This window comes from Pseudomonas sp. LFS044 (genome assembly GCF_047978245.1).
GTDB lineage: Bacteria > Pseudomonadota > Gammaproteobacteria > Pseudomonadales > Pseudomonadaceae > Aquipseudomonas.
Genome location: NZ_JBFPFX010000030.1, coordinates 1 through 53500, shown reverse-complemented (window position 1 = coordinate 53500; position 53500 = coordinate 1). Strand labels below are relative to the sequence as shown.

Sequence of the window (53500 nt, the reverse complement as noted above, 5' to 3'; positions counted from 1 at the left end):
CGACCCGTTGGCATGGCGCAGCACCACCTTGTCACCGTACTCGACATCGTTGATGGGGGTGTTTTCGTACAGGGAGACGTTGCTCGGCAAGCTGTGGGCCAGGCCTTTCACCAGTGCCGAGGGCTGCAGCAGCGCCGTGCCGGGGGTAAACAGGCCCTTGCGGTAGAAGTGCGTGCCGATGTGGTCCGGCAGGTCGTGGCCTTCGATCACCTCGTAGGCCTGGCCGAGCTTGTCCAGGCCACGGCGGTAGGCATCCAGCACGGCAATGCCGCGGTCCTCGATGGCCGCCTGGTATTTGCCACAGTGGCGGAACTGGCACTCGATGCCATGGCGCTCGATCAGCTCCTTGAGGTAGGACTGCCCACCCAGATTGAGCTTGAGCACGGTCCTGGCGATACCAATGTCACCGATGTAGTCCTCGGCGCCGATGTCATGGGGCAGGTCGATGGCGAAACCGGCGTTGCGCCCCGAGGTGCCGAAACCGACCTCCTGGGCCTCGACCAGCACGATCTCATCGTCGGGGAAGTTCGTTGCCAACTGGCGCGCCGCAGCCAGGCCGGTGAAGCCAGCGCCCACCACCACCCAGCGCGCGTGACTATGGCCAATATGGGCCGGCCTTGGCCTGCGCGGTTGGCTCAGGTGGTACCAGCCACAGGTGGCATCATCGGCAGGTAACGAACTTATTCTTGTCATGTCACTAACCTGGGTCGTGTTGTTGACTAGCGGTCAGCGCCCGTGGCGCAACCTCTGGAACTCATATCTCAATAGGCACATCCAGCCCTTGTGGCGCGGCGTATTCGGCCATGCGCCGGCGCGACAGCTCGAAGTGTTCACGCACCAGTTGCCCGGCGGCCTGCGGGTCGCGGCGTTCGATGGCCTGGATCATCTGGTCGTGCTGCTCGCAGGCGACTTCGAGGTCACGCTGCATGTCATCGGTGGTCGGGTGGCGATAGAAAATCTTGCCCAGCCGGGTATGGTCGATCAGCAGGCGCCGCAGGCTTGGCATCAGGTAGTCGTTGTGCGCCATCTTGCCGATTTCCAGGTGGAAGGCGTCGTTGTAGAGCACGCGGTTTTCCACATCACGCTCTTCGATGGCCTGGCGGAACAGCGCCTGGATGGCTTTGAGTGCTTCGATCTCGGCTTCGCTGGCATAGGTGGCGGCCAGCTGGGTAGTGGCGATATAGATAAGCGGCGCGGCCACGTAGAAGCTATGCAGCGATGCGTGGTTCATCGCGGCGACGCGAGGGGCGCGATTGGCTTCCAGTTCGATGTAGCCTTCGGCGGCGATCTGGCGCAGCAGCTCTCGTACCGGAGGGCGCGACAGGCCGAACTCGTCGCACAGGGCCAGTTCGTCCACCACTGCGCCTGGGGCCAGTTCCATGCTGAGGATTCGGCGGCGCAGCGCTTCGGCGAGAACGGCCTTGCGGTCCTGCGGCACCTCTGCACTGACGGGTTGGACGGTGGCTTTCATGGTGGCCTTTGTTGTTGTCATGGCGCTGTGTCTACTATTTGTATAACGACTATATGGCACTGTTAGACAATGTGTCTACAGCATTTTCGATGAGCGGTGGAATCTGCAGAAGCCCCATATTCAAAGGGCTTGAGCGCAGTTCAGGGGTGAGATTAAACACCCTTGAGGCTGCATTGCCAAACCGGACAGGTAGTTGTCCAGACAAGACAAACCCGCCGCCCGGCAATGCCGACTGAACGGTGGGCGCCGCCCATGGGTCAGCTGCTTACACTTCACAAGGAGGGCTTGCCATGCTCGATATTCATTCCACTTCGGCATCACAGGAACACAATGTTCAGGGCCTGGAACGGGTCGGATCGCTGGCCGGCGGGGCGTTGATGTTCACCAAAGGCTTGCGCCATGGCGGCCTGATCGGGCTGCTGCAGATGGTGGTGGGCGGTATTGCGGTGGCACGAGGCGTCAGCGGGCATTGCTCTACCAAGGCCTGGTTTCAGCAACACCGCCAGGAATATCACCGTCTGCGTTCAGACATCGAGCGCAGTGCCGGGGAGCTGGAGGCGCTCAAGCGCAGTGCCGAGGCGGCTACGCGTGGGGTGACGGTGACGGGCAAAGATCCGTTGACCGGTAGTTGATGGGTTATTTGTACCGGCCCCGTCGCGGGCCGGTACAGCCACCAGAGAACTAGCGCAATGCCTTGCTCTGCAACACCTCGGACCGCCGCCCCAGCACACTCTCGCTGATCTGCACGAACTCATCGGTAGTCACTTTCGGCAAGCGCATCAACGCCTGCGTCACATCATCCAGCGATCGCTTGGCCTGGGTGTGGATGCGGATTTCCTTGTCCAGCGCCTGCAGCAGCAGCACCCCACGCGCCACCTGTGCCGGCCCCACCTGCTCGCCGCGCAGCCGAGTGACCTTGGCGCCCTGCTTCTGCAACCGCGCCTGCCACACCTGGTATCGATCGTCGCTCACGCCCCCGGCGCGGCGCAGCAGTTCGTTGGCGTAATATTCGGTGAGGCTCTGGCCTAGCCAGCCACTGTCGGCACTCACGCGGATCTGCGCAAACAGCTGGACCAGCTCGCGCAGCAGCGGGCTGCTGCCGCTCTCGCTGATCATGGGCCGGCCGCTGTGCAGGTAAAGCGAGCCCCGCGCCGACATCGCCCCACGCCACATGCCGTCGCGGGCACCGACCAGCAGCAGCTTGGGCGGATTGCGCGGGAACACGGCCTGCAGGTGCGGCCATACGAAGGTCAGCAAGGTCAGGTTGTCCATGCGGCGCATGCCCTGCCCTACCGGAGCCGCTACGGTCACCTCGGTTTCGCCCAGGCGTGCACGGCGGCTGCCGAGGTCGCCTGCAAGCATCCAGCCGGTCGGGCGGTCGAACAGGCGCGAAACGTTGTCGATGCGGAACTTGTCCTTGCCGATACGCGGCCAGGAGGTTTCGATGCTTTTCCAGCCCTCGGGCAAGTCGACCGACAGGCGCGCCACCAGTTCGGTGCCGTCTTGCTGATCGAGGCGCGCCGGCGGCACCAGCTGGTCGCCCATGAACAGGGCCCAATGGGGCGTGATACGCGAGGAATAGGCGCCGCTGCGCAGCGTCTGGTCCAGCTTCACCCGGTAACTGAGGCTGGTCTTGCCCGCTGCCGGGCGCCACACGCCCCGCTCGCCCTGCGCCTGCCATTGGCCATCCGCCTGGAAACCGCTGTAGGCGCCAGCCTTGCCCAGGTCGAAGTCGAGGCTGCGTACGGCGCTGCCATCAGCCAGGGTCAGGCGCACTTCGGCCTGGCCGTTGGCGGGCAACAGGCGCACCTGATAGTCGAGGTCGACCTTTTTCGCCCAGGCCGACGAGCAGGCGACAAGGCCCAAAAGCAGCAACAGCTGGCAACGCATACAGAAACTCCTTGTTTCCCAGAGGCGACGGACTGTGCCGCTCAGCTGGCGCGAAAGATCAGGTGGTCTTCCCAGTCGTCTTCATCCACGTCCTGCTCCCTGAGCATACGCCCCGACTGGGAAATGCGCTGCTCATGCACTTGCTGGCGGTCACCGCAGACCAGGTGGTGCCAGGCCGGCAGGTCCTTGCCCTCGCTGACCAGGCGGTAGCCACAGGTGCTCGGCAGCCATTTGAACTGGTCGGCCTTGCCTGGGGTGAGCTGGATGCAATCGGGCACTTCGGCGAACCGGTTGGGGTAGTCGCTGCACTGGCAGGTGTTCATGTCCAGCAGCTTGCAGGCGATGCGCGTGTAATAGACGCTGTTGTCGTCCTCGTCCTCGAGCTTCTGCAGGCAGCACAGGCCACAGCCGTCACACAGCGACTCCCACTCTTGCGGGTCGAGTTGTTCGAGGGTCTTGCGCCGCCAGAACGGCGCGCTTTCAGCGATCATCACACGGGTTTCCTGCAGTCATCTTGAGGCCGCGGCGCGCGGCGGCGCCAGTCTAGAGCCTGGCCTTCGGCAACGCCAGACCGCTTGTCAGTCCTGACCGGACGCAGTAGCGTGCGGTCTTTCCCCTCCACTGGCAGGAGCAGCCATGAGCGCCACCCCCCGCATCGCCGATTACGCCATCAACGAACAGTTCATCAACCGCTGGTCACCCCGCGCTTTCACGGCCGAGCCGATCAGCGAAGAAACCCTGTTGAGCTTCCTCGAAGCGGCCCGCTGGGCGCCGTCGGCCTACAACTCGCAACCCTGGCGCTTCCTTTATGCCCGGCGCGATACGCCGAACTGGGAGCGTTACCTGAGCCTGCTGGTGCCGTTCAACCGCAGCTGGGCGCAGCAGGCATCAGCGCTGGTGCTGGTGATTTCCAAGACCACCTTCGCAGCCCCAGGTGCCAGCGAAGAAAAGCCTGCCCTGTGGCACACCTTCGACACCGGTTCCGCCTGGGGCCATCTGGCGCTGCAGGCAAGCATCAGCGGTTGGCACACCCACGGCATGGCCGGGTTCGACAAGGCCCTGGCGCGCAGCGAGCTGAAGGTGCCGGAAGGCTATGAGCTGCATGCCATGGTGGCGATCGGCAAGCTGGGCGACAAGGCAAGCCTGGACGAAGGCTTGCAGGCCCGCGAAGTGCCAAGCCCGCGCCGGCCGCTGAGCGAGCTGGCGGCTGAGGGTGATTTCAGCCTGTAAGCCTTGTTGTGGCTTTGCTGGCCCCATCGCCGGCAAGCCGGCTCCCACAAGTACCCCGCCGATGTTGAGGCCTGCGCAGTACCTGTGGGAGCCGGCTTGCCGGCGATGGGGCCGGCAAAGGCACTACCCATCAATAGCCCCTGGTGAAATCCACTTCACCCCGCATCCCCTGCCCTCCCTGGTATGCCCGCTCATTCTCGACAAACAACCGCACCATTGCCGCCGGTGAGGTGGGCGCCGAGCTGTGCCCGGTGAGCAGCAAGCCCCACGCCGTCCAGAACGGGTGGCGCTGCGGCAGGGGTTCCTGCCGGCACACATCGATTACCGCGCCCGCCAGGTGCCCCTCTTTCAAAGCCTCGACCAGATCGGCATCGACCACCGCCACCCCGCGCCCGGCATTGATGAACAGCGCGCTTGGCTGGAAGCACTTGAACAGTGCGGCGTCGTACAGGTCATGGGTGGCCGGCGTATCCGGCAGCAGGTTCAGCACGTAATCGACCTGCCCGACCATCCGCGGCAAGTCAGCCAAACCGGCCACTTCAACAAACGGCGCCTGCTCGCGGGCGGTGCTGGCGATGCCATACAGGGTCACACCAAACGGTGCGAGAAACTCGGCCACGCGCTGGCCGATATCACCGGTGCCGACGATCAGCACTTTGCGCCCCTCAAGCGAGTGCCCGGGGCGCTCGTCCCAACGGCGTTCGACCTGGCTGACCAGGCGCGACAGTACTTCCCGCTCATGCCCCAGCATGTAAGTGAGCATGTACTCGGCCATCACCTGGCCGAAGATACCGACCGCGCGGGTCAGGCGGTATTCACGGGGCAATCCCTCGGCCAGCAACGGTGTGATACCGGCCCAAGTCGATTGCACCCACGCCGGCGTGTAACCCTGGCGCAGCAGGCTCGCCAGCAAGTCCGGCTGGCCCAGCCAGATCGGGCACTGCGGCGCCTGCAGGGCCAACTCGGCGGAATCGCCACTGGTCAGGATTTCCAGGTCCGGGGCCGCTTCGGCCAGCAGGCGGGCGTAGGTGGCATGATCCTGCTCAGCGATCAGAACGCGCATCAAAGTAACAACCTTGGCAGACAACGAAGGCGGCCCGCCATGCGGGCCACCTGGGCATGTGAGGGGACCGGGGCTGGGTCAGACCGGGTCGTTGCGGCGCAGCAGCTCTTCCGGCAGGTGCTCGATGTACTCGTCTTCGGCCGGTGGCATCTGCAGGTGGTAGCCCTGGTTTTCCAGGTTATCCAGCACCTTGGCGATGTCTTCGCGGGCCAGCGTGCGCTCGGGGGTCAACACCAGGTCGAAGGCGTGCACGGGCTTGCCGAAGAACGGCAGCAACGCCTCGGGCACCCGCTCCAGGCCTTCGGCCTTGAGCACGTAGAGGTACATTTCGTTCTTGCGGGGGCTCTTGTAGATCGAGCAGATACGTTTCATCGGGTTTCTCCGGCGCCTGCCAGGTCATCCAGCAGGGCCTGGCCCATCCGCTCACGGCGCCAGCCGCGCAGCGAATCGGGCAATTGATAGGGGCCATTGGGGTAGCCGCTTTTCAGCAGCGCTTCCAGGGCTTTCTTGCGCAGCATCAGCTCTGGGGCGATGCCAAGGCGCTCGCCTTCGGCCTGGCCGATGGCGCGCAGGCGCTTGAGGATACCGGCGGCTTCGATCGGCAACGGCTCGGGCAGCGTGGCCGGCCATTGCTCAGCCGGCTGGCTGGCAGCGCGCTTGATCAGCTCGATCAGCACGGCGCCGTCCTGACGAATGGTGCGCGGGTGCATTTCTTCGATCTTGGCCAGCGCCGCCAGGTTGTCCGGCTGGCTCTTGGCCATTGGCCACAGCGAGTGTTCCTTGAGGATGCGGTTGCGCGGTACGTCGCGGCTGCGTGCTTCACGCTCGCGCCAGGCGCACAGCTCGCGCAGCACCGCCAGCTGCTGGCGGCCCAGCTTCCAGGCCAGCTTGACGTCGCGGTACAGGGTTTGCGGGTCGACTTCACGGCGCAGCGCCGCGACCAGTTCGGCGCCGTCTTCCAGCACCCAGGCGTACTTGTCGTCGGGCAGGCGTGGGCGCAGGGCCGAGAACAGCTCGGCCAGGTGCACGGCGTCTTCGGCGGCGTAGCTGACCTGGGTGTCCGACAGCGGGCGCTGCAGCCAGTCGGAGCGGGTCTCGCCCTTGGGCAGCTCCAGGCCAAGCACTTCCTGCACCAGGCGCGAATAGCCCATGGAGAAGCCCAGGTTCAGGTAGCCGGCGGCAAGCTGCGTATCGAACAGCGGCTGCGGCAGCTTGCCGGTGAGGCGCAACAGCACCTCGAGGTCTTCGCTGCAGGCGTGCAGCACCTTGACCACGCCGGCGTCTTCGAGCAGTTGGCCCAAAGGCTGCCAGTTGCCGATCAGCAGCGGGTCGATCAGGAAAGCCCGCTCGCCGTCGCCGATCTGGATCAGGCCGGCTTTCGGGTAGAAGGTGTCGACCCGCATGAACTCGGTATCCAGCGCCACAAAGGGCAATTGGCGCCACTTCTGGCAGAGTTCGGCCAGGGTCTGGTCGTCACGGATCCAGTGTATTTCGATGGCCACGAGGCTCTCCCACAAACATTGGCGCGCAGTATATACGGCGCGGGCACTGCGGGTGAAACCTGGCGACCGCCGCGCCTGCAAGGATATTGAAAAGCGTAATCGATCAGCGCTTGGCCGCCAGCCATGGGCGGCAACTGGCGAACATGTCCAGCGACTGCTGGTAGACCTGGGTGTGCACCTGCAGCAGGCCCAGCATGGAGTGGAACAGGTTGTCCTGCGACAGCGGCGCATCGCTGAGCCTGGCCAGGCAGTCGGTGTCCAGGCCGAAGTCTTCCTTGTAGCTGTCGGAGAACCAGGTCAGCAGCGGCACGTGTTTCTGCTGCTCCGGGGCAATGGGGTACGGGGTACCGTGCAGGAACAGGTTGTACTCGCCCAACGACTCACCGTGGTCGGAGAGGTAGATCATCGCCGTATCGACTTTGTCCTGCTTGCTGCGCAGGGTGTCGATCAACGCCGCCAGCACCTTGTCGGTATAGGCCAGCGTGTTGTCGTAGCCGTTGATGATGTCCTGTTCGCTGCACTGGTTCAGCGCGTTGCTCTGGCACACCGGGGTGAAGCGCTCACTGCCATGGGGGTAGCGCTTGAAATACTCGGGGCCGTGGCTGCCCATCTGATGCAGCACCAGCACGGTGTCTTTGTCGAGGTTGTCGATCAGCTCGCCCAGGTCCTGCAAGAGGATCTCGTCGTGGCACTCGCCATTGGCGCACAGCGCCGGGTCCTTGAGGTTGCTGACATCGATGAACTGCACCCGGTCGCAGGTGCCCTTGCAGCCCGACTGGTTGTCGCGCCACTGTACCGCCAGGCCGGCACGCTGAAGAATGTCCAGCAGCCCCTCGCGGTTCTTCGCCACACGGGCGTCGTAGTCCTTGCGCGGCATGCCCGAGAACATGCAGGGCACCGAGACTGCAGTTTCAGTACCGCAGGAATGCACATCGGAGAACGCCAGCAAGCCTTGCTCCCTGGCCAGATTGGGTGTGGTATCACGGCCATAGCCCAGCACACCGAAATGGTCTGCCCGTGCACTTTCACCGACCACCAGCACGGTCAGCGACTTGCGTTCGTGGTGCTGCCAGGCGGGGTCACGCTTGGCATCGGTGCCGTAACTCTGGAAGGGCCGGGCCGCCGTACCGACACGCTCGCTGACATAACCAATGGAGGCGCCGACGATGTTGCTGGGGGTGAGCATCAGGCGCAGTTCGTGGTGGTTGCGAAACAGTGACGACAGCCCCTGGTAGTTCACCAGTGCTACCGAGCCCAATGCCACCACGCAGGCGCCGCTGACCACCAGTTTGCCAAGCACCTCTCGGTGCCAGGCACGGTAGGCAATGGGGGCTTTCCACAGCAATACAGACGGTAATACACCAAGCAGCAATATATAGGCGGCAAACTTCAGCGAAAGCAGATCACGCACTTCCGCCACATTGGTTTCAGCCATATTGCGAAACATACCGGCGTCAATAAGTACGCCGTATTGATTCATGAAATAGGCCACGCCTGCGCCGCTCATGAATAACAGGATCAACAGCGGTTTCAACACATAGCGAAAGGCACACAGCGTCAGCACCAGGTTGAACGCGAACAACATCAATGCCGCAAACGCCAGGCTCAGCCACAACCCAGGCAAACCGCTGGGTACCACCTGCTGCAGGTGCTCCCAGAGAAACACGTTGAAGCCAATCAGCAGGTACACGCTGGCCAGCAGCGTGACCCATTCGGTCCGCAGCGATTTGAAGTTGATCATGGGTGTTCTTGATCCAGAGTGGTTATTACCCCCGGCATGCACGGCACCGTGGGAAAGTTGCCGCAACTCTAGAAAGCACACCATCAATTTTTTGTGAAAAAGACGCCAACGAATTAGTGAACAGGCGTCTTCATACCGATGGATTCAATTTCGTTCAGCGGCCATTCAGCCGGGAAGACGAAGCTTGGCGTAAGGCTCGCGGTCAATATCCTGCACCTCGACACACAACTGAAGGTCCAGCCCCTGTTGCTCTGCAAGGGTTTCGCGCAGCACCGCAAGCAAGCTGGCCGACAACTGCTGCTTCACCTCGGGCGAACGCCCGCTGAGGATGGCCAGGCGCACATGGGCAAACGCCCGCTCACCCAGCCCGGTGCCGACCCGGTAATGGCTGAACACCTGGGCACGGCTTTTGATGTCCGCCTCGTCAGCGAACTGGCCGCTGCCGAACAGGGCATGGTTCAGGCGCAGCAGCAGCACGTCGACGTTGAGTGCGCGCAGGTTGTCGCTGTATTCCAGGTTCAGGTGAGGCATGGCACAGGTTCCAGGCGTTGGGGAGATCGACAGCCTACCCCAGTCCCCTACCCGCGCAAAGGCGGCTATCCTCAAAGGTCAGGACCTTAACGACAACCCTGACAGAGGTGAAGAAATGCCAGTTCCGCATGATCTGCTCGCTGACTTGCACGTTACCGCTGATGCATTCCAGGCACTGATAGACAAGGACCACACGCTGCATGCGTTGCACAAGGAATACAACGCCAAAGACAAGGAGGTGGTCGCCGCCGAGGGCAACGGCACCAATGATGACGCCGTCAACCGCCTGCGCAAGGAGCGCCTGCTGATCAAGGACAAGATCGAGCGAATTATTCATCCGCCGAAATCCTGATGGGTTTCTGCTGACACAACCGGCCTCTTCGCGGGGCAAGTCGGATCGCCGCACCGCCGCTCCCACAGGCATGTCACACGTCTCGAAGACTGTGCTGATCTTGTGGGAGCGGCGGTGCGGCGATCCGACTTGCCCCGCGAAGAGGCCTGCAGCATTTACACCGCAGCCGAAGCCTTCAGCGCTGCATCCAGATCCTCGATCAGATCGCGGTAATCCTCGATCCCGATCGACAGCCGCAACAAGCTTTCACTGATCCCCATCACACCCTTCTGCTCAGGGCTCAGGGAGTTGTGCGACATGCTCCAGGAGTGGTTGATCATGCTCTCCACGCCCCCAAGCGAATCGGCCAGCACGAAGATCCGCAAGGCTTCGACCAGGCGGTTGAGCGCTGCACGGTCGCCACCCTTGATTTTCATCGCCACCACTGCCCCGCCCGCCCTCATCTGACGCTTGCACAGGGCATGCTGCGGGTGGCTTTCCAGCCCTGGGTAATACACCTGCTCGACCTGCGGGTGGCGTTCGAGAAAACGCGCCACCTGCAGGGCATTGGCACACTGGCGCTCCATGCGCACGTCGAGGGTCTTGAGGCCGCGCAGGGCCAGGTAGCAGTCGAACGGCCCCTGGATGGCGCCAATGGCCATGCTGATTTTGCGCAGGCGTGCCAGCAACGCGTCGTTGGCGGCCACCACCACGCCGCCAGTCAGGTCCGAATGGCCGCCGATGTACTTGCTGGCCGAGTGCATCACCAGGTCCACCCCGAGGGTGATCGGCCGTTGGTTCCAGGGCGAACAGAAGGTGTTGTCGATGCAGGTGAGGATACCGCGCGCCCGCGCCAGGTCGCAGACCGCTTTGATGTCGACCAGGTGCAGCAACGGGTTGGTCGGCGACTCGATCCAGATCAGCTGGGTTTCAGGTTTGATCGCTGCAGCCACGGCCTCGACATCATTGAGGTCGACATAGGTCGTGGTCAGGCCCGAAGTGTGCGCGCGATAGTCTTCGAGGATACGGAAAGTACCGCCGTAGACCCCGTTCATCACCACTACGTGGGCGTCCTTGGGCAGCAACTCCAGCACCGTGGCGGTGGCGTTGACACCTGAGGCACAGGCTACCGCGCCGACACCTTCTTCCAGCGCCGCGACGCAGCTTTCATACGCATGCCGGGTGGGGTTGCCGACGCGGCTGTAGGCGTACTCCGGGTTGTCGTCAAGGCTGCGCTTGGTGTACGAGCTGGCCGTGTAGATCGGCGGAAAGATCGCGTTGTCGGCGACGCTGAACTGCTCGCCGGCGTGGATGGTACGGGTGGCGAAATTGCGCGGCTTGTCGGACATGGTCGGGCCCATTGGCAGATGTAAGTGCGCAACTATCGCACAATCCCGAGGGACGACAACGCCTGTGCTTGCAGGAATTTTTTCTATTGTTGGAGTAATCTGGGGAATATTTTTCTGACCGGCCTGTAACCGATATGGACAGCTTCGACCAGCACATCCTCACCCTGCTCCAGCGCGACGCGTCGATCTCGCTGAAAGACCTGGCCGAGGCCGTCAACCTGTCTACCACACCCTGCTGGAAGCGGGTCAAGCGCCTGGAAGAAGACGGCTACATCCTCGGCCGCGTCGCCCTGCTCGACCCCGAGCGCCTGGGCTTGGGGCTGACGGTGTTCGTCCAGCTCAAGACCCAGTGCCACGACAGTGCCTGGCTGGAACGGTTTGCCACGACGGTGAAGGGCTTCGAGGAGGTGATGGAGTTCTATCGTATGTCGGGGGATTGGGACTACATGCTGCGGGTGGTGGTCGGTGACATTGCGGCCTACGACCGGTTCTACAAGAAGCTGATTACCAGCACCGACGGGCTCTCCAATATCACCTCCAGTTTTGCCATGGAGCAGATGAAGTACACCACGGCTTATCCGGTGCACAGAAGCTGATTTGGGCTGCCTGTGCTGGCCTCATCGCCGGCAAGCCGGCTCCCACAGGTACGGCACAGGTCTTGAGGGTTGCATCAATCCTGCAGGAGCGGGCTTGCCCGCGAGGAGCCAGCACAGGCAACCGATCAATCCGCCGCCAGCACCGCCTCGATCCGGTTACCGGCCCTGGCCTTCTCCAACCGAATCGCCACGAACTTCGACGTCGGCGTGTAAGTCCCCTCGCCATAGCTCTCCAGCGGCACCAGCGGGTTGGTCTCCGGGTAGTAAGCCGCTGCCTGCCCATCCGGTATGTCATACGGCACCAGACGGAACCCCGACACCCGCCGCTCCACACCGTCCTCCCACAGCGACACCAGGTCTACATGCTCGCCCGGCTCGAAGCCCAGCCGACGGATATCCGCCTCGCTGACAAACACCACCTCTCGCAACCCGAATACCCCGCGGTAACGGTCATCAAGCCCGTACAGGGTGGTGTTGTACTGGTCGTGCGAGCGCATGGTCTGCAGGATCAGGTCCGGCTTGTCGCCCCGTGCCAGCACCTTGGCGTTGACCAGTTGCTCGGGCAACTGGCTGGCACTGAAACGTGCCTTGCCGGTGGCAGTGCGCCAGTTGCGCTCGGCAGCGCTGTTGCCCAGGTGGAAGCCGCCCGGGTGCTGCAGGCGCTCATTGAAGTTGGCGAAGCCCGGAATGACATCGGCGATCATGCTGCGAATACGGCTGTAGTCGGCCACGGCGTATTCCCAGTCGATGGGCTGGTTACCCAGGGTGGCCTTGGCCATGCCGGCGACGATCCACGGCTCCGAACGCATGTGCGGCGAGCGCGGGCGCAGCTGGCCGTGGGAGATATGCACCATGCTGAAAGTATCTTCCACGGTCACGCCTTGCGGCCCTTCGGCCTGCAGGTCGATTTCGGTACGGCCCAGGCACGGCAGGATCAGCGCATCGCGCCCAGTGACCAGGTGCGAGCGGTTGAGCTTGGTGGAAATCTGCACGGTCAGCGCGCAGTTGCGCAGCGCCGCGTGGGTACGGGGGGTGTCCGGGGTGGCCTGGGCGAAGTTGCCGCCCAGGGCGATGAACACTTTGGCACGCTGCTCTTCCATGGCCTGGATCGCCAGCACCGCGTTGTGCCCATGAGCACGCGGCACGCGGAAGTGGAAGCGTTTTTCCAGCGCGTCGAGCAGCGCCGCCTTGGGCTTTTCGTCGATGCCCATGGTGCGGTCGCCTTGCACGTTGCTGTGGCCGCGGACCGGCGACAGGCCGGCGCCGGGCTTGCCGACGTTGCCGCGCAGCAGCTGCAGGTTGACGATTTCCTGCACGGTCGGCACCGAGTGACGGTGCTGGGTGACGCCCATGGCCCAGCACATGATCACCCGCTCGGCCTTGCGGTACATGCGCGCCGCCAGCTCGATCTCGGCCAGGGTCAGCCCGGACTGCTCGACGATGTGCTCCCACGAAGTGGCATCCACCGCCGCCAGGTAATCATCGACGCCGCTGGTCTGCTCGGCGATGAATGCGTGGTCGAACACCGCAGGCTCACCCTTGGCCTGGGCTTCGCGTTCCCACTGCAGCAGGTACTTGGCGATGCCGCGCATGGCCGCCATGTCGCCGCCCAAGGCCGGGCGGAAATAGGCGCTGGTAGTCGGCTCGGAGCCGTTGCTGAGCATCTCGAACGGGTGCTGAGGGTGCTGGAAGCGCTCCAGGCCACGCTCCTTGAGCGGGTTGAAGCACACCACCTGGGCGCCGCGCTTGACCGCTTCGCGCAGCGGTTCGAGCATGCGCGGGTGGTTGGTGCCGGGGTTCTGGCCGATGACGAAGATCGCGTCGGCCAACTCCAGGTCATGGAACACCACCGTGCCCTTGCCCACCCCGAGGGTTTCCGACATGCCCACGCCGCTGGCCTCGTGGCACATGTTCGAGCAGTCGGGGAAGTTGTTGGTGCCATAGGCGCGAACGAACAGCTGGTAGAGGAACGCCGCTTCGTTGCTGGCCCGGCCCGAGGTGTAGAATTCGGCCTGATCGGGCGATTCGAGCGCCCGCAGGTGCTTGGCGACCAGGGCGAAGGCCTCTTCCCAGGACGTTTCGACGTAGTGGTCGGTGGCCGCGTCATAGCGCATCGGGTGAGTCAGGCGGCCCTGGAACTCGAGCCAGTAATCGGTCTGCTCGGCCAGGGCGCTGACGCTGTATTTTGCGAAGAACGCCGGGTCGACGGAGCGGCCGGTCGCTTCCCAGTTGACCGCCTTGGCGCCGTTTTCGCAGAACTTCACCATGTCGCTTTCCGGCGACTCGCCCCAGGCGCAGCCCGGGCAGTCAAACCCGCCGTTCTGGTTGGTCTTGAGCATGGCCCGCAGGTTCTTGAAGGCATTGTCGCTGCCCAGCCAGCTCTTGGTCACGCTCTTCAGCGCGCCCCAGCCGGCGGCCGGCCCCTTGTAGTCCCTGATGTGTTCGTCCTGGCTCATGCGGTCAATCCTCACGCGGGCATCGAAAAGGTGCAGCGGATCGTGTCGTCCGGTGCTTGTTTCCAGCCTATGGATGCCGGCATAGGGCCGTCCAATCGAAATGTCTTACGGGGTGATAGGCCGTTTCGATGATGGATCGGACAGGCGCTGCAGCCCCTTTGAATACGCGGCCTGCAGCTGTGATAGAGGAGATCGATCAAGCAGTCGGGGAAAGCAATTTGACGGGGCGCACCGCAGGTTATAGCTTGGTCCTGAAACCCCTCCCCTGCCGAGCGCGAACGTGGAACAGAACAGCCGGGCCCTGATCGACGGCTTCAATCGGAAAATCGACTACCTGCGGATGTCGGTCACGGACCGCTGCGACTTCCGTTGCGTCTATTGCATGGCCGAAGACATGCAGTTCCTGCCGCGCCAGCAAATTCTCAGCCTCGAAGAGCTGTTCCAGGTAGCCGAGCGTTTCGTTGCCCTGGGCACCCGCAAGATCCGCCTGACCGGTGGCGAGCCCTTGGTGCGCCAGGGCATCGTCGACTTGTGCGGGCGCATCGCTGCCCTGCCCGGCCTGCGCGAACTGTGCATGACCAGCAACGGCTCGCAACTCGGTCGCCTGGCCCAGCCCCTGTTCGACGCCGGGCTGTCACGCCTGAACATCAGCCTGGACAGCCTGGATACCGAGCGTTTCAAGCAACTGACCCGCACCGGCGACCTCACGCAGGTGATCGCCGGCATCGACGCGGCGCGTCGCGCGGGCTTTCAGCGTATCAAGCTCAACTGCGTGGTGCTCAAGGGGCGTAACGATCACGAACTGGTCGACTTGGTGCGCTTCGCCATCGACCGCGAGCTGGACATCACCTTCATCGAAGAAATGCCGCTGGGCGTGATCAGCGAGCATGAGCGCGGCGAGTCGTTCTGCTCCAGCGACGAGGTCCGCGCGCGCCTGGCCGAGCAGTTCACCCTGGTCGAATCGACCGAATCGTCCCAGGGCCCGGCCCGTTACTGGCGCCTGGCCGAAGCGGCCAGTACCCGCGTCGGCTTCATCTCGCCGCACAGCCACAACTTCTGCGCCACCTGCAACCGCGTGCGCCTGACCGTCGAAGGCCGGCTGCTGCTGTGCCTGGGCAACGAACACTCGATGGACCTCAAGCAGGTGCTGCGCGGCCATCCAGGCGATGCCGAGCGGCTGGAAAAAGCCATCCGCGACTCGCTGCACCTCAAGCCCTACCGCCACCACTTCGAAGTGGGTGGCGATGTGCAGATCCTGCGTTTCATGAACATGACCGGCGGCTGATCGGCTGCCTCAGGATTTCCATGATCGTCCACTCCCGCCCTGATGTGCTGCGCGTGCTGTTCACCCTCAAGGGTTCAATCGTCAAGCGCATTGCCTTGCGCTGCCTGATGGTCACCTTGCTGGCCGCGCTGATTGTGCTGGTCGAGCACCACTACCCGGCGTTTTTCTACCCGGTCAGCGCCACACCCTTCACCTTGCTCGGCCTGTCGCTGTCGATCTTCATGAGCTTTCGCAACAACGCCTGCTACGACCGCTGGTGGGAGGGGCGCAAGGCCTGGGGCAAGTTGATCATCGAGACCCGCTCGTTCGTGCGTGAGAGCGTGGTGATTGCCGATGAAACCGTGCGTGCCGAGCTGCTGCGCAGCCTGTGCGGGTTTGCCCATGCGCTGAATGCACGGCTGCGCAACGAGGATGATGTGGCAGCCGCCCGACCGTGGCTGGTCAACGCCGCTACGGTCAGCCCGCACAATGTCTGTGACGGTATCCTGCAGGCCATCGGCGCGCGCTGCTCACGCCTGGCCGAGCAGCAACAGATCAGCGACTGGCGCTACAGCCTGCTGGAGCAACGCCTGGTCGGGCTGTCGGAGGTCCAGGCCACCTGCGAGCGCATCAAAGGCACACCTTTGCCGTTCCCCTATACCTTGCTGCTGCACCGCACCATCTACATCTTCTGCCTGCTGTTGCCCTTTGCGCTGGCCGAGCCGCTGGGCTGGCTGGCGCCGCTGTTCACCACCATCGTCGGGTACACGTTCTTCGGGCTGGATGCGATCGGCAACGAGCTGGAAGACCCGTTCGGGCGGGACGAAAACGATTTGCCGACCGATGCCATGGTACGCACGGTCGAGCGCGATGTGCTGGGGGCGCTGGGGGTGCAGCCATTGCCACCGGCGTTGCAGCCGGTGGAGCATGTGCTGAGCTGAACATTGATGTTGGCAATGCCGGCCTCTTCGCGGGGCAAGCCCGCTCCCACAGAAAACCTCGGATCCACCACCTGCCTCAGTGGAAGCGGGCTTGCCCCGCGAAGAGGCCGGTACAGATCACCCGCGGCTTTCGCAGGCTTCGATGGGTTTGAGGTGTTTGACGAAATTGCACGGCTGGTGCCGCGCATCCAGCTGCTCCGCCAGGATGCCTTCCCATGCCGTGCGACAGGCGCCGGTCGAGCCCGGCAGGCAGCACACCAGGGTGCCATTGGCCATACCGGCCAGCGCCCGGCTTTGCACGGTCGAGGTGCCGATATCGAGAATCGACAGCGCGCGGAACAGCTCGCCGAAACCGTCGATACGCCGGTCGAACAAGCATTCCACCGCTTCCGGCGTGCTGTCGCGCCCGGTAAAGCCGGTGCCGCCCGTGATCAGTACCACCTGCACCTGCTCATCGGCAATCCAGGTGGCAACCTGGGCGCGGATCTTGTACAGGTCGTCCTTGAGCAGCGCGCGTGCGACCAGGCGGTGGCCAATCTGCACCGAGCGGCTGGCCAGCAGTTCGCCGGAGGTATCGTTGTCGTAGGTGCGGGTGTCGCTGACCGTCAGTACGGCGATGTTGAGCGGTACGAAGACCGCGTCGGGTTTGACGCGCACGGTGTGGCTCCTTGAGTGGCAGTAGCGCCACGCTAAAGGGCCTGGCCCCGCAGCGTCCAATCGATATGGCGTACCGCCCGATCAATGACATCTATCGCTGACTTGGTTAAGGTCAGCATAACCAGACGCCAGGCTTTCCCATGGACATCAAGCAGCTCAAGTTCCTCATCGCCCTCGACCAGACCCGCCACTTCGGCCAGGCCGCAGCGCTGTGCCACATCACCCAACCGACGCTGTCCATGCGCCTGCGCAACCTGGAGGACGAACTGGACCTGGTGCTGGTCAAGCGCGGCCAGCGCTTCGAAGGCTTTACCGAGGCTGGCGAACGTATCCTGGCCTGGGCCCGCACACTGCTCGCTGCCCACGATGGCCTGCAGGCCGAGGCCGCCAGCTGCCGTGGCCAGGTGGTCGGCAGCCTGCGCCTGGGTACCGTGCCGCTGGCCAGTTTCAACCCTATGCAACTGCTGCTGCCGCTGCGCGAAAAATACCCAGAGTTGCAGTTTCAGCTCAGCTCGCACAGCACCGAGCAGATCATGGATGGGCTGAGCCGCAACCAGCTCGACCTGGGCATCTGCTACCTGGACCAGGTCAATGCCAACTTCTTCGAAGTAATCGAACTGGGCAAAACCACCATGGGCCTGCTGCACGATACCCGGCACTTTCAATTCGCGGCGGGCACCCTGGCCTGGGAGGACCTCGCCAGGATCCCCCTGGGGCTGCTGAGCAAAGGCATGCACTACCGCCAGTCGCTGGACTTGAGCTTTCGCAGCCGCAGCCTGGAACCCAACGCCGTGCTGGAAAGCGACTCCAGCTTCCAGCTGGTCCAGGCCATCAACACCGGCGTGTGCTGCGCAATCATGCCGCTCGATTGCGGCCTGGAAGACTTGAGCGACCACATGCGCATCATCCCCATCGCCGACGCCAGCATCCACAGCCCGGTCGGCCTGCTGCTGCGCCGCAGCGAGCCACGTTCGGCGATTGCCGAGCAGTGTTTTGACGAGGCACGTGTTTTGTTCGCTACAACGTGATTCCGGAACAACCACAGAAACTTCCTACAGCACACTAGGAAGTTTCTGCAGCGACACGCCTCTCTTACGGCTTTTATCATAGGCCGCTCTGCCGCGTGACTTTCACGGGCTCGGGGTCATGCATGGGCCTGCACATTATTAATGTCCAAGGATCTGACATGACAACACCTGTCGCTACACCCCTGGTATGGAGTGCCGAAACCCTGGCCCCACTCGGTGGCTTCGGCTTATTGGCTCTGTTTTTCTGGCTGCTCTGGTTCATCTATAGCCGGGCCGGTTCGCTCTACTTCCTACGCGATCTGATTTGGCGCAGCTTCGGTGGCAAGACGGAATTCGACGACCAATCACCATTGAATGCCATGAGAAAAGAGCTGCGTGATATCGAATTCTTCCGCTACGAGTTCAACATTCCTGCAACAAACTTACAGGAAGCGGCCCTCGCCCATCGCTGGATCATCGAAAATGGTTTTAGCCCGAGCGACATTGGCCGCAATCGCCGTTACATGGACTGGGCCGACTTCAATGCCCCGAATTTCGCGACACACCGTTTCGCTCGCAAGAAATTCGGCTGGTTGTTCGGGTTCCTGATCGTATTGGTTTGCGCGATAGCGCCTGTTCCCCTTGCTTCGGAGTCCAAATACCTGATGGTCTCGTTGAAGGACTCACCTGATACGCCGTCATTCTACCTGTCGGAAAATGACATCAAATTCGAAATGTGGTGGCCCGAGCGTTTTCTCACGGCCGAAAAATGCCGCACGCCCGAGGGCAGGCAGCCGTTCAACGCTTACTTGGCGGATGACAAACTGGATATCGTCTGCTCGTTCTTCATGGACCCTGCTTACACCTCGCACGTGGAAAAAGGCCTGAAAGAGCAACGTTCAATCCTGGCCGGTTTCGCCCTGATCTGCATGGTCGGGTTGATCCTGGCAGTGCTGAAATTGGCGCGAATGGAGAGGGCCAGCGCGCTTTACCAGCAGTGGCAGCGTCGCCTGGCAGCAACAAGCGCCAACCCTGCTGGCGCGCCGTCGCCTGGCGCTACTGCCGGGGCGTGAACCTCGCGCGGGCGCACTCGCCACCGGTACTGCATTCAAGGATGCTGCGGATCATGCCCCAATGACTGCAGAAACAGCGAAAACAGCTCCGGCTGTGACGAAATGTCGAGCTTGGTGTACAGATGCCGCCGGTGCACCTTGATCGTCTCCGGTGAAATCCGCAGCCGCTCGGCCATGGCCTTTGATGAGAACCCTCGCAGGATCAGCCGGGCAATCTCCAGCTCACGCTCGGACAACACCCCCGCGCCGAACTGGCTGAGCGCATCGCGCACCTGCTCGGCGACCGGCTCGTCCTGCGCCAGTGCGCGCTTGCGGCCAGCCTGCCAATGCTGTTGCATCAGCGCCAGCACCCATGGGCAAAGCATCGCCAGCAGGCCGTATTGCTCGGCGTCGAATGCCAGCCCCCTGCCCAGCGACAAGGTCAAGGCGCCCTCCCCGGCAAGCTGCAGAATGAACTGCACCTCGTCTTCCAGCACGTGGGCCTGGAACCAGCTGATGTAGTACTCGCTTTGGTGGAACTGGTCCGGCGCCACCTCATCCAGCCGGTGCAGGCCACTGCTCACGCCGTCCTGGCAGGCCAGGTAGAACGGGTCGAGTTGGTACAACCCGCTCAAGTACAGCGACATTGCCGCCGGGCCTGCCTGCCGCCCGGCGTCGTGCTCCTCCTGCACCACCGGTGTGCCGCTCAGGGGGTAGAACGCCGCCAGGGCGTTGTCGAACGGCAGCCAGCGGTGCAGCAGCAAAATCAGCTGCTTCCAGAAGCGCGGCTGGCCAATCTGTTCGATGGTACGGCCAAGGTTGGCATGCATGCCGACTTCATGAAAAACGTTGTGCATCGTGTCGGCTCCCCTGAACGCTGATGCGATTTCCCTCCTTTGCAACGCCCGCGTCAAGGGGCGTAACCCCAAAGGGTAATTGGCCGGCAACCGGCCCAAGCCTAGATTGCAACCCACGCAGCGCCCCGTCGAGAGGGCGCCCCCTTCTTTCGTTACTGCCTCAACCCCCAATAACAATTCGAGGAAAACGACATGCACGACAGTGCGCTCAAGCCCAGCCTGGGTATGCTCGACGTGGTCGCGATCACGGTATCGGCCGTCACCCCGGCCAGTTCCGTGTTCGTCATTGCGCCCTTCGCCATTGCCCAGGCCGGCAGCGGTGCCTTCCTGGCGTTTGTATTGGCCGGCTTGCTGGCATTGATGTTCGCCTGGTGCTATGCCGAACTGGGCCGCGCCCACAGCTCGGCAGGCGGTGAATACGTGTATGCCAAGCGGGTGTTCGGCGGCATGGCCGGCTACGCGACCTTTCTCACCGTGCTGGTTTCGCTGCTGTTCATCCCGCCGGTGCTTGCTACCGGCGCCGCCACCTACCTGAACAACGCACTGGGCACCGCGTTCGATACCCAGGCCGTGGCCCTGGCGATCGTCGCCGGCAGTTATGCCCTGGGCATCCTCAACATCCGCCTCAACGCCTGGGTCACCGGTGTGTTCCTGCTGTGCGAAGTGGCCGCGGTGCTGGTGATCGTGGTGTTGGGGCTGGGCAACGTCAGCCAGCCGCTGAGCGTGCTGGTCACGCCCCTGCACATCGACCACGGCCTGCTCGCCGCCGCCCCCTGGGCACTGGTGTTCGCCTCGATCGGTACCGCGCTGTTCGCCTACAACGGCTTCGGCGCCGCCGTGGTGCTGGCCGAGGACATGAAAGACGGCGGCCGCAGCACCCATCGCGCGGTGCTGTGGTCGCTGGCCCTGGTGGTGGCAATCGAGCTGGTACCCATCTGCGCCCTGCTGCTGGGCGCGCCCTCCCTGCAGGCCATGCTCGCCAGCCCCGACCCGATCGGCTATCTGCTCAATGCGCATGGCAACCCAACGCTGTCGCGGCTGGTCAGCGCGGGCATTTTCCTCTCGGTGTTCAATGCCATCATCGCCATTGTCATCCAGTCGGGGCGGGTGATCTTCAGCAGTGGCCGCGACCAGCTGTGGACGGCGTCGCTCAACCGCCTGTTCACGCGTATCCACCCACGCTGGGGTTCGCCTTGGCTGGCCACCCTGCTGCTGGCGATACCCTCCGCCGCGCTGAGCTTCAGCTCCAACCTCGAAGAGATGACCTCGTTCACCGTGCTGTTGCTGCTGATGGTCTACCTGGCGGTTGCCCTGTGCGGGTTGTTCAGCCGCGTGCTGCGTAGCGACCGCGAGCACCCGTACCGCATGCCGCTGTGGCCACTGCCAGCGCTGGTGGCGGTGGTCGGTGCGGGCTACCTGCTGCTCAGCGGCCTGCTGGGTGCGCCGCTTCGCGACATCCTCATCATTCTCGTGCTGCTAGTCGTTTCGGTGATCCTTTACAGCACTTACGGCAAGTTCAGCCCAGCCTTCCAGAAACTCTGACTTACAGGAATTCCTATGCGCGCTCGTCAACTTGGCATCACCCTGGGCCTTGGCCAACCCGGAGCATTCAACGCGATCACCGATGTCCCCGGTGTACGTGTCGGCCACAGCACGTTGCTTGCCGAAGGTACCGGCGGCAAGCAGGTACGCACTGGCGTGACGGTGGTGCAGCCGCGGCCGGCAGAGGCGCGCCTGGCGCCCTGCTTTGCCGGCGCTCATGTGCTGAACGGCAACGGCGATGCCACCGGCCTTGAATGGATCCGCGAAGCGGGCCTGCTGACCACGCCGATCGCCATCACCAACACCCACAGCGTCGGCGTGGTGCGCGATGCGCTGATCGCTGCCGAGCGCGACAGCCTGGCCGACCCGTCGGTGTACTGGTGCATGCCGGTGGTGCTGGAAACCTACGATGGCCTGCTCAACGACATCTGGGGGCAGCACGTTGGGCCTGCGCAGGTGACCGAAGCGCTCGCTCGCGCAGAGCCCGGCCCGGTCGCCGAGGGCGCGGTGGGCGGCGGCACCGGCATGATCTGCCATGAGTTCAAAGGGGGCATTGGCAGCGCCTCCCGGTGCCTGACGCCCGATCAGGGTGGCTGGACGGTGGGTGTGCTGGTGCAGGCCAACCATGGTCAGCGCCGTGAACTGCGGGTCGATGGTTACCCTGTCGGCCGGGTGCTGGGCGACACTCCCTCACCGTTTGCCGAACGTGGTGAGCCGGGCATGGGCTCGATCGTGGTGATCATCGCGACCGATGCGCCGCTGCTGCCACACCAGTGTCAGCGCCTGGCCCAACGGGCATCGATCGGCATTGCCCGCACCGGGGGCGGTACCGAGGATGCCAGCGGTGATCTGTTCGTCGCCTTCTCGACTGCCGAACAGCAACTGCCACCGGCGGCCTATGGACGTAAGGGCGTGCCGTTCAGCCAGGCGGTGCAGATGCTCAACAACGACCACATCACACCGCTGTTCATGGCCGCAGCCGAGGCGGTGGAAGAAGCGATCGTCAACGCGATGCTGGCTGGGGAGGATATGTACACCGCCGATGGGGTGCTGGTGCCAGGGTTGGCTGGGGAGCGGTTGCTGGCGGCGTTGGCTGAGGTGGGGTGGCGCAAATAAAGCGCGGACCTGTTGCGCGGCAAACCCGCCCCCACCGCCCGACGCAAACGCGGGGGTAGGAGCGGGCTTGCCCGCGATGAGGCCCGTGCAGGCTACTGCTGGATCAGCAACTCAACGATAACGCTCAAGCCAGTGAGCGTAAGGCGCCGGCAAGGTCCAGGCTGCTTTCTCCATGCCCAGCTCCTTGGCCGCGAAGTACGCCCAGTGCGGGTCGGCCAGGTGCGCACGCCCCACCGATACCAGGTCAAGCTGGTTGGCCTTCAGCGCGCCCTCAGCCAGCTGCGGCGTACCGAAGCCCCACGCCGACGTCACCGGCAGGCCCGCTTCACGGCGCACGCGCTCGGCAATCGGCCCCATGAACGCCGGGCCCCACGGAATGTTGGTCTGCGGGATGGTGAAGCCGACGCTGACACTCAGCAGGTCCAGGCCGCCGGCCTTGAACATGCGCGCCAACTCGATGGACTCATCCAGGGTCTGCTCGTCGCGGCCGTCATATTCCAGCACACCAAAGCGCGCAGTCAGCGGCAGGTGCTCCGGCCAGACCTCACGCACGGCCGCCAGGGTTTCCAGCAGGAAGCGGCTACGGTTCTCGAAGCTGCCGCCGTAGGCATCGGTACGCTGGTTGGAGTGCTCGGAGAAGAAGCTCTGGCCCAGGTAACCATGGGCGAAGTGCAGTTCGATCCACTCGAAGCCCGCCTCCCGCGCACGGCGGGCGCCATCGACGAAGTCCTGCTTCACCCGGGCGATGTCAGCCAAGGTCATTTCACGGGGCACTTTCGGCAGGTTGGCACCAAAGGCGATGGCCGACGGGGCGATGGTGCCCCAGCCGCGCGCGTCATCCGCCGCAATATGGTCATCACCTTCCCACGGGCGGTTGGCGCTGGCCTTGCGGCCGGCGTGGGCGATCTGGATGCCCGGCACCGAACCTGCAGCCTTGATTGCCTTTACCACGGGCACGAAGGCCTGGGCGTGGGCGTCGCTCCAGATACCGGCACAGCCGGGGGTGATGCGGCCTTCCGGTGCAACGGCAGTAGCCTCGACCACCAACAGGCCGGCACCGCCGCGGGCCATGCTGGCGTAGTGTACCTGGTGCCAATCATTGACCATGCCGTCCTCGGCCAGGTACTGGCACATCGGTGGAATAGCGATGCGGTTGCGCAGGGTAATGTCTTTGAGGGTGTAGGGTTCGAACAAGGCGGACATGGGAAAACTCCGGGTTCATCTGAATACGATAGTTCGATCATAATCGAACTATGGCAATTAATGAAACCCCCGTTATCATGGCGGCATGCGAGCCTACAAACACCCCAACCCTGAAGACCTGATTCTCGAGCGCCTGCTGTACGCCCTGAGCGACCCGGTGCGCCTGGAGATCGTGCGCCACCTGGCGGGCGTGGCCGAAGCCAGCTGCGGCGAGCTGGACGGCGGCCGGCCGAAGTCGAGCATGTCCCACCATTTCCGCGTATTGCGGGATGCGGGGCTGGTGCATACGCGCAATGTCGGCACCACCCACATGAACTCGCTGCGCAGCGAAATGCTCGACGAACGGTTCCCCGACTTGCTGGCGTGCATTCTGCGTCAGCGGTAATTCAGTGCCGCCCCTGTGGGGGTGTGCTTGCCCGCGAAGCGGCCGGTGAAGGCAAAAAAAAGCCACGAGGTCACCCCCGTGGCTTTTGATCACAACCGTGCCGCTTACAGCGCCATGTCGTTCTCGGGCTTGCTTTCGACCGGCTGGGTGACGCCAGTGGTGGTGCCGACGCTCTGGTCGATCACCGGTGGCTTCTCCAGCTGCAGGACTTCAGCGGTGTAGTTCCACTCTTTCTGGGTGGCAGCCGCCGAATCGTTGAGCTTGGTGCCGTAGCTCGGCACAATCTCTTTGATCTTGGCTTGCCATTCAGGGGTGGCGACTTTCTCTTTGAACACGGTTTCCAGCACGTTCAGCATGATCGGTGCGGCGGTCGAGGCACCTGGCGATGCGCCCAGCAGGCCTGCGATGGTGCGGTCTTGCGAAGCCACGACTTCGGTGCCCAGCTTGAGCACGCCGCCCTTGTCTGCATCACGCTTGATGATCTGCACGCGCTGGCCGGCCTGCCACAGTTTCCAGTCTTCTTTCTTGGCGTCCGGGAAGTAGGTGCGCAGCGCTTCGAAGCGGTCGTCATCCGACAGCATCAGTTGGCCAGCGAGGTACTCGACCAGCGGGTACTGCTCGATGCCCACCTTGGTCATTGGCCATACGTTGTGCAGGGTGGTGCTGCTGAGCAGGTCCAGGTACGAACCGTTCTTCAGGAACTTGGTCGAGAAGGTGGCGAATGGCCCGAACAGGATCACGCGCTTGCCGTCCAGCACGCGGGTGTCCAGGTGCGGTACCGACATGGGTGGCGCGCCAGTCGAAGCGATGCCGTAGGCCTTGGCCATGTGCTGCATGGCAATGGTCGGGTTCTCGGTCACCAGGAACGAGCCGCCAACCGGGAAGCCTGCGTATTCCTTGGCTTCAGGAATGCCCGACTTCTGCAGCAGCTTCAGTGCGCCACCGCCTGCACCGATGAACAGGAACTTGGCGTCGGTAGCCGATTCGGTACCGTCCTTCAGGTTCTTGTACTCGACGTGCCAGGAGCCGTCCTTGTTGCGGGTGATGTCCTGAACTTCGCTGGACAGTTGCAGGGTGAACTTGTCCTGGGTCTTCAGGTGGCCGACGAACTGGCGGGTGATCTCCCCGAAGTTGACGTCGGTGCCGATTGGGGTCCAGGTCACCGCCAGCTTCTGGTTCGGGTCGCGGCCTTGCATCATCAGCGGGACCCACTTGGCGATCTGCGCGTGGTCCTCGGAGTACTGCATCGGGCGGAACAGCGGGCTGGCCTGCAGCGCGTCGTAACGCTTCTTCAGGAACTTGATGTTGTCATCGCCCCAGACGAAGCTCATGTGCGGGGTGGTGTTGATGAACGAGTGCGGGTTCTTCAGCACGCCCTGACGGACCTGCCACGACCAGAACTGGCGGGAGATCTGGAAGGCTTCGTTGATCTCGATGGCCTTGGAGATGTTGACGTTGCCGTCTTTGTCTTCCGGGGTGTAGTTCAGCTCGGCCAGCGCGGAGTGGCCGGTGCCGGCGTTGTTCCAGCCGTTGGAGCTTTCTTCGGCGACGCCGTCCAGGCGCTCGACCATTTCCATCGACCAGCTTGGCTCCAGCTCGTGCAGCCACACGGCCAAGGTGGAGCTCATGATGCCGCCGCCGACCAGCAGCACATCGACTTTCTTGGTTTCTGCGGCGTGCGCTTGCATGAAGCTCGCAGCGACAGCCAGACCCAGCAAGGTCTTGCCAGCTTTCTTGAACATTGATCAATTCCAGTCAGTAGAACGAAGGTAGGGCCTGTGGCTGGCCCAGGTGTTTCGTGTTCTTCCGCGCAGGCTTGTTGTGATCATTGTTCAGCGGCTTAAAGAACCAGAAAACGACCCAGGCTTTTGTCGAATTGACCGACAGGGCTGAATCGTTTCGCTGATTGTATATGAATTGCCAGCACAAACAAATTGCGCGAGCCGGCGCAAGGCGGCAGGTTGTCTCATGCCATGTCGCCACTTATTTCACCGATTGCAGTATTCTTCTGCCAGCCCTACTATTGCGATCATTTCTCATTCGCACCCATTCAGTGCCAGCGCCGGATGCCGCCGTGGTTTCGATACCTGAGCCGAACAGCCCGATCCATACCTTGTACCAGAGCCATTCGCGCTGGCTGCTGGGCTTTCTGTACCGGCGCCTTGGCAATCGCCCGGATGCCGCAGACCTGGTGCAGGACACCTTTGTGCGCATCCTGCATCGCCCCCGCCAGTTCGATGGCCACACCGGTGAGCGCTCCTACCTTGCAACCATCGCCCGCGGCCTGTGCATCGACCACTGGCGCCGACAGAAGCTGGAAATGGCCTGGCTTGAACACTTGAGCCTGCAGCCCGCCGCCCTGCAACCTTCCCCCGAACAACGCGCACTGATCATCGAGACCCTGCACGAAGTCGACGCCATGTTGCTGCGCCTGCCAGCCAAGGTCAGGCAGGCCTTTCTGATGGCGCAGATCGATGGCCTGGCCTACCGCGATATCGCCGCGCACATAGGCGTCAGCGAACGCATGGTCAAGAAGTACCTGGCCCAGGCGTTCGTGCATTGCGCCATCCTCGAAGCCGAGCTCGACGGCCTGCTGGTGGAATGACGCCATGACGACGCCTGCGCAAAAACTCAGCCACGCCAGCTTGCAGGAAGCCGCCCACTGGTATGTGCAACTGCAGGACGAAAATGTCGGCCCGCAGCTGCGTCAGCAGTGGCAGTGCTGGTTCGACCAGCACGCTGACCACCAGGTTGCCTGGCAATACGTGCAGCGTGTCGGCCAGCGCTTTGCCCCGCTGCAGGCCGAGAGCACGGGCGCGGGCCGGGTGCTGCGCGCACAGGATGCGCAGCGCTTCAGCCGCCGCACAGGGCTCAAGTCACTGCTGGTGCTGGGTGCCAGCTCGCTGCTTGGCTGGCATGCCTGGCGTGGGGCGCCACTGTCGGGCTGGAGTGCAGACCTTGCTACCGGCATCGGCGAAACCCGTGAAACACGCCTGGCTGACGGTAGCCAATTGTGGCTGGCGGCACAGACTGCGGTGGACCTGGACTTTTCTGCACTGGCCCGTGTGCTGCACCTGCGCTTCGGTGAAATCCTCGTGGAAACCGCCCACGAACCACGCCGGCCATTCCTGGTCGATACCGCCCAGGGCCGCATGCAAGCCTTGGGCACGCGTTTCGCGGTGTACCAGCAGGACGAAACCACGCGGCTGGATGTGTATGCCGGCGCGGTTGAGGTGTGCACGGCGCTCAGCGGCGAGCGGTGCATTGTGCAAGCCGGCCAGCAGGTGAATTTTACCGCCCGGGGCATCGGCGCCACGGGCCCGGCACAGAGCGCTGGGGAGTCGTGGATCCACCAGCGCCTCAATGCCGAAGGCATGCCGTTGGCGCAGTTGCTGCAGACCTTGGGCCGCTACCGCCATGGTCATCTGGGCTGGCACCCGGCCGTGGCCCAGCTGTCGGTGATGGGGGCTTTCCCGCTCAACGATAGCGACCGTGCGCTGGCCTTGCTGCAAGCGGCGTTGCCTGTTCGCGTGCAAAAACTGACGCCCTGGTGGGTGAGTGTCGAGCCCGCCTGAAGGGCTGGGTGAAAATAATCTTCGGTCGCCGGTTCCCTTTTCCTCGACTCGTTCGGTTTATCCCTCACAAGCCACTTCACTTCACAGTACATCGATTCCAGGGACCCGCATGCCGACGCCTTTCCACCCCGCGTTCCGCCTGGCGCTTGCCGCGCCGCTTTACCTGTGCGCTGCCGCGCCGCTGATGCTGCCCGCAGCGCTGGCCTACGCCGAACAGCCAATCGGCACCCAGACCCAATTCGACATTGCCCCTGGCTCGCTCGCGGCTGCCCTGAACCAGTTCAGCAGCCAGGCCGGCATTTACCTGGCCGGCAGCAACGCCTTGGCCGCCGGCAAAACCAGCCAGGGCCTGCAGGGCCGTTACAGCGTCGCCCAGGGCCTGGCCCTGCTGCTGCAGGGTAGCGGCCTGCAGGCAGTGCCGCAGGGCAATGCCGGTTACGTGCTGCAACCAGTCGCCGAAGGCAATGCCCTGCAACTGGATGCCACAGCAGTCAATGCCGCCGCCGAGCTCACCAGCAATGGCCAGGGCGACACCGGTTACCGCGCAGTCACCAGCGCCACCGCCAGCAAGACCAGCAGCGCCCTGGCCGACACGCCGCGCTCGGTGTCGGTGGTCACCCGCCAGCGCATGGACGACCAGCAATCGCAGACCCTCACCGAAGTACTCGGCTATGTCCCGGGCATCTTTTCACCGCCCTTCGCCGGCGGTGATGGCCAGGCCGGCGACCTGTTCTTCATCCGCGGCTTCAACGCCACCGACTACGGCTACGGCCTGCTGCGCGACGGCCTGCGGGTGCAGGGCAACCGCTATGACACCAGCAGCGAACCCTACGGCCTGGAGCGGGTGGAAGTGTTCCGCGGCCCGACCTCGATCCTTTATGGCGAGAATGCGCCGGGGGGTGTGGTCAACCTGGTCAGCAAACGGCCGACCGAACAAACCCGCGGTGAAGTGCAGTTGAGCTACGGCTCGCACAATCGCCGCCAGTTGGGCGTGGACGTCTCGGGCCCGCTGAACGAAGAAGGCAATGTCCTCGGCCGCCTGGTAATGATGGGCCGCAAGTCTGACACCCAGGTCGATCATCAGCCGGATGACCGCCTGTACCTGGCGCCATCGCTGACCTTGAATTTCGACGAGTTCAACAGCCTGACCGTGCTGGCGACCTACCAGCGCGACCGCACCTTGATGGAACTGGGCTACCCCGCCGCCGGTACACTGCTGCACAACCCCAACGGCAAGATCGACAAGGACCAGTTGTCCGGCAACCCGGACTGGGACAACTTCGAGCGTGAAACCTGGAGCCTGGGCTACGCCTTCAGCCACCGCTTCAATGACACCTGGCAGTTCCGCCAGAACTCCCGCTACATGCAGTCGCGCATCGACCGCCAGGAAATGTGGCCCGGCAACCTCAACAACGGCGGTTTCGGCACCATCCTGAGCAACCAGGCCTACGACCGCTATAACAAATCCATCGCCTACTCGCTGGACAACCAGTTCGAAGGCAACTTCCACAGCGGCGCGTTCGAACACACCCTGCTGCTGGGAGCGAGCCTGGACCGCACCTCGTTCAACCAGGACTGGGACGCCGGCAATGGCGGTACCATCAACGTCTTCAACCCGGTCTGGAACGGCCAGCCGAGCACGCCCTTACACGTGCAGAACGCCTTGCTCGAGCAAACCATGTATGGCCTCTACAGCCAGCTGCAGACCAAGGTCGACAACTGGGTACTGCTGCTCGGCGGGCGCCTGGACCGGGTCAACAGCCAGTTCCGCAACAAGGCCGGCACCCTTAACGCGCAAGCCGACATGGACAGCTGGGACAGCGATTTCACCTGGCAGACCGGTGTGATGTACCAGTTCGAAAACGGCCTGTCGCCCTACTTCAGCTACTCCACCGCCTTCGCCCCGACCCAGCAAACCGAAAGCAGGAGCGGCCCGCTGGACCCGACCACCAGCGAACAGTACGAAGTGGGCATCAAGTACGAACCCAAGGGCTGGAATACCGCCTTCACCGCGTCGGTGTACGACCTGCGCAAGAAGGACGATGTGCTGTTCGACGCCAGCGTCGGTGATTACCGCCAGATCGGCGCCAGCCGGGCCAAGGGTGTGGAGCTGGAACTCAACAGCGACCTGAGCGAGAACCTGAACCTGACCGCTGCCTATACCTATACCGATTCGCGCATCACCAAGGATGTGGCGGGGTCGCTTTACGAGGACCACCAGATGACCGGCGTTCCGCGCAACCAGGCCTCGGTATGGAGCACCTATCGCATGCGCGACGGGCTGCTCAAAGGCCTGCAGCTCGGTGCAGGCGTGCGTCATTTCGACAGCACCTTTGCCTACACCCCGGCCACCCTGTACGGCAAGCTCGACACCGGTGACGTCACCCTGGTAGATGCCAAGGTGGGCTACACCATCGATGACAACTGGTCGGTCGAAGTGAATGCGCGAAACCTGTTCGACAAAGAATATGTGGCCGGCTGCAACAATGCCGGGCGCTGCTACTGGGGTGAAGAACGCACGGTGCTTGGCACGGTATCGCTGCGCTGGTAGCACCTTCGCCACCTCAATGGCAGGCAAACAAAAACCCCCGGCACAAGCGTGACCGGGGGTTCTGGATCAGGCCGCAAGCGCCCCGATCAGGGTGTAGCCAAGATCACTGCGGCGCAGGCAGCTTGTCGATCGGGCCGCAGCCACCGATGACCTTGGAAATGGAAACCGAAGGGTGGAACAGGTAGTCATACGAGCAGTTTTTCTGCGCGTTGTAGACCTGGCCAGTGCAGCCCGACAGCAGGGCAACGCCCGAAACGACAGCGACGGCTACAGTGGCCTTGAACAGCTTTTTCATACTAAGTCCTTTAAATGCATCATCTTCGGCCATCATTCTGATGGCGGCGGGATGATACAGAACCCGGTCATTGGATCCAACCAATACCGGCCGGTGCTAGGCGCTTATCGACTCGAAGCTGCGTATCGGCGACGGCACCGGGCAAAACTGCGGGAACTCCTCTTCGACGATCCACGGCTCTTTCATCACCAGGTAAACATCGAGGAAGTCGGAAAAGCCTGGCCAGACGAACAGCTGATTGGCCTCGGCCACCGCCCGGGAAAGCACGCCCATGCCGCCGAAGCTCTTGATCATGGAAACGCTGACGATCTCGCTGCCGGAATGGAACACCGTCGCCCCTTGCAGCGCGCCGGTCCTGCGCTCGGCAAAGCGCGAGAAGATCGAGGCGTAAGGGCATTCGGGCAAGGGCTTGATGACCACCGAAGGCACGGCGTCATCACTGACCGAGCAGGCCACCACCTCGATACGCAGGCCCTTGAGGGACACCGAATAGAAGCCAGCGGGCACGCTGTCACCCAGGATCACCACCATGTCGGCTTCGCCCTTGGCCAGTTTGGTGAGGTTGTCGGGGGTTTCCGAACAACTGAAGATCGGGCTGCAACCGGTCAGGTTGCCGACCACCCCACCCATGATCTGCTGGTTGATCTCCATCGACAGAGTGCTGTTCAAGGCAACGCGCAGGGGCTGGCTCTGGCGCTCGCGCAATTGATTGATCTTGAGCTGCATGCGCTCGGATGAGCGGACGATCTCCAGCACATGAGGCAGTATGCCCGCCCCTTCCTGGGTGAGTGACACCCCTTTGTTGGTACGGTCGAACAGCTTGAAGCCGCAGTGATCTTCAAGTTTTTTCAGCTGCGCGGCCAAAGCCTGCACAGTGACATGCACCTGTTCGGCTGCATCGGTGATCGACCCCGTCCTGGCGACGTTCACAATGTTTCTGAGAACCCTGATATCCATTCCACTCCCCTCCCTTTCTCGCTGAAGCCGGCTTGCAACGAGGCCAACGAGCATAGCGCACTACCCTGCCCCTGTCTGCCCGCCCGGCCGCTCGCCAGCAAGCGCCGGTTGAGGCACGTCAAAAATAAGTGAAGTTTCTGCCATCATTTCGCCTGCTAGATTACCGGCAGTTTTTAATAAGAAGAGATGCCAAATGCTTGCACTGAAACGCAACATCGACGACGCACTGCGGCAACACAAGACCGTCAACGTACTGGGCAGTGATTTCGAACTGAGCGGTGGTTTTGGCCACTTTGTCGAGTTTTCCAGAAGTTGGGAAACCATGGGTGTCGACCGTTATTACGGCCAAGCCGACAAGGGCACCCGCTATCGCCGTTACAGCGACTTCGATTACAACCCGGTCAGCGGTGAACTGCAGCAACTCGAGCACCGCGCGTATGAACAATCGGAAGCCCATAACCAATATGTCGGTGGCATGCGCCGCCACTTCGACGACGTCTCCAGCGATGTGTTCAACTCGCCGGTACTGCGTGCGCTGATCAAGCTCGATTTCGACGTCTATAAAGCTGTACTGCCCGAAGCACTGCACAACGTCACCTGGCAGTGCCAGGTGCACCAGATCCGTATCGAAGTCAAACCTGGCGCGCAGATCGAAATCACGCCTGAAGGCATTCACTGCGACGGTTACCCGTTCAGTGGCGTGCACTTCTGGGGCCGCCACAATATCGAAGGCGCCACCAGCAAGGTCTACGACAAGCAGTCGAACGTAATCGACTCCGGCACCTACCTGGAGATTCTCGATACCACGTACTTCCTCGACCGCGAACTGCAGCACTACGTCACGCCGGCCATCAACCCCAGCGATTCGGAAATGGGCTACCGGCAGATCATTGCCATTTCCTTCTCTCGGCCGGGTAGCGAACATGACATTGTCCGGTAGCCTTGAACAGGCACTGCTCAAGCAGGCCACACCTGAACATATCAACGGCCTGACCATCAAGAAAGCCACGCCGTTCTATGCCGCGAAACTGGTCAACTTCCTCAAGCGTTTCGACGAAGTGTCGTTCTGCGACTGGCAGAATGAAGACCTGCTCAAAGGCTTGCTGGGTTCGGACAATACCTACTGCTATGTTGCCGAAAACCACAGCGGGGCAATCATCGGTGCGGTCGCCGGTGGTTCGATGGGGACGCGAGGCACCATCAACCACTTGGCGGTCTCACCGGACTATCGCCACAGCAGGATCGGCACTTCGTTGACCAACTCGATCCTCAGTGATTTTCGCCAGCACGGCATTCGGCGCATTTTCCTGTTCATTGAGGCGGGCAATGCGTCAGCGCTGAACTTCTGGCAGAAACAAGGGTTTCAGCAAACCCGTGGTGAAATTACCTGCGAGGTCGATCTATGACCGAAGTGGCGCTGCTCCCTGTTTCGCGCAAAGAGAGCTTCTTCGATGCACTGCCGATCATCACCGGCTACTTTGTCGTCAGCTTCGTCTTTGGCGTGATGTGCATCAATGCCGGCTTGCCGCTGTGGCTGCCGGTGGCCATGTGCGTGTTCGTCTACGCCGGTGCTGCGCAGTTCGCCGCACTGACATTGATCACCACGGGCGCACCGCTGCTTTCGATCGCCTTATCGACACTGCTGATCAATTCGCGGCATGTGTTGATGGCCATGTACATGGCCAAACGCAGCGAGGGGCTGGGTATTAGCAAAGCGCAGAAGTTGATGTACGCGTTCGGCCTCACCGATGAGTCCTTTGCCTTGCACAGCCAACGGCTGGAAAGCCGCAAGCACACTTCGCCGGGCTACATGCTGCAGTTCAACACCTGGTGCCATGCCAGCTGGATTGCCGGAGCACTGGTCGGCGCCGTGGCCTCCGATGCGCTGCACCGGTTCTCGCAGTTCAAGCTGGACTATGCGCTGACCGCCATGATGATCTTCGTGCTGATTTCGCTGTGCAACACCAGGACCAAGTTCATCATCGCACTCGTCGTCATTGTTGCAACGTGCCTGCTCAATGCGCTCAACACGTCCCCCTTGAACGTATTCATTGCAACCGCCGTGGGCTGTGGAGTGGGGTTATGCCTGAAGAAAAATACCTGATCGCCGCCGTCGCGCTGATGATGGCCATCACCTACCTGACCCGCGCCACGCCATTGTTTTTCAGGATGGAACGAACCCCAAAGGTATTCAACGACGTCATTGAATACCTGCCCGTGGCAATCATCGCCAGCATCACCGTGCCGGCCCTGCTGATGGCCAAGGACGGCACGTTGATGCCGCTCAATGCCGACCTGCTGGCCGCCATTCCGGTAGCGCTGGTGGCCTATTTCACGCGGAGTTTGATATTCAGCGTAACTGCCGGTATCGCGGCGCATATCGCGATCACGCTCTATGCGTGAGTGGACGCTAGACCCGTGCACGCACCCGACAGGGAACTCGCCATGAGCGGAGTACGCAAGACGCTGACACTTTCAAGTTTGAGCCAGTTTGCACGCCTCATACCGCATGGCCTGCCGCGTGATCAGGTGTTTGGTGCACTGAGTGGTTTGTCTCTGGAGTGCTCGCTCAGCTACGACTTGAGCAAGAGCTTCTTGAGCGACGGCTGGATCGTCGAATATCGCCATCTGCGCACTGCAGGCCAACTGAACCCGGTCAGCGATCTTCTGTTGTTTGCGACTTCTGGCGGCTTGAAAATCGAGATGGCCGACGGTTCGACACATCACGTGAAGTGTGGGGAACACGTGATGTTGCCAGCCGATTGCCAGGCGACGGTGTTCCCCGTGGGTGAGCGTGACAGCGTGAGTTTCATCGCCTTGGCCATCGAACTCGACCTTGGTCAGATTCTGCAGGAGCTGACGGAAGTGCCGCCCGCGTGAAGCACTTCACAGCGCAGGCTTGCGTGGCGCCCAAACCGTGACGGGGTCTACGCAGCAACGTTGCCTTGCCACGCCTTGCATCTATACCTGAGAGCGCTACAGCCGATTCCCAACCGACTCAGGAGCAACTGCATGGAAGCCTATTTCGCCCTCACCACCGTTGATACGCCGCGAGAGTTCATCTTCAAGCTGACCAATGAACAGCGTATCGCCCACGCCCGCAAAATCCTCTCGGGCGAGGAAATCAACGAAGTTCATGTCCATGGCCGGATCATAAAACGCGAGCAGCCCTACAACCCGAACTGGAGCTTTCATCTGGACCCGGATTCGATCAACTTTTTCGACGTGGCGATCGAAGTGTGCGATGCCGGCACCCAATACGTAGAAGACCATCTCGACGAAGCCTGCGGTGCATTCCTGCCTGGCTGCCACTGGTGCCCATGGACATCGAAACTCACCCGCGAAGTAAAACCCTGATCCACCAAGTTTGAAACCTGCCACAGGGCAGTTGTAAAGCAGGCCGCAGCCAACGATAGTCTACGGTTCTGCCTTTGCACTGCCCTACAGGAGTTCCCCATGCTCGGCGTCACCGACTACGGCGCGTTCGTCATCGCCTTCATCATCGTCCTGGCCATCCCCGGCCCAGGCAACTTCGCCCTGATCACCGCCACCGGCAAGGGCGGTATCAAGGCAGGCATGGCGGCGACCTGCGGGGTGATTCTGGGAGACCAAGTGTTGCTGTGGCTGGCGGTGGCGGGCGTCGCGACCCTGCTGGCCGCCTACCCCGCTGCTTTCCACGTGGTGCAGTGGGCCGGTGCGGCGTACCTGGCCTACCTGGGCATGCGCATGCTGCTGAGCAAGCCTGGCGGCGCCCCGCGCGCCAGCCGCATGGACAATGGCCACTACCTGCGCCAGACCACGATGATCACCTTGCTCAACCCCAAGGCGATCATGTTCTACATGGCATTTTTCCCCCTGTTCGTCGACCCGGTGAAGCACCAAGGGTTGGTGACTTTCGGCTTCCTGGCAGCGACCGTGGCGGTGGTGACGTTCCTGTATGGGCTGATTGCCGTGGTGCTAACCCACCAACTGGCCGAGCGCATGCGCGCCAACCCGCGCATTGCCAACCTGTTCGAGCGGCTGGCGGGGGCTTGCCTGGTGGGGTTTGGGATCAAGCTGGCGGCGATGCGCTGAGGATTGAAGCCTAACCTTGCCGCCGCATGTACTCGGCAAAAAGCGGCACGGTAAAATCCAGAAAGCCATGATCTGTACTGTAGGCCATCCCCTTGGAGATAACCTTGGCCCTTGTCGGCCCTAATGATGATTGTGGGCGCCCCAGCGCCTTCGCGACATCACTCACCGCATAGGGCCCATCACCAAGCTGCGACATCGCTTTAACGAAAAGCACTTCGCTTGGCGTCAACTGGTCGATACGCACCCTGAAGAACCCCGCGTCAAGCAAGGCCAGCGTTTCTGAATAGGACTTCACCACATCATCCAACGATATTTCCGGCCCTTCAGCACAGTTCCACGCCGTAGATGCCCACTCTTGCAGGAAGAAAGGATACCCCTTCGTACGTACGACAATCTCTTCAAGGGCGGCCTGTGCAATGGACGCCTCTTCTTCCAGGATCGGCTTCAGGACTGCCTGAGCAGCGGCCTCCGCATCCAGTGCATTGATTTCGGGATAGAGGAAAAGTCGTTCCGCATAAGACTTCGCCTCCCCTGCAAGACGCGCCACCTGAGGCAAGCCTGCCCCAACAAGCAGTATCGGCAAACCTTCCTGAGACATGCGGTGCATCGAGACGATCAATGCCCGTAAATCAGCTTCAGACAGGTACTGCACTTCATCAATCAGCAAAATCCAGCCTTTGCCTGCGGCCTTTGCTGCCCGACCAATAACGTTGAAAAGGTCTGGCAAGTCGTACTGAAGGTTGCCACTGTCGGCCAACCCGGGCTCCGGCTCCACGCCAACTTCCACTCCGGCAATATCAATCTTGAAGATGGACGCGAAGCCCCGCAGCCCTTTGAGTCCACGATTAGCGATCTGTTTGGCGGCTTCTACGGTTGAGAGCGAGCGCATGACCTTGCGCATTTCGGGGTAGAGCAACCGGGCCAAGCTTTCTTCTTCCGGAGATTCGACTTTTGAAACCAGCAAGCCTTCGTCCTCGGCAATCTTCCCGACTTCATTCAGCAATACCGTTTTCCCGGTGCCTCTCAAACCGAGCAGCATCATGGACCTGGCGCTGCGACCATTGACCGCTCTACCACAGGCTATTCGAGCATGATCCAGCACCACATCGCGCCCTGCCAGTTCCGGGGGCCTGCTGCCTGCGCCAGGTGCAAATGGGTTGCGGTAAGGGTCCATGGGGCACCTCCTAAACGAGTTATACCAACAGATATCAAAAACTACCTGTTTCCGCTATCTATTGTTAGCTTTCGGTAGGATTTGATTGCGGACCAGTACTAAGTTGTCACCTGCTGACCGCCACAGCAAAAAGGGTGGCCTGAGCCACCCTTTCGGTTTACGCGATTGGCACCGTCACCGGCTCAATTGCTTTCCAGTTCGTACGCCTTGCTGACGAAAAGCGCTGCAAACAGGCTCTTGCCTTCCTTGAACTTGTACTCCTCCTCGAAACTGCCTTCCTCCACCAGCTTGCGGCTGATGGCGCATTCCGAGTCGCTGTGGTTTTTGCCTTTGGCGCCAAAGTCGCTGGACCACTGTGACAGCCCGACCTCTTCGCAGAAGGCCTCGAACTTGGCCTTGGGTGTGGCTTCCTGGTAGCTGCCGTAGGCTTCTTTCAGCGGTTTGAAGCCGCTGTAGGTGACCGAGTAATTCTCGACCTTGGCCACCCGCGCGAAGCTGCTGACAGCCTCGGTCAGCGCCGCCTGACCGGCGTATGGCTGATATGCACCGAGGATGAAGCCGCTCAGCGCGTTCTTCAGCCCGTCTTCCACATCGTCGAGTTCCGGCAGCGAGGCGAAGTCGGCCTTGCGCACGATCTCGCCGACCTTGGAGCCGTCATTGCGGTGGGTGACCACGAACTTCATCGAGCCTTCACCATCGCTGGAGCGCTTGAGGATGAAATCCACGTCGACCTGGGTGCCAAAGGTGCCGGTGCTGTTGACCAGGAACGCACCGGTGACCGGCTGGCGCACAGCCAGGTTGGTGCCCCAGGAGAAGTCCGACTGGGTGGCGCGACCGTTTGCCGACAATTCAGCGCGCGGCTGGATCTCGTCGTTCACGTCAGAGACCAGCACCACTTCAGCACCCTTGTGGGAAATGAACGGGTTGCCCATCTGCAGGCCGAGCAACTGGATGTGGATCTCTCCCGCCTTGCTGTCGCCATCGCGGGCAACTTTCAGGGCATCGGCTTTCAGGTAGACACCCGCGACATTGCGGCCGGAAACCGCATCGAGCTGGTACTTGGCCCAACTCGCCAGGCCCGTTTCGCTGGAACCAGCACCCCTGGGGTCGAATGAGCCCATGAGGCTGCGCAGGAAATTCATCGCCCCGTTGGTCTGCGCGGTGGCCATGCGGATCTCAGGGTCGGCCACGGTCAGGTTGCCGGAGAAGGCCGAATACGAAACCTCGCCTTCGGACAGCACGTCCTCAAGGAAGTAGCGCTCCTTGAACTCATCGTAATAGCTCAGTGCGGCCTTCTTGCCAGCGCTTGAAACCATCGCGAAGCCGCCGCCGAGCACCAGCACTGCAGCGGCAACACCGCCTATCAGCAGCTGCTTTTTGTTCATCTGTTTGATCATGGTGTATGCCTCACTGGACCTGAGCGGAAGCGTTGTTCCAGTCGTTCACGAACTGTTGGGAGACCTCTGGGGTCCAGCTGAAGTCGATGCCCGCGTTGGGGAATTCCTTGGCCAGCACAGCGCCGAACGACACACGGTCAGCACAGTGGTCCTGCTTGCAGGCCTCCGGCTCACCGGCGCTGTAGGCGCGGTAGGTGACGACCGCGCGGCCGTCTTCCAGCGGGAAGTACGGGGTGGCGTTGGCCACCTGGGTGACGTACCAGCCTTCGCTGTATTCCTCATCCGCTACGAGGCGGCCCTTGCTTGGGAAGTCGATGGTGTAGAAGTCACCTTTCTTGCCGGTGACATGCACCATCATCGGCGTGACGCTGGCCGACGACGACGGGTCCTGCAGCGCCAGCGGCGAGCCGAAGCGCACCTTGATACCGGCCATCTGCGCCAGGGCTTCGGTTTCGCGGCCCTTGAACTCGCTCATGCCTTCTTGCAGTTGCTGGTAACGCTCCAGCACATGCGTGTGCACCCGGGCCAGTTCCTGCTGGCGCCGACGCGCCTCGCGCACCCGCTGCTGCTCACGCTGGGCCGCCCAGTTGGCGCCATCGCGCACATCGAAGAACAGGCCTTGGCGATTGATGCCGATGCGGTTGCGGGTGATCTTCAGCGCGTCGTTGCCCCAGACGTTGTTGGCAATTGCCGACAGGTCTTTGACGATGAACAGGTTGTTCACATCAGTCGTGGTCGGCGAGGCGGTCTTGATCAGGTTGAAGATCTCCAGCGCGGTTTCCTTGTACTGCGCCGCGTCCAGCGCGAACGACTCGTCGGGCGTTACCGCCACATAGTACGGGTCGTTGCCGAACGGCCTGAGCACGCCATAGCTCGAGCGCGTGAACGTCAGGTACACCTTCATCTTCCGGCTCGGGATTTCCCCAACCAGGAACGCCGCCTGGTCGGCTTGCGGGGTGAGGTAGGCCACCGCCTTGTCCTTTACCGCGGCTTCGAGGTCCTTGGTGAAAATCAGCGCGCTTGGGTGAACGTAGACGCGGCTCCAGTTATCGCCGCGGTAGGTACCGACCGCCTTCCAGCTGATTTTTTCGAAGCTGCCTTCGCCGAAACCGGACGCCGGGCACGGCATGGCCGGGGTGGTGCCGAACGACAGGGTGTCGCCATCGCTGATGGTCGCGGTGCTGAGCACCCATTTGCAGCCGGTGCCGTCGGTTATCTGCATGAGGTTCTGGTTCTGCAGGACAACAGCGCGGCCGTAGTCGGATGTGGGGGCAGCGGCCACTGCTGCTGTGGGTGCAGGGGTAGCCGGGGCGGCAGGCGCTGCTGCGGGGGCTTGGGCAACGGCGGCTGGCGCGGGCTCTGCGACGACGGCTGGGGCTGGAGCAGGTGCAGGAGCAGGAGCAGGAGCAGGAGCAGGAGCAGGAGCAGCCTCTACTTTCGCGGGCGCAGCTTCTGCGACAGCCGGGGCGGGATCAGGGGCCGATGCCGCAGCAGCAGGTGCTGGCGCCACGGCAGGTGCAGCAGGTGCAGCAGGTGCAGGTGCAGGTGCAGGTTCTGGCGCGACAGGCGCGGCAGCCAGGGTCACCAGGCCAAGGTTGGAGGCATTGCCTGAACCGCTGGCGTAGAGGGCACCTTTGGCATCAACTGCCTTCCAGCTCACCTTGGCCGTCGAGCAGTCCTTGGCGAACACGAACGGCAGCTTGGTCAGCAGGCCGGACAGCAAATCCTGGTTGTCCCACACCGGGCGCGTGATGGTCAGCTCAACCTCGGGTTTGCACCAGGTGGTGGCATCCCCGGGCACTTCGACCTTGATGTTTTCTTTCTTCGAGAAGGCCAGCTCGTGAGCGAACGCCTGCGGTACCAGACCGCAAGCGCCGAACACTGCCAGCGCGAGCGCGTGCTTTTTCATGGAGTTCCTCAGATCAGTTCCCAGGTGCCGTTGGCTTGTTTGCAGAAGGTGTTCTGCTCCTGCTCGGTCTGGCCGGTTTTCGACTTCAAGCTGACGGTGACCGGCCGGCAAGCGGCCTCGGCGGCAACTGTCTCGGTCGGCAGCGACTGGATCGAATCAAGGTCGAAGCCTTGGGTTTCCTTGTTCGCGGCAACATCCAGGTCGTCCAGGTTGATGGCCGGAGCGGCGCGCTTGGCGATGGCCTGAGCCTTGGGCTCGACGTAGTTCTTGTGCACGTAGCCAACCGTCACGCCCTTGCGGCCCACCAGAATCCAGTCACCGGTGGAGCCCACGGCGGTGAACTCGGTGTGGCTTTTCAGGCTGCCGACTTTTTCGCCACTGGCGTTGGGTGCGGCGCGCACGTTCAGGTTGTCGCTGATGGTGACGTAAGGCTCGTTGATCAGCTTCATCGATGGCACCGCCTGAATCTTCGGCGCGCGTTTCACCTCGACCTTCTTGGTCTGGGTGTATTCCTTGCCTGGGGTGATCTGCGCCGTGGCACCGGAGTGATCGGACTTCCAGGTCACCGGCTGGGCGCTGGCGGTGGTCGGCTGGCTCAGCACTTCCTGGGTGCGCAGCGCCAGCGCCTGCTGGTCCTTTTCATCGAGCATGTGGCCGATGCGGTTGCCGACGTAGGCGCCGATACCGCCGGCGATCAGTGCTGCGGCGATCTTGCCGTTACCACTGCCCATGGTCGAGCCGATGGCTACACCGGCCAGGCCACCGATCACGGTGCCCGCTTGCTCTTTGCTGATCCCGAGCTGTGCACAGGCGGTGGTCGTGGCGATGGCGACCGCCAAGAGGGATGCGACGAATTTCTTACGCAAGTGGAGCACTCCATTTCCGGTGGGTCACTCTGCTCAAGGCAGAGGCCTGGTTTGTGTGTAAAGGATCGACAGGCGCACGCGCGCCGCAGCCGATGGCAGGCCGCAGAGGTCGAGGCTGTTTGAGGGGCATCAAGAGGATGGCGGCACTGGCCGGGTTCAACGGCTGGGCGTTGGACAGGGTTTCACCCTGCAAGCCGAGGGCGTTGAGCGAAGCCAGTACGACGGGGAGCATCCAACCAATCCATGTCAGAAAAGGGTCATCGTCCAGCGCGCGTATTCATTACGGCGGGGGCCTGGACGAGAGTGGCGTTTTGCCGCCGCATTGTAACGCAAGGTTACATCGGCAATACAAGGCAAAAAATTGGGTTTGGAAGGGGGAAGTGGTAGCGCGTCCTACATTTTTAACTCAGATTTTTCCCATTCCTTGTAGTCCATTTCCGAATCATACTGCTGCCGCTGCCAAACCATTGCGACTGGAGAGATTGCGGCCTAGGCTCGGTCCGTCGTTGCCAAATCAACGACCGGCTTTGACAGGCTGACTATTCAAGTTTCCGTTGCAGCGCTTCATGGCAGCTGTGCATGGGGCACATTCGTGTGCGCCGGGTTCTTGGGTAACCGGTCTGTCAATCCATGTACAGCTGCCTCCATTCGTTTGACAGCGTTGCCAGGCGGCTCCACTTACCCAGGAGCTATCATGCGCAAAATAGTCCCCGATCCACCCTACTCCCTCGATTCCTCGTACATGCTGCAGGACACCCTGGTCCAGACCTCGGAATACGTCACCTGTGCTCTATCCGTCGCCCGCCAATCGGTGCAACTGAAACCCATCTCCCCCAGCTCGATCGTGATGCAGGCGGTCATCCATGAAATGGAAGTTGCCCATGCACTGGTGGAATCGGCGCTGATGCAGCTGCAGCGCCAAGTGCAGTTGCCGGCTGAACCTAGATCGTTGCACTAAGGCTCAGATGATGGGCTGCTCATGCCGGCCTCTTCGCGGGGCAAGCCCGCTCCCACAGGTCCTGCGGCGCCACCCCCGCAACCTGTGGGAGCGGGCTTGCCCCGCGAAGAGGCCGGCCCAGGCAACAGAAAATCCGGGAGAAAAACAATGACCACAGATGATACCCAGCGCCACACCACCGTAGGCAAAACCCGCTTCTACCAGGCAGAAGGCCAGACCCAACCGCTATTCCGCATCGAACCCGGCATCCCCTGCCAAGCCGCCCGCGAACAGGCATCTGAACTCATGGGCTACGTGCGAGACATGACCTTGACCGGCGTGATGGAGGGAGATGAGAAGCTGATCTGGGCTGCACATTACTTAAGCGCAATGGCCAAGGCGCTGCTGGATGATGCGGAGCTGGGGATGAAGGATAAGGTCACAAACCCCATCCGCAGCTGAAAATGCATACCCGTATGAATTCTTGACGCTCTGCGAGGTAAAAAATGATGAGTAAGACAACCAAACCCCAAGATATGCCAATCCTCGATCTGGATCTGAGTAATACCAAACCCTTCGAGGCTTCTCGATTCCTAGACAGCCCTGAGACGATTGCCGCGTTTCTCGCAGAAGCGTTGAGGGCTAACGATGCCCAGATCCTGATGCATGCACTTGGAGAGGTGGCAAAAGCTAGAGGCGTGAATCAGTTCGCTCAAGATGCGGGGGTAAATCGAGAGTCCCTTTACAAAACACTCAAAGGTGGCGACAAGACACGTTTCGCTACGATTCAGAAGCTGATGGTTGCATTGGGAGTGGAGCTGACAGTGAGGCCGCTTGATAAACAACCGGCTTTGTAAGCATGCCCGCATCGAAGCAAAGCGAGGGCGACGAAGCAGCGCAGACCCATGCCTACCAAGAGTGAAAGTCCATGCACAGCGCTGAATGCTTGGTGGGAAAGCCCGGCCCCACATGCCCAGCAGACGCTTGGGATCGCACGCCGAGCCAGACTACATCGAGCACAACGAAAAAGCCCCTGAAAACTCATCATTTTCAGGGGCTTCATCTACCACATGTAAGGCGGAGAGATAGGGATTTGAACTCTAAGTACTGTTGCCAGTACAACGGATTTCGAATCCGTTTTCAACCTCATATTCTTTTGGGCTTAATCTATAAAGACCAATGAATTCAGCTTGTTAAACGCAAAATAACGCAACAGGGTTCCACATTGTTCGGGGGAGCGATGCCCCCAAAATTCCCCCATGAAAATTGCTAGGATCTCACCCGAAAAAGCTGGCTATCTGCCCATTCTCGGCAAGGCTACCAACGACGGAGCGGTGTGAGGCATGGGTTCTGAGGTGGCGCGGGTCAAGCAGCGAGCCGCAAACAGAAAGCTGGTTGAAGATCTATACGCAAACTCGCATCAGGCGTACGTGGTGCATTACTCATGCGAGTCGTTCTACGAGAACTCCACAGGTGGGTCTACCAGGGTAACCTCGATCGCGATCCGAAACCTACAGTCGACTCAGACCAAATCGTGGTCCATTCACAAAGCAGCCGAGCTCCAAGGCTGTCTTGACCAGATCATTGTAAACTTCCCTGCGCTGGAAAAGGTGATGCTCGAAGGATATTTCGATTTCATGCGACAGCACAGCAGCTGCAGGTTCCTGCACTGGGACATACGGGATGAGAACTACGGTTTTTTCGCCCTTGAGCGCAGGCTTCGAACTCTCGGCGACCAGCCCTTCGAACTGCAAGATGACCGAAAAGTCGACCTCGCTCGGGTCCTAGTGGCGATTTATGGCCGCCAGTATGCATCTCACGAGTCGAAGTCAGGCAGGAAAGCCGAATTTTCAGCCTCGTTAAGCTCAATCAAATTGCCGACAAGGATGGCCTCACCGGCGCACAAGAGGCCGAAGCTTTCGTCAATGGGGGGTACCTGAAGCTTCATCAGTCCACGCTCCGCAAGCTCGATATGTTCTGCAACATCTTCGAGAATGCACGCGAAAATCTCAAAACCCTCGGCGGCTGGTTCGACGTGAACGGCATCCATCCAGTCCACATTGTCGAACAAGTGAAGGCTCATTGGGTCACGACTCTGATCGTTCTTGTGGCTCTCTGCTCGCGGCCGGCTACTAATATTGGGACGTGATATCTAAGCTCTGGGGCGGCGCAGGCGGAGCTGCATAGAGCGGCAGATCATCTGCAAGCTCTTTTGGCCACTGCTTCACTGCGAGCCCCCGCTTCTGCGAGAGAGCGAATGGAGCAAAGATTTCGTGGGGACGCAGCTTGCCCGCAAGGAGGCGGGAGTCTCCGGCGCCTACAACAAGGCGGCATACCTACGCCAGCGCCGGAAGACCATGAAGTGATACGCAGAGTACTTCGATGCACTTGAACACGGGACGGCTTTATCTCCCATGCCTGCGATCTGATAACTAGCCCTGCACATTATCTCCGTCGGCCGGCATGGCGCTGGCCGAGGCGGAAACGAACTTCTTGTCGAAGTGGTTCAGGAATGTCTCGATCAGATGGCCATGGTAATAGCCATACGCTCTTTGGGAAATGTTCTTTCCCTCAGGCCGGACTATTTTGAACAAAAGAGTTTTATTTTCTGGCTGGGGATCAGCTCGAAAAAACGCTTCGCGGGCGTACTGCTGCCCCTTGTGAGTAAACGAGCCAGTAGAAGTGATCTCCCAGGTAGTGATGGAACCTTCCTTCTCTTCCTGTGTGATCTTTTCCATGAACTCCTTGAGCAAGGCATTTGGGTTGGCCGTGAAAAACTTTACAGACATCATTAACCTCCGTGCGTAGTGAGGGTATTTTGATATCACATACGGAAGGCTGTTTGTAGCTCAGACTTTGGTCTAGTTGCAGGCATTGATTGCTGCCTTTAGCTGCTTTTCATATCCGATCCGCTGCCTTCGCTCAGCCAGCAACGCGCGCACCTTTGTCTGAAGGCTGTCGGATTTTCGAAGGTCGGCAGCTACCCACGCCGGTACTTCCACCTCCGGCGCTCGGCACGGCACCTGAACGGGCACCTCGACGCGCACGTACTGCACCTGCGGCTCGACCCTACCACCACAGCCAGCGAGCGCCATCGCGCACACCATGATCGCCGCCCTCATAACCCAAGCTCCGTATCGCGACCACACCGTGGCTGTCGCACCAGGTCTTTAGCGGTCGGAAACCTTGGATGCCGAACGACCGGCGCGCGGCCTTCTCCACCGCTGTGACAGTGGCGTGTCGGCAGCTTCGGCCAAGCTCATTCTCCTAGTGCGTGACCTTGCGCACCGCGGCGGATACGGTGGCCATGGCCGTTGCTTCGCGGCGGCTACCAATCTCGGCCTTCGTGGCAATCGCATAGTCACGCGGCTCAAGCGCCAGCTGCTCGGAGCGCTTCGAGGCCAACAGGTGCTCCAGGGCCTCGATGTAGTTTTCATGCATGGATGACTTGGCCCGGTTCCGTTCCTGCACAAGCTCCCAGAACTCACGGACCAGCTTTTTCTTGAAGGCCCGGACGATCTCGGTGTTGCGCATGAAGGTCAGCAGCAGCGTTGCCTGGGGTTCGTTCAGGAATGCGTATTCGGTAGGCCGGCGCCGGTACTTTCGGATTTGAAATCCAGAAGTCCGAACTCCTCCAGGTCGCCCTGATAGGAGCGGACCAACGCATCGTTGAAAACACATACGTGACCAAGGGTGGACTCAAGTCCTGCCGCGTTTGCCACCGACTCATCGAACAGCGCCGGCGCGCGTCCCAATCTCACTGAAGGAACTAGAGCATGCTTATTCTCACTAGAACAATCGGCGAATCCATCAAGATTTCCGACAACATCACCGTAGTCGTACTGGGCGTCAAAGGGAGCCAGGTCCGCCTGGGCGTCGAGGCGCCGATGTGGCCATCACGGGGCCAATCAACCGGTACATGCTCCTCCAGAGCCGCGAGTGGGCGATCGACATGGCCGCCTCTCTCCGGGCCGCACCTGTCGACTTGGTGATCGAGCGCTTGACCGGGGCCGAGGCGGGCCGGCCATGTAGCTACGCGGCCGGCATCAAGTCAGTGGTGGATGAGTTGAAAAACGCTGACGCGACAGGTCAGGCTGAAGAAGAGAACCTGACGCGTCAGGCCGGGAGGAAGCAATGAGCGAAAAAACCGAAGTGCTGACGGTTGAGGGCCTCGCCAAGCTGCTGGGCCGCACCGAAGCATCGATCATGGAAGGGATTCGCAGAGGCGTGCCTTGGCTGCCCAAGAGCTTCAAGATGGGCAACCGGCACTCCTGGCTGAGGCAAGATGCCGACCTGTTTCTAAATGAACTAAAGTCCGGCAAACCGCATTCGAGCAAGACTGGAAGAAAACGTAAAAATCCCCTTCCAAGCCTTAAGTTAGCACATAGCCAAACTTGATCAATCAATTTCGAGATACAGAGCGATAGGGTCAACCACCAGCTCGCTTCCTTTCCCATCGGTAAACAAGGAGTCAAGCTGTTGAAAGCACTCTACCGCACGCATGATCATATTTCTAAAACCATCGCTCTCGGATTCCTCATTTTCAGAGGGCAGAATGGAAGTCTCAGATTTGCTTGCCCGATTGGCTTGTGTAACAATGCCCACTAGCACAAGTTCAACATCTGAAAAGCGAGAGTAAGTTTTATAAATAAAATTCTCTTCATTCCTAAGGCAGTCTCTTTTCATATCTGCCTTTACCAGGAAATCGCCAGCGCTCATAAGAACGTCGAGCCGATCCTTCAAATGTGTTGAAATCAAACCCGCCAAAGAGGCATAGTTTGCTCTCTCATTCTCAGATTCTAGTTTTGCCTTTTCCGGCTCAGACAATACCGCCAGCTGCTTTCTAAGTATGCCGGCACGACCTGATTTGGATGTCGGGTCTTCAAGCTTAAGAATCTCTTGAATAACTTGCTCACGCTCATCATTACGCGAAACCACCGAGATGGCATCTTGCATGTCAACCAAAGAACCCATGACCTTCGCGATTTCAGCAGCATCTAGGAATTGCACCCGAGCTCTGACTCGGATCATTTTCTTACCTGACGCTATGAAACTTTCAATATCGGTGTCGCTTGTAGCAAAGAAAAGCTTGTCTAACTCGGTTAACTTAGACTCAAAGATAGAATATGCATAATCATGGAGAAATTTCTTCTCGATATTCGATGATGCGTTAGCAACTATCTCGCCAATCTTGCGACCGCTCAGAAAGGGTCCCGATTGGTGCCCTTCAGCCGATGCCGTTTCTCGAGATTCTTGAAGAATATACTCCGTCACTCCCTCCATAAGCTGAGAAGACATAGAGTACATCTTATACTCATCGAGGTAGACGAAGCTTTTCACGCACAGAAGTCCTTTTTAAAAAATCTTCATAGTATTTTTTTCGAGTGTTCACAATTGACCACCCTGCTAGAATCAAACCAAAAGCCCCGGCTAAAATACTAACTACAATTATCGCAGTATTCATGGCACTTCCCTCAATTGAGCGTGCGCGGTAGCAGCAGTTATTCTATCATAAACAGCCAGGTAAAGCAATACAGACACAAAGTCAAGACCCGCAGTTACCTTTAAAATCAAAGCTAAATTGATATTGGTTCCCAACTCTGAGAATAGCACCAGTAGATAGAAGGCAGAAAATAGGGTTAGGAATAAAGCAGCACACCCTGTAAAAAGCTGCCTCCAATGATCATCATCTGATGTCGTATACTTCATTTCCGTAAACACAGACACCTGCAGCACAATACCAAGAGCGATAAAGTCTGAAGCTGTAAACGGCTGGAAACTTCCTGCATCGTTCAGAAACAAATACGTAGAGAGCCGAAAAAAGATCGGAATCATTCCAAAAACAACAGTGAACAGTAGCCAGCGACGCCTGCCGTACTTATTAACCATTCGAGATCTCTGCGTTAACCAAGTTTTTCAGCCAAATGATCAGGACTAAGATGCGTGTACCGCTTGAGCATCGCCAATGTCTTGTGGCCCGTTATACTCGCGACTTCCATCATAGTGAAGCCGCGCTCGAAGAAACGACTGGTCGCCTCATGACGCAAGTCGTGAAGGCGCAGGCCTTCAATTCGGGCCGCCATGCAGGCCCGGGGAAAGTAGTTGCTGATCGTGTTGAGCGCCAAGCTGAAATACCGGCCGCCACCGATCGGGGTGGGCAAGCCCAGAAGTCACCTCGGACAGGTATCGGCCCAAGGCCTCGGCCAGCGTGGTGCTCTCGGCCTCGCGCATGTCCACGAAGCGTGCGCGCGACATGTTACCTTCGATCTCGGCAGCCCATCTCTGGGCTTCTACCTTGGTGTCAAAGGTGGCGGAAAGGGTTGGATATCCTTTGCGGCGGATCTGGGCACGCCAGGCGTCACCGCGCTTTTCGTAGTAGGCCATGGCGGAATGATAGCGAACGCCTGGGGGAATTACACGCTCCCCCATTCCCCCAAGCATCCCCCAAACGAAAAAAGCCCCGAGGGCTATACAGCGCTCGGGGCCTTTAATATGGCGGAGAGATAGGGATTTGAACCCTAGGTACTGTTGCCAGTACAACGGATTTCGAATCCGTCCCGTTCGACCACTCCGGCATCTCTCCAATGCCGCGCATCATACCAGCGAATTCTGAAAACGCAAACCTTTATTTTCAAAAAAATCACGTGGTATCAGGCGCTTGCGTGAACAGGCCGCTTACAGCGGCACGCCCAGGCGCTTGGCAACTTCTTCGTAGGCTTCGATCACGTCGCCCAGGCCCTGACGGAAGCGGTCCTTGTCCATCTTCTTGCGGGTTTCCTTGTCCCACAGGCGGCAGCCGTCCGGGCTGAACTCGTCGCCAAGGACGATTTGGCCGTGGAACACGCCGAACTCCAGCTTGAAGTCGACCAGCAGCAGGCCGGCGTCATCGAACAGCTTGTTCAGCACTTCGTTGACCTTCAGCGACAGCTTCTTCATCTCTGCCAGCTGCTCGGCGGTACCCCAGCCGAAGGCGACAACGTGCGATTCGTTGATGAACGGGTCGCCCTTCTCGTCGTTCTTCAGGAACAGCTCGAAGGTGGACGGCTCGAGCTTGATGCCCTCTTCCACGCCCAGGCGCTTGACCAGGCTGCCGGCGGCATAGTTACGCACCACGCACTCGACCGGGATCATGTCCAGCTTCTTGACCAGGCACTCGTTGTCGCCCAGCAGCTTGTCGAATTGGGTCGGCACGCCGGCTTCTTCGAGTTTCTGCATGATGAAGGCGTTGAACTTGTTGTTCACCATGCCTTTGCGGTCGAGTTGTTCGATGCGCTTGCCGTCGAACGCCGAGGTGTCGTTACGGAACAGCAGGATCAAGCGGTCGGCGTCGTCGGTCTTGTAAACCGATTTGGCCTTGCCGCGGTAGAGTTCTTCGCGTTTTTCCATGATTGGGCTCCGCTTGCTTGAGTGGTTGGGCTAGGCGATTTCGCGCCAGTCGAGCCCGTGTTCCTGATTCGCCACCTGGAGCCAGTCCGGGTCGCACCCAAGGGTGTCGACGAAACACTGGCGGGCCAGATGTGGCAGGTTGTTCTTGCTACTGAGGTGGGCCAGCACCAGGTGCTGCAGGTTGCTCCAGCCCAACTCGTTCACCAGGGTTGCAGCCTGGTGGTTGTTCAAATGGCCTTGCATGCCGCCAACCCGCTGCTTGAGAAAGCGTGGGTAGTGCCCGCGCGCCAGCAGGTCGCGGCAATGGTTGGCCTCGATCAGCAGTGCGTCCAGGCCCTGGTAGCGTTCCAGCAGCAGCGCATCGTACGAGCCCAGGTCGGTGAGCATGCCAAAGCGCCGGCGGCCGTCACTGATGACGTACTGCAGCGGCTCGTAGGCATCGTGCTCGACCCGCGCCGCGCTCACTTGCAGGCTACCGATGCGCAGGCTGTCGCCACAGGCGAGAAAACCGGCCACCTCCACCGGCTTGCGCAGGCCGCGCAAGGTCCCTTGGCTGAGGTAGACCGGTACATTGTAGCGCCGCGACAGCAAGCCCACCCCATGCACGTGGTCGGCATGTTCGTGGGTGACCAGCACCGCGCTCAGTTGCGCCGCCGACACCCCGAGCAGCGCCAGGCGCCGCTCGGTTTCACGCAGGGAGAACCCGCAATCGACCAGGATGTACGTGTCACCACTGGCGATCAGCGTGCCATTTCCCTGGCTGCCGCTTCCAAGTACCGCGAAGCGCACTTAACCCAGGTGGTCCTGAATGGCACTCAGCACGCGGCGAGCGACATCGGCCGGGGCCACGGTGTTGATGTTTTTCTCGACGGTAACCTGCACGCTCTCGCCGACCTTGCTCAGGCGCACCTGATAACGCTCGGCACGGGCTTCGCGCTCTTCCTTGGTCGGCGCACTGCCGAACATGCGGCTGAAGAAGCCAGGCTCGTTCTGCTTGTCGTCAGGTTTTTCCGACAGGTTGATGTAGTACAGGCCCAAGCTGCGGTTGATGTCCTCGACGCGCCATTCGCCGCCCTGCTCCAGAGCGCGGCCCACGCCGGACCAGGCACGGTCCAGGTCGGAGCCGAGGAACAGCACCGGGTTGCCGCTGCCGTCTTCGCTCAGGCTGACGCGGCTCGGCGCATCGAAATCGCGCGCGGCCAGCAGCGAGACCGAACCGCCCTTCTCGGCGCTGCGGTTCATGCTGGCGAGCATTTCGTCGACCAGCAGCGCATCGGCGCCGGTGTTCGCGGAGGTGGACGGGAACGCCGTGTCGGCGGTGCTGCCGGCCGGGCGCTCGACGCTGACGATGTACACCTCGGAGGTGTTGCGCTGCACGCCAGGCTCCATGCGCACACGGACGCGCACTTCGCTGTCACCGCTGCTGGCGGTGCTCGCCAGGCGCTGGCCGAGCGAGGCCGACAGTTCGTCGAAACGCTGCCAGCTGGTGCTGAACTCGCCGGTTTGCGGGCGCTCTTCGACAATGCGGAAGCCGTTGTCCTCGAAGAACTGATGCGCCACAGGCCAGACTTCGGCCGGCGAACGCTGGGCCAGCACCCAACGGCTGCTGCCGCTGCGCTGCAGGCTGAAGTCGCTGACTTCGGCACCGCCGGTCAGGGGTTGCGGGCGCGGCACTTCGAACTCGCCCTTGGCATTGTCGTCGGCGACGTTGCGTGGGATCGGCAGCAGCGGGTCAAGGCGCTTGACGTTGCTGGCGTCCTGCGGCAGCTGCATTGGCGCGGTGGGGTGCGCCTGCAGGTAATCGCTGCCGCGGTCGCGGAAATAGCCATCCTCGCCCCACAGCCAGCCACACCCACTGGTGCTGGAAATGATCAGGGCGAGCGCGGAAAGACCAGCCAGTCGCTTCATGCGGTGTACTTCCTCTTAAACCAGTACGCCGGACTGGCGCAAGGCAGTACGGACTTTTTCGTGACAGCCTTCGCTCAGCCAGGTCAGCGGCAGGCGAATACCTTTGTGCATCAGGCCCATTTCAACGAGCGCGAACTTCACCGGGATCGGGTTGGCTTCGCAGAACAGGTCTTTGTGCAGCGGCATGAGTGTTTCGTTGATTGCGCGGGCCTTCTCGGCATTGCCCTCAAGGGCGGCCTCGCACAGGTCGGCCATTTCGCGCGGGGCGACGTTGGCAGTAACGGAGATGTTGCCTTTGCCGCCCATCAGGATCAGCTCGACGGCAGTCGGGTCATCGCCAGACAGCACGATGAAGTCTTCGCTGACGCCATCGAGGATGGCCTTGGCGCGCACCAGGTCGCCGGTGGCTTCCTTGATGCCGATGATGTTCGGCACGCTCGACAGGCGGATCACGGTCTCGGCCTGCATGTCGCAGGAGGTGCGGCCGGGTACGTTGTAGAGGATCTGCGGGATGTCGACGGCTTCGGCGATGTGCTTGAAGTGCTGGTACAAGCCCTCTTGGGTCGGCTTGTTGTAGTACGGCACTACCAGCAGGCAGGCGTCGGCGCCAGCGTTCTTGGCGTTCTGGGTCAGGTGCACGGCTTCGGCAGTGGAGTTTGCACCGGTACCGGCAATGACCGGCACATTACGCTTGCTGCGCTTGACGCGCTCGACCACGTGCTTGATGACCAGGATGTGCTCTTCGACATCCAGCGTGGCGGACTCACCGGTGGTGCCGACAGCGACGATCGCGTGGGTGCCATTTTCCAGGTGGAAGTCTACAAGTTTGTCGAGGCTGTCCCAATCAAGACGCCCTTGTGCATCCATGGGTGTGACCAATGCCACCATACTGCCCGCAATCATGTAACTGCTCCTGCCGGAAAAAGAGAGCGGTAATGGTACTGGGGGCATCGGCCTTGCACAAGCGAAGCAGGCGGGCGGAGCATTCCCCTCGGCGCCTTATTTCGCTACCCTTGACCCTTTGATCGGTGCAGCGCGGCCCGCCGGGCCGTCGACCTTGCTCCCCGGCCAGCGTCCACGTCCTCGCATGCGAGCCCCGGGCCCTGCCGACAGGAGGCTTTCGCCCGTCCTGTGCCGACCGCTCATCGCTTTAGGAATGCTGCATGTCCACCCCCACCGTCCGCGAACAATTCCTTGTCATCAGTGCCTTGGGCCCCAACCCGATGGAGCTGGCCAACGTCCTCAGCCGCGCTGCCTTCGAAAACCGCTGCGCGGTCGTCACTTCGCGCCTGAGCCGCCATGGCGAGACCAGCGCCCTGGTATTGCAGGTAGGCGGCAGCTGGGATGCCCTGGCCCGCTTCGAGTCCACCCTCCCGGGCCTTGGCAAGAAGCACGGCCTGACCCTGGACGTGGTGCGCAGCGCCGACCAGGAAGTACGCCCGCAGGCCCTGCCTTATGTGGCCTACGTCAGCGCCGCCTACCGCCCGGACATCATCAACGAGCTGTGCCAGTTCTTCCTCGACCACCGTGTCGAGCTCGAAGCCATGACCTGCGACACCTACCTGGCGCCGCAAACCGGCAGCAGCATGCTCAATGCCCAGTTCACCGTGATCCTGCCGGCCGGCACCCAGATCAGCTGGCTGCGCGACCAGTTCCTCGACTTTGCCGACGCCCTCAACCTGGACGCGCTGATCGAACCTTGGCGCCCACAGAACCCTGTGTAAGGAATGCATCCATGGCAGTAGCACTCGACCAACCCGTCGCCGACTTCCAGGCCCAGGCCACCAGCGGCCAGTCCGTTAGCCTGGCCGAGCTCAAGGGCCGCCAGGTGGTGGTGTACTTCTACCCCAAGGACAGCACACCAGGCTGCACCACCCAAGGCCAGGGTTTCCGCGACCAGCATGCGGCCTTTGCGGCGGCCAACACCGTGGTGTTCGGCGTGTCGCGTGACGGCCTCAAGTCGCACGAGAACTTCAAGGCCAAGCAGGGCTTCCCGTTCGAGCTGATCAGCGACAAGGACGAGGCGCTGTGCCAACTGTTCGATGTGATCAAGCTGAAAAAGCTGTATGGCAAGGAATACATGGGCGTTGACCGCAGCACCTTCCTCATCGACAAGGACGGTGTGTTGCGCCAGGAATGGCGTGGCGTGAAAGTGCCGGGGCATGTGGATGCCGTGCTGGCAGCCGCTCAGGCGCTGAACAAGGCTTGAGAATGGCTGGGGCCGCTTTGCGCCCCATCGCCGGCAAGCCGGCTCCCATACTGTTCGGTGTTGCACCGCGGTTGTGGG

61 protein-coding genes, 1 tRNA gene and 1 pseudogene (1 of these 63 cut by a window edge) are annotated in these 53500 nt (G+C 61.3%); 29 read left to right on the top strand and 34 right to left on the bottom strand.

Features of this window, described 5'->3' with window-relative positions:
• Positions 1-693 carry the 5' portion of an NAD(P)/FAD-dependent oxidoreductase gene (locus ACNQPL_RS21920; protein WP_416467899.1) on the bottom strand. 627 nt of this gene lie to the left of the window's left edge, so the window shows 693 of its 1320 coding nt (coding positions 1-693); its start codon is at positions 691-693; its stop codon lies beyond the left edge, outside the window.
• A 61-nt stretch (positions 694-754) separates the two neighbouring features.
• Positions 755-1471, bottom strand: a complete 717-nt coding sequence (locus tag ACNQPL_RS21915) for a GntR family transcriptional regulator (RefSeq protein WP_416467898.1) — start codon at positions 1469-1471, stop codon at positions 755-757.
• A 290-nt stretch (positions 1472-1761) separates the two neighbouring features.
• Here ACNQPL_RS21915 and ACNQPL_RS21910 point away from each other — a divergent pair, with 290 nt between their 5' ends.
• The gene (locus tag ACNQPL_RS21910) at positions 1762-2103 is read left to right on the top strand and encodes a DUF2892 domain-containing protein (RefSeq protein ID WP_416467897.1); all 342 of its coding nucleotides are present in this window, start codon (positions 1762-1764) and stop codon (positions 2101-2103) included.
• A gap of 49 nt (positions 2104-2152) precedes the next feature.
• Here the strand turns inward: ACNQPL_RS21910 and ACNQPL_RS21905 are convergent, their stop codons facing one another.
• Together ACNQPL_RS21905 and ACNQPL_RS21900 are read right to left on the bottom strand one after the other, a co-directional pair.
• On the bottom strand, positions 2153-3361 hold the full coding sequence (locus ACNQPL_RS21905) for a hypothetical protein (RefSeq protein ID WP_416467896.1): 1209 nt from the start codon (positions 3359-3361) through the stop codon (positions 2153-2155).
• Between the two features lie 41 nt (positions 3362-3402).
• Positions 3403-3852: a YcgN family cysteine cluster protein gene (locus tag ACNQPL_RS21900; protein WP_387528705.1), complete on the bottom strand. Its 450-nt coding sequence runs from the start codon at positions 3850-3852 to the stop codon at positions 3403-3405.
• A 145-nt stretch (positions 3853-3997) separates the two neighbouring features.
• Here ACNQPL_RS21900 and ACNQPL_RS21895 point away from each other — a divergent pair, with 145 nt between their 5' ends.
• Positions 3998-4591, top strand: coding sequence for a nitroreductase family protein (locus ACNQPL_RS21895; RefSeq protein WP_416467895.1), 594 nt, complete (start codon positions 3998-4000; stop codon positions 4589-4591).
• Positions 4592-4721: 130 nt separating this feature from the next.
• Here the strand turns inward: ACNQPL_RS21895 and ACNQPL_RS21890 are convergent, their stop codons facing one another.
• The 5 genes from ACNQPL_RS21890 to ACNQPL_RS21870 form a co-directional block, all read right to left on the bottom strand.
• Positions 4722-5654: a D-2-hydroxyacid dehydrogenase gene (locus tag ACNQPL_RS21890; protein ID WP_416467894.1), complete on the bottom strand. Its 933-nt coding sequence runs from the start codon at positions 5652-5654 to the stop codon at positions 4722-4724.
• Between the two features lie 78 nt (positions 5655-5732).
• Complete coding sequence (locus tag ACNQPL_RS21885) at positions 5733-6026, bottom strand: YcgL domain-containing protein (protein WP_416467893.1); 294 nt, start codon at positions 6024-6026, stop codon at positions 5733-5735.
• Positions 6023-7156 carry a ribonuclease D gene (gene rnd, locus ACNQPL_RS21880; RefSeq protein WP_416467892.1) on the bottom strand — a complete coding sequence of 378 codons (1134 nt, stop codon included), beginning with the start codon at positions 7154-7156 and terminating at the stop codon, positions 6023-6025. Before rnd ends, ACNQPL_RS21885 begins: the two co-directional genes overlap by 4 nt.
• A gap of 103 nt (positions 7157-7259) precedes the next feature.
• Positions 7260-8897: a phosphoethanolamine transferase gene (locus ACNQPL_RS21875; RefSeq protein WP_416467891.1), complete on the bottom strand. Its 1638-nt coding sequence runs from the start codon at positions 8895-8897 to the stop codon at positions 7260-7262.
• Positions 8898-9062: 165 nt separating this feature from the next.
• Positions 9063-9428 (bottom strand): 5-carboxymethyl-2-hydroxymuconate Delta-isomerase, encoded by a 366-nt coding sequence (locus ACNQPL_RS21870; RefSeq protein ID WP_346611678.1) that lies wholly within the window; start codon positions 9426-9428, stop codon positions 9063-9065.
• Between the two features lie 115 nt (positions 9429-9543).
• Here ACNQPL_RS21870 and ACNQPL_RS21865 point away from each other — a divergent pair, with 115 nt between their 5' ends.
• Positions 9544-9780 carry a YdcH family protein gene (locus ACNQPL_RS21865; RefSeq protein ID WP_346612064.1) on the top strand — a complete coding sequence of 79 codons (237 nt, stop codon included), beginning with the start codon at positions 9544-9546 and terminating at the stop codon, positions 9778-9780.
• Positions 9781-9935: 155 nt separating this feature from the next.
• Here ACNQPL_RS21865 and ACNQPL_RS21860 read toward each other — a convergent pair whose 3' ends face one another.
• Positions 9936-11120 (bottom strand): trans-sulfuration enzyme family protein, encoded by a 1185-nt coding sequence (locus ACNQPL_RS21860; RefSeq protein WP_346611679.1) that lies wholly within the window; start codon positions 11118-11120, stop codon positions 9936-9938.
• Positions 11121-11242: 122 nt separating this feature from the next.
• On the opposite strand from ACNQPL_RS21860, the gene ACNQPL_RS21855 reads away from it, so the two are divergent.
• Positions 11243-11704, top strand: coding sequence for an Lrp/AsnC family transcriptional regulator (locus ACNQPL_RS21855; RefSeq protein WP_346611680.1), 462 nt, complete (start codon positions 11243-11245; stop codon positions 11702-11704).
• A 125-nt stretch (positions 11705-11829) separates the two neighbouring features.
• Here ACNQPL_RS21855 and ACNQPL_RS21850 read toward each other — a convergent pair whose 3' ends face one another.
• Positions 11830-14160, bottom strand: coding sequence for an FdhF/YdeP family oxidoreductase (locus ACNQPL_RS21850; RefSeq protein WP_346611681.1), 2331 nt, complete (start codon positions 14158-14160; stop codon positions 11830-11832).
• Positions 14161-14440: 280 nt separating this feature from the next.
• On the opposite strand from ACNQPL_RS21850, the gene moaA reads away from it, so the two are divergent.
• Together moaA and ACNQPL_RS21840 are read left to right on the top strand one after the other, a co-directional pair.
• Entirely contained in the window at positions 14441-15445 is a 1005-nt protein-coding gene (moaA, locus tag ACNQPL_RS21845) for a GTP 3',8-cyclase MoaA (protein ID WP_346611682.1), read from the top strand.
• Positions 15446-15465: 20 nt separating this feature from the next.
• Positions 15466-16365: a bestrophin family protein gene (locus ACNQPL_RS21840; RefSeq protein WP_346611683.1), complete on the top strand. Its 900-nt coding sequence runs from the start codon at positions 15466-15468 to the stop codon at positions 16363-16365.
• 117 nt (positions 16366-16482) lie between these two features.
• Here the strand turns inward: ACNQPL_RS21840 and moaB are convergent, their stop codons facing one another.
• Positions 16483-17022 (bottom strand): molybdenum cofactor biosynthesis protein B, encoded by a 540-nt coding sequence (gene moaB / locus ACNQPL_RS21835; RefSeq protein ID WP_416467890.1) that lies wholly within the window; start codon positions 17020-17022, stop codon positions 16483-16485.
• A gap of 140 nt (positions 17023-17162) precedes the next feature.
• On the opposite strand from moaB, the gene ACNQPL_RS21830 reads away from it, so the two are divergent.
• Both ACNQPL_RS21830 and ACNQPL_RS21825 read left to right on the top strand, forming a co-directional pair.
• Positions 17163-18050: a LysR family transcriptional regulator gene (locus ACNQPL_RS21830; RefSeq protein ID WP_416467889.1), complete on the top strand. Its 888-nt coding sequence runs from the start codon at positions 17163-17165 to the stop codon at positions 18048-18050.
• A gap of 158 nt (positions 18051-18208) precedes the next feature.
• Complete coding sequence (locus ACNQPL_RS21825) at positions 18209-19102, top strand: DUF6216 family protein (protein ID WP_416467888.1); 894 nt, start codon at positions 18209-18211, stop codon at positions 19100-19102.
• A 35-nt stretch (positions 19103-19137) separates the two neighbouring features.
• Here the strand turns inward: ACNQPL_RS21825 and ACNQPL_RS21820 are convergent, their stop codons facing one another.
• A complete protein-coding gene (locus ACNQPL_RS21820) occupies positions 19138-19938 on the bottom strand; it encodes a helix-turn-helix transcriptional regulator (RefSeq protein ID WP_387528672.1) in 801 nt (266 codons plus the stop codon).
• Positions 19939-20130: 192 nt separating this feature from the next.
• Between ACNQPL_RS21820 and ACNQPL_RS21815 the strand changes: the two genes are divergently transcribed.
• Together ACNQPL_RS21815 and ACNQPL_RS21810 are read left to right on the top strand one after the other, a co-directional pair.
• Positions 20131-21480: an APC family permease gene (locus ACNQPL_RS21815; protein WP_346611688.1), complete on the top strand. Its 1350-nt coding sequence runs from the start codon at positions 20131-20133 to the stop codon at positions 21478-21480.
• Between the two features lie 15 nt (positions 21481-21495).
• Positions 21496-22596 carry a P1 family peptidase gene (locus ACNQPL_RS21810; protein WP_416467887.1) on the top strand — a complete coding sequence of 367 codons (1101 nt, stop codon included), beginning with the start codon at positions 21496-21498 and terminating at the stop codon, positions 22594-22596.
• 111 nt (positions 22597-22707) lie between these two features.
• Here ACNQPL_RS21810 and ACNQPL_RS21805 read toward each other — a convergent pair whose 3' ends face one another.
• Positions 22708-23799, bottom strand: a complete 1092-nt coding sequence (locus ACNQPL_RS21805; RefSeq protein WP_416467886.1) for an NADH:flavin oxidoreductase/NADH oxidase — start codon at positions 23797-23799, stop codon at positions 22708-22710.
• An 85-nt stretch (positions 23800-23884) separates the two neighbouring features.
• Here ACNQPL_RS21805 and ACNQPL_RS21800 point away from each other — a divergent pair, with 85 nt between their 5' ends.
• On the top strand, positions 23885-24184 hold the full coding sequence (locus ACNQPL_RS21800) for an ArsR/SmtB family transcription factor (RefSeq protein WP_346611691.1): 300 nt from the start codon (positions 23885-23887) through the stop codon (positions 24182-24184).
• Between the two features lie 104 nt (positions 24185-24288).
• Here the strand turns inward: ACNQPL_RS21800 and mqo are convergent, their stop codons facing one another.
• Positions 24289-25926: a malate dehydrogenase (quinone) gene (gene mqo / locus ACNQPL_RS21795; RefSeq protein ID WP_346611692.1), complete on the bottom strand. Its 1638-nt coding sequence runs from the start codon at positions 25924-25926 to the stop codon at positions 24289-24291.
• Positions 25927-26258: 332 nt separating this feature from the next.
• On the opposite strand from mqo, the gene ACNQPL_RS21790 reads away from it, so the two are divergent.
• From ACNQPL_RS21790 to ACNQPL_RS21780, 3 genes are all read left to right on the top strand, one after another.
• Complete coding sequence (locus tag ACNQPL_RS21790) at positions 26259-26789, top strand: sigma-70 family RNA polymerase sigma factor (protein ID WP_416467885.1); 531 nt, start codon at positions 26259-26261, stop codon at positions 26787-26789.
• A gap of 4 nt (positions 26790-26793) precedes the next feature.
• Positions 26794-27759, top strand: coding sequence for a FecR domain-containing protein (locus ACNQPL_RS21785; RefSeq protein ID WP_416467884.1), 966 nt, complete (start codon positions 26794-26796; stop codon positions 27757-27759).
• A gap of 109 nt (positions 27760-27868) precedes the next feature.
• The gene (locus tag ACNQPL_RS21780; protein ID WP_416467883.1) at positions 27869-30310 is read left to right on the top strand and encodes a TonB-dependent siderophore receptor; all 2442 of its coding nucleotides are present in this window, start codon (positions 27869-27871) and stop codon (positions 30308-30310) included.
• 103 nt (positions 30311-30413) lie between these two features.
• On the opposite strand, the gene ACNQPL_RS21775 is transcribed toward ACNQPL_RS21780, so the two are convergent.
• Both ACNQPL_RS21775 and ACNQPL_RS21770 read right to left on the bottom strand, forming a co-directional pair.
• Entirely contained in the window at positions 30414-30605 is a 192-nt protein-coding gene (locus tag ACNQPL_RS21775) for a DUF4223 family protein (protein WP_346611696.1), read from the bottom strand.
• 96 nt (positions 30606-30701) lie between these two features.
• A complete protein-coding gene (locus ACNQPL_RS21770) occupies positions 30702-31562 on the bottom strand; it encodes a LysR family transcriptional regulator (RefSeq protein ID WP_346611697.1) in 861 nt (286 codons plus the stop codon).
• A 193-nt stretch (positions 31563-31755) separates the two neighbouring features.
• Between ACNQPL_RS21770 and ACNQPL_RS21765 the strand changes: the two genes are divergently transcribed.
• The 7 genes from ACNQPL_RS21765 to ACNQPL_RS21735 all read left to right on the top strand — a co-directional run bounded on the left by ACNQPL_RS21765 (position 31756) and on the right by ACNQPL_RS21735 (position 35636).
• Positions 31756-32502, top strand: coding sequence for a 2OG-Fe dioxygenase family protein (locus tag ACNQPL_RS21765; RefSeq protein WP_346611698.1), 747 nt, complete (start codon positions 31756-31758; stop codon positions 32500-32502).
• On the top strand, positions 32486-32968 hold the full coding sequence (locus ACNQPL_RS21760) for a GNAT family N-acetyltransferase (protein ID WP_346611699.1): 483 nt from the start codon (positions 32486-32488) through the stop codon (positions 32966-32968). Before ACNQPL_RS21765 ends, ACNQPL_RS21760 begins: the two co-directional genes overlap by 17 nt.
• Complete coding sequence (locus ACNQPL_RS21755; RefSeq protein WP_346611700.1) at positions 32965-33666, top strand: AzlC family ABC transporter permease; 702 nt, start codon at positions 32965-32967, stop codon at positions 33664-33666. The genes ACNQPL_RS21760 and ACNQPL_RS21755 overlap by 4 nt, the downstream gene beginning before the upstream one ends.
• Positions 33645-33965 carry an AzlD domain-containing protein gene (locus tag ACNQPL_RS21750; protein ID WP_346611701.1) on the top strand — a complete coding sequence of 107 codons (321 nt, stop codon included), beginning with the start codon at positions 33645-33647 and terminating at the stop codon, positions 33963-33965. The genes ACNQPL_RS21755 and ACNQPL_RS21750 overlap by 22 nt, the downstream gene beginning before the upstream one ends.
• 42 nt (positions 33966-34007) lie before the next feature.
• Positions 34008-34442, top strand: coding sequence for a hypothetical protein (locus ACNQPL_RS21745; protein ID WP_416467882.1), 435 nt, complete (start codon positions 34008-34010; stop codon positions 34440-34442).
• A 132-nt stretch (positions 34443-34574) separates the two neighbouring features.
• Positions 34575-34919, top strand: coding sequence for a hypothetical protein (locus tag ACNQPL_RS21740; protein WP_346611703.1), 345 nt, complete (start codon positions 34575-34577; stop codon positions 34917-34919).
• A 99-nt stretch (positions 34920-35018) separates the two neighbouring features.
• Entirely contained in the window at positions 35019-35636 is a 618-nt protein-coding gene (locus tag ACNQPL_RS21735) for a LysE family transporter (protein ID WP_346611704.1), read from the top strand.
• 10 nt (positions 35637-35646) lie between these two features.
• Here ACNQPL_RS21735 and ACNQPL_RS21730 read toward each other — a convergent pair whose 3' ends face one another.
• The 4 genes from ACNQPL_RS21730 to ACNQPL_RS21715 all read right to left on the bottom strand — a co-directional run bounded on the left by ACNQPL_RS21730 (position 35647) and on the right by ACNQPL_RS21715 (position 40982).
• On the bottom strand, positions 35647-36810 hold the full coding sequence (locus ACNQPL_RS21730; RefSeq protein WP_416467881.1) for an ATP-binding protein: 1164 nt from the start codon (positions 36808-36810) through the stop codon (positions 35647-35649).
• Between the two features lie 182 nt (positions 36811-36992).
• Positions 36993-38207: a hypothetical protein gene (locus ACNQPL_RS21725; protein ID WP_416467880.1), complete on the bottom strand. Its 1215-nt coding sequence runs from the start codon at positions 38205-38207 to the stop codon at positions 36993-36995.
• 10 nt (positions 38208-38217) lie between these two features.
• Positions 38218-40116: a hypothetical protein gene (locus ACNQPL_RS21720; RefSeq protein ID WP_416467879.1), complete on the bottom strand. Its 1899-nt coding sequence runs from the start codon at positions 40114-40116 to the stop codon at positions 38218-38220.
• Between the two features lie 8 nt (positions 40117-40124).
• Complete coding sequence (locus ACNQPL_RS21715; protein WP_346611708.1) at positions 40125-40982, bottom strand: SH3 domain-containing protein; 858 nt, start codon at positions 40980-40982, stop codon at positions 40125-40127.
• A gap of 694 nt (positions 40983-41676) precedes the next feature.
• Between ACNQPL_RS21715 and ACNQPL_RS21710 the strand changes: the two genes are divergently transcribed.
• The 3 genes from ACNQPL_RS21710 to ACNQPL_RS21700 all read left to right on the top strand — a co-directional run bounded on the left by ACNQPL_RS21710 (position 41677) and on the right by ACNQPL_RS21700 (position 42776).
• Positions 41677-41940, top strand: a complete 264-nt coding sequence (locus ACNQPL_RS21710) for a hypothetical protein (protein ID WP_416467878.1) — start codon at positions 41677-41679, stop codon at positions 41938-41940.
• A gap of 147 nt (positions 41941-42087) precedes the next feature.
• Positions 42088-42381, top strand: a complete 294-nt coding sequence (locus ACNQPL_RS21705) for a DUF3077 domain-containing protein (RefSeq protein ID WP_416467877.1) — start codon at positions 42088-42090, stop codon at positions 42379-42381.
• Positions 42382-42425: 44 nt separating this feature from the next.
• Positions 42426-42776 (top strand): addiction module antidote protein, encoded by a 351-nt coding sequence (locus ACNQPL_RS21700; protein ID WP_416467876.1) that lies wholly within the window; start codon positions 42426-42428, stop codon positions 42774-42776.
• A gap of 959 nt (positions 42777-43735) precedes the next feature.
• On the opposite strand, the gene ACNQPL_RS21695 is transcribed toward ACNQPL_RS21700, so the two are convergent.
• The 4 genes from ACNQPL_RS21695 to ACNQPL_RS21680 all read right to left on the bottom strand — a co-directional run bounded on the left by ACNQPL_RS21695 (position 43736) and on the right by ACNQPL_RS21680 (position 45453).
• Positions 43736-43990, bottom strand: a complete 255-nt coding sequence (locus tag ACNQPL_RS21695) for a hypothetical protein (RefSeq protein ID WP_416467875.1) — start codon at positions 43988-43990, stop codon at positions 43736-43738.
• A gap of 361 nt (positions 43991-44351) precedes the next feature.
• On the bottom strand, positions 44352-44708 hold the full coding sequence (locus ACNQPL_RS21690; protein WP_416467874.1) for a hypothetical protein: 357 nt from the start codon (positions 44706-44708) through the stop codon (positions 44352-44354).
• Between the two features lie 72 nt (positions 44709-44780).
• Positions 44781-45041 (bottom strand): hypothetical protein, encoded by a 261-nt coding sequence (locus tag ACNQPL_RS21685; protein WP_416467873.1) that lies wholly within the window; start codon positions 45039-45041, stop codon positions 44781-44783.
• A 145-nt stretch (positions 45042-45186) separates the two neighbouring features.
• Complete coding sequence (locus tag ACNQPL_RS21680) at positions 45187-45453, bottom strand: hypothetical protein (RefSeq protein ID WP_416467872.1); 267 nt, start codon at positions 45451-45453, stop codon at positions 45187-45189.
• A gap of 242 nt (positions 45454-45695) precedes the next feature.
• On the opposite strand from ACNQPL_RS21680, the pseudogene ACNQPL_RS21675 reads away from it, so the two are divergent.
• The 3 genes and pseudogenes from ACNQPL_RS21675 to ACNQPL_RS21665 all read left to right on the top strand — a co-directional run.
• Positions 45696-45806 (top strand): annotated as a pseudogene (locus ACNQPL_RS21675) (carbon storage regulator); the annotation flags it as partial.
• Between the two features lie 32 nt (positions 45807-45838).
• Entirely contained in the window at positions 45839-46057 is a 219-nt protein-coding gene (locus ACNQPL_RS21670) for a hypothetical protein (protein WP_416467916.1), read from the top strand.
• Positions 46054-46317: a hypothetical protein gene (locus tag ACNQPL_RS21665; protein WP_416467871.1), complete on the top strand. Its 264-nt coding sequence runs from the start codon at positions 46054-46056 to the stop codon at positions 46315-46317. Before ACNQPL_RS21670 ends, ACNQPL_RS21665 begins: the two co-directional genes overlap by 4 nt.
• On the opposite strand, the gene ACNQPL_RS21660 is transcribed toward ACNQPL_RS21665, so the two are convergent.
• The 9 genes from ACNQPL_RS21660 to dapA form a co-directional block, all read right to left on the bottom strand.
• Positions 46318-47259 (bottom strand): hypothetical protein, encoded by a 942-nt coding sequence (locus tag ACNQPL_RS21660; RefSeq protein ID WP_416467870.1) that lies wholly within the window; start codon positions 47257-47259, stop codon positions 46318-46320.
• 120 nt (positions 47260-47379) lie between these two features.
• Positions 47380-47808 (bottom strand): hypothetical protein, encoded by a 429-nt coding sequence (locus ACNQPL_RS21655; protein ID WP_416467869.1) that lies wholly within the window; start codon positions 47806-47808, stop codon positions 47380-47382.
• 14 nt (positions 47809-47822) lie between these two features.
• Positions 47823-48002 carry a tyrosine-type recombinase/integrase gene (locus ACNQPL_RS21650; RefSeq protein ID WP_416467914.1) on the bottom strand — a complete coding sequence of 60 codons (180 nt, stop codon included), beginning with the start codon at positions 48000-48002 and terminating at the stop codon, positions 47823-47825.
• Positions 47986-48303 carry a hypothetical protein gene (locus ACNQPL_RS21645; protein WP_416467915.1) on the bottom strand — a complete coding sequence of 106 codons (318 nt, stop codon included), beginning with the start codon at positions 48301-48303 and terminating at the stop codon, positions 47986-47988. Before ACNQPL_RS21645 ends, ACNQPL_RS21650 begins: the two co-directional genes overlap by 17 nt.
• A 109-nt stretch (positions 48304-48412) precedes the next feature.
• Positions 48413-48502, bottom strand: a tRNA-Ser gene (locus ACNQPL_RS21640).
• A 92-nt stretch (positions 48503-48594) separates the two neighbouring features.
• The gene (gene purC, locus ACNQPL_RS21635; RefSeq protein ID WP_012315794.1) at positions 48595-49305 is read right to left on the bottom strand and encodes a phosphoribosylaminoimidazolesuccinocarboxamide synthase; all 711 of its coding nucleotides are present in this window, start codon (positions 49303-49305) and stop codon (positions 48595-48597) included.
• A 30-nt stretch (positions 49306-49335) separates the two neighbouring features.
• Positions 49336-50094: an MBL fold metallo-hydrolase gene (locus ACNQPL_RS21630; protein ID WP_416467868.1), complete on the bottom strand. Its 759-nt coding sequence runs from the start codon at positions 50092-50094 to the stop codon at positions 49336-49338.
• Positions 50095-51213 carry an outer membrane protein assembly factor BamC gene (bamC, locus tag ACNQPL_RS21625; protein ID WP_346611713.1) on the bottom strand — a complete coding sequence of 373 codons (1119 nt, stop codon included), beginning with the start codon at positions 51211-51213 and terminating at the stop codon, positions 50095-50097.
• 15 nt (positions 51214-51228) lie between these two features.
• A complete protein-coding gene (gene dapA, locus ACNQPL_RS21620; protein ID WP_346611714.1) occupies positions 51229-52116 on the bottom strand; it encodes a 4-hydroxy-tetrahydrodipicolinate synthase in 888 nt (295 codons plus the stop codon).
• A 260-nt stretch (positions 52117-52376) separates the two neighbouring features.
• Between dapA and ACNQPL_RS21615 the strand changes: the two genes are divergently transcribed.
• Both ACNQPL_RS21615 and ACNQPL_RS21610 read left to right on the top strand, forming a co-directional pair.
• Positions 52377-52937 (top strand): glycine cleavage system protein R, encoded by a 561-nt coding sequence (locus ACNQPL_RS21615; protein ID WP_346611715.1) that lies wholly within the window; start codon positions 52377-52379, stop codon positions 52935-52937.
• Positions 52938-52948: 11 nt separating this feature from the next.
• Entirely contained in the window at positions 52949-53422 is a 474-nt protein-coding gene (locus ACNQPL_RS21610) for a peroxiredoxin (protein ID WP_346611716.1), read from the top strand.
• Positions 53423-53500 lie beyond the last annotated feature (78 nt).

Excerpts from the sequence above, each read along its gene's own strand:
- ACNQPL_RS21810 (WP_416467887.1), top strand. The coding sequence starts at position 21,496 with ATGCGCGCTCGTCAACTTGGCATCACCCTGGGCCTTGGCCAACCCGGA.
- ACNQPL_RS21780 (WP_416467883.1), top strand. The coding sequence starts at position 27,869 with ATGCCGACGCCTTTCCACCCCGCGTTCCGCCTGGCGCTTGCCGCGCCG.
- ACNQPL_RS21875 (WP_416467891.1), bottom strand. The coding sequence starts at position 8,897 with ATGATCAACTTCAAATCGCTGCGGACCGAATGGGTCACGCTGCTGGCC.
- ACNQPL_RS21915 (WP_416467898.1), bottom strand. The coding sequence starts at position 1,471 with ATGAAAGCCACCGTCCAACCCGTCAGTGCAGAGGTGCCGCAGGACCGC.
- mqo (WP_346611692.1), bottom strand. The coding sequence starts at position 25,926 with ATGTTCAAGAAAGCTGGCAAGACCTTGCTGGGTCTGGCTGTCGCTGCG.
- ACNQPL_RS21805 (WP_416467886.1), bottom strand. The coding sequence starts at position 23,799 with ATGTCCGCCTTGTTCGAACCCTACACCCTCAAAGACATTACCCTGCGC.
- ACNQPL_RS21785 (WP_416467884.1), top strand. The coding sequence starts at position 26,794 with ATGACGACGCCTGCGCAAAAACTCAGCCACGCCAGCTTGCAGGAAGCC.
- ACNQPL_RS21745 (WP_416467882.1), top strand. The coding sequence starts at position 34,008 with ATGAGCGGAGTACGCAAGACGCTGACACTTTCAAGTTTGAGCCAGTTT.
- ACNQPL_RS21725 (WP_416467880.1), bottom strand. The coding sequence starts at position 38,207 with ATGATCAAACAGATGAACAAAAAGCAGCTGCTGATAGGCGGTGTTGCC.
- ACNQPL_RS21820 (WP_387528672.1), bottom strand. The coding sequence starts at position 19,938 with ATGCACAACGTTTTTCATGAAGTCGGCATGCATGCCAACCTTGGCCGT.
- ACNQPL_RS21750 (WP_346611701.1), top strand. The coding sequence starts at position 33,645 with ATGCCTGAAGAAAAATACCTGATCGCCGCCGTCGCGCTGATGATGGCC.
- ACNQPL_RS21760 (WP_346611699.1), top strand. The coding sequence starts at position 32,486 with ATGACATTGTCCGGTAGCCTTGAACAGGCACTGCTCAAGCAGGCCACA.
- ACNQPL_RS21850 (WP_346611681.1), bottom strand. The coding sequence starts at position 14,160 with ATGAGCCAGGACGAACACATCAGGGACTACAAGGGGCCGGCCGCCGGC.
- ACNQPL_RS21765 (WP_346611698.1), top strand. The coding sequence starts at position 31,756 with ATGCTTGCACTGAAACGCAACATCGACGACGCACTGCGGCAACACAAG.
- ACNQPL_RS21840 (WP_346611683.1), top strand. The coding sequence starts at position 15,466 with ATGATCGTCCACTCCCGCCCTGATGTGCTGCGCGTGCTGTTCACCCTC.
- ACNQPL_RS21720 (WP_416467879.1), bottom strand. The coding sequence starts at position 40,116 with ATGAAAAAGCACGCGCTCGCGCTGGCAGTGTTCGGCGCTTGCGGTCTG.
- ACNQPL_RS21885 (WP_416467893.1), bottom strand. The coding sequence starts at position 6,026 with ATGAAACGTATCTGCTCGATCTACAAGAGCCCCCGCAAGAACGAAATG.
- ACNQPL_RS21830 (WP_416467889.1), top strand. The coding sequence starts at position 17,163 with ATGGACATCAAGCAGCTCAAGTTCCTCATCGCCCTCGACCAGACCCGC.
- ACNQPL_RS21700 (WP_416467876.1), top strand. The coding sequence starts at position 42,426 with ATGATGAGTAAGACAACCAAACCCCAAGATATGCCAATCCTCGATCTG.
- ACNQPL_RS21685 (WP_416467873.1), bottom strand. The coding sequence starts at position 45,041 with ATGAGGGCGGCGATCATGGTGTGCGCGATGGCGCTCGCTGGCTGTGGT.
- ACNQPL_RS21740 (WP_346611703.1), top strand. The coding sequence starts at position 34,575 with ATGGAAGCCTATTTCGCCCTCACCACCGTTGATACGCCGCGAGAGTTC.
- ACNQPL_RS21665 (WP_416467871.1), top strand. The coding sequence starts at position 46,054 with ATGAGCGAAAAAACCGAAGTGCTGACGGTTGAGGGCCTCGCCAAGCTG.
- dapA (WP_346611714.1), bottom strand. The coding sequence starts at position 52,116 with ATGATTGCGGGCAGTATGGTGGCATTGGTCACACCCATGGATGCACAA.
- ACNQPL_RS21730 (WP_416467881.1), bottom strand. The coding sequence starts at position 36,810 with ATGGACCCTTACCGCAACCCATTTGCACCTGGCGCAGGCAGCAGGCCC.
- ACNQPL_RS21655 (WP_416467869.1), bottom strand. The coding sequence starts at position 47,808 with ATGGTTAATAAGTACGGCAGGCGTCGCTGGCTACTGTTCACTGTTGTT.
- ACNQPL_RS21710 (WP_416467878.1), top strand. The coding sequence starts at position 41,677 with ATGCGCAAAATAGTCCCCGATCCACCCTACTCCCTCGATTCCTCGTAC.
- ACNQPL_RS21610 (WP_346611716.1), top strand. The coding sequence starts at position 52,949 with ATGGCAGTAGCACTCGACCAACCCGTCGCCGACTTCCAGGCCCAGGCC.
- ACNQPL_RS21905 (WP_416467896.1), bottom strand. The coding sequence starts at position 3,361 with ATGCGTTGCCAGCTGTTGCTGCTTTTGGGCCTTGTCGCCTGCTCGTCG.
- ACNQPL_RS21815 (WP_346611688.1), top strand. The coding sequence starts at position 20,131 with ATGCACGACAGTGCGCTCAAGCCCAGCCTGGGTATGCTCGACGTGGTC.
- ACNQPL_RS21910 (WP_416467897.1), top strand. The coding sequence starts at position 1,762 with ATGCTCGATATTCATTCCACTTCGGCATCACAGGAACACAATGTTCAG.
- ACNQPL_RS21895 (WP_416467895.1), top strand. The coding sequence starts at position 3,998 with ATGAGCGCCACCCCCCGCATCGCCGATTACGCCATCAACGAACAGTTC.
- ACNQPL_RS21705 (WP_416467877.1), top strand. The coding sequence starts at position 42,088 with ATGACCACAGATGATACCCAGCGCCACACCACCGTAGGCAAAACCCGC.
- ACNQPL_RS21825 (WP_416467888.1), top strand. The coding sequence starts at position 18,209 with ATGACAACACCTGTCGCTACACCCCTGGTATGGAGTGCCGAAACCCTG.
- ACNQPL_RS21890 (WP_416467894.1), bottom strand. The coding sequence starts at position 5,654 with ATGCGCGTTCTGATCGCTGAGCAGGATCATGCCACCTACGCCCGCCTG.
- ACNQPL_RS21735 (WP_346611704.1), top strand. The coding sequence starts at position 35,019 with ATGCTCGGCGTCACCGACTACGGCGCGTTCGTCATCGCCTTCATCATC.
- ACNQPL_RS21615 (WP_346611715.1), top strand. The coding sequence starts at position 52,377 with ATGTCCACCCCCACCGTCCGCGAACAATTCCTTGTCATCAGTGCCTTG.
- ACNQPL_RS21860 (WP_346611679.1), bottom strand. The coding sequence starts at position 11,120 with ATGGGCCCGACCATGTCCGACAAGCCGCGCAATTTCGCCACCCGTACC.
- ACNQPL_RS21645 (WP_416467915.1), bottom strand. The coding sequence starts at position 48,303 with ATGGCCTACTACGAAAAGCGCGGTGACGCCTGGCGTGCCCAGATCCGC.
- ACNQPL_RS21650 (WP_416467914.1), bottom strand. The coding sequence starts at position 48,002 with ATGGCGGCCCGAATTGAAGGCCTGCGCCTTCACGACTTGCGTCATGAG.
- ACNQPL_RS21770 (WP_346611697.1), bottom strand. The coding sequence starts at position 31,562 with ATGGATATCAGGGTTCTCAGAAACATTGTGAACGTCGCCAGGACGGGG.
- ACNQPL_RS21755 (WP_346611700.1), top strand. The coding sequence starts at position 32,965 with ATGACCGAAGTGGCGCTGCTCCCTGTTTCGCGCAAAGAGAGCTTCTTC.
- purC (WP_012315794.1), bottom strand. The coding sequence starts at position 49,305 with ATGGAAAAACGCGAAGAACTCTACCGCGGCAAGGCCAAATCGGTTTAC.
- ACNQPL_RS21900 (WP_387528705.1), bottom strand. The coding sequence starts at position 3,852 with ATGATCGCTGAAAGCGCGCCGTTCTGGCGGCGCAAGACCCTCGAACAA.
- ACNQPL_RS21870 (WP_346611678.1), bottom strand. The coding sequence starts at position 9,428 with ATGCCTCACCTGAACCTGGAATACAGCGACAACCTGCGCGCACTCAAC.
- ACNQPL_RS21680 (WP_416467872.1), bottom strand. The coding sequence starts at position 45,453 with ATGCGCAACACCGAGATCGTCCGGGCCTTCAAGAAAAAGCTGGTCCGT.
- ACNQPL_RS21690 (WP_416467874.1), bottom strand. The coding sequence starts at position 44,708 with ATGTCTGTAAAGTTTTTCACGGCCAACCCAAATGCCTTGCTCAAGGAG.
- ACNQPL_RS21855 (WP_346611680.1), top strand. The coding sequence starts at position 11,243 with ATGGACAGCTTCGACCAGCACATCCTCACCCTGCTCCAGCGCGACGCG.
- ACNQPL_RS21670 (WP_416467916.1), top strand. The coding sequence starts at position 45,839 with ATGCTCCTCCAGAGCCGCGAGTGGGCGATCGACATGGCCGCCTCTCTC.
- ACNQPL_RS21800 (WP_346611691.1), top strand. The coding sequence starts at position 23,885 with ATGCGAGCCTACAAACACCCCAACCCTGAAGACCTGATTCTCGAGCGC.
- ACNQPL_RS21775 (WP_346611696.1), bottom strand. The coding sequence starts at position 30,605 with ATGAAAAAGCTGTTCAAGGCCACTGTAGCCGTCGCTGTCGTTTCGGGC.
- ACNQPL_RS21865 (WP_346612064.1), top strand. The coding sequence starts at position 9,544 with ATGCCAGTTCCGCATGATCTGCTCGCTGACTTGCACGTTACCGCTGAT.
- bamC (WP_346611713.1), bottom strand. The coding sequence starts at position 51,213 with ATGAAGCGACTGGCTGGTCTTTCCGCGCTCGCCCTGATCATTTCCAGC.